Source organism: Streptomyces sp. NEAU-W12 (genome assembly GCF_026242095.1).
Taxonomy (GTDB): domain Bacteria; phylum Actinomycetota; class Actinomycetes; order Streptomycetales; family Streptomycetaceae; genus Streptomyces.
Genome location: NZ_JAPJDM010000022.1, coordinates 1 through 57671, shown reverse-complemented (window position 1 = coordinate 57671; position 57671 = coordinate 1). Strand labels below are relative to the sequence as shown.

Annotated in this window: 47 protein-coding genes, 1 tRNA gene and 4 pseudogenes (1 of these 52 running past the window's edge); 36 read left to right on the top strand and 16 right to left on the bottom strand. The window is 72.4% G+C overall.

What is annotated here, in order from left to right; all coding sequences use genetic code 11:
* From ORI94_RS25670 to ORI94_RS25660, 3 genes are all read left to right on the top strand, one after another.
* Positions 1 to 746: the 3' portion of a hypothetical protein gene (locus ORI94_RS25670; protein WP_266079783.1), read on the top strand. Its footprint begins 238 nt before the window's first position; only the last 746 of its 984 coding nucleotides appear in the window; the start codon falls outside the window, past its left edge; its stop codon occupies positions 744 to 746.
* Between the two features lie 138 nt (positions 747 to 884).
* Positions 885 to 2132 (top strand): aminotransferase class I/II-fold pyridoxal phosphate-dependent enzyme, encoded by a 1248-nt coding sequence (locus ORI94_RS25665; protein ID WP_266079985.1) that lies wholly within the window; start codon positions 885 to 887, stop codon positions 2130 to 2132.
* On the top strand, positions 2129 to 3208 hold the full coding sequence (locus tag ORI94_RS25660; protein WP_266079780.1) for an MBL fold metallo-hydrolase: 1080 nt from the start codon (positions 2129 to 2131) through the stop codon (positions 3206 to 3208). The genes ORI94_RS25665 and ORI94_RS25660 overlap by 4 nt, the downstream gene beginning before the upstream one ends.
* 58 nt (positions 3209 to 3266) lie before the next feature.
* Here ORI94_RS25660 and ORI94_RS25655 read toward each other — a convergent pair whose 3' ends face one another.
* Both ORI94_RS25655 and ORI94_RS25650 read right to left on the bottom strand, forming a co-directional pair.
* Complete coding sequence (locus ORI94_RS25655) at positions 3267 to 3911, bottom strand: DedA family protein (RefSeq protein WP_266079778.1); 645 nt, start codon at positions 3909 to 3911, stop codon at positions 3267 to 3269.
* A complete protein-coding gene (locus tag ORI94_RS25650; protein ID WP_266079775.1) occupies positions 3908 to 4681 on the bottom strand; it encodes an MBL fold metallo-hydrolase in 774 nt (257 codons plus the stop codon). The genes ORI94_RS25655 and ORI94_RS25650 overlap by 4 nt, the downstream gene beginning before the upstream one ends.
* Before the next feature lie 81 nt (positions 4682 to 4762).
* Between ORI94_RS25650 and ORI94_RS25645 the strand changes: the two genes are divergently transcribed.
* The 6 genes from ORI94_RS25645 to dnaK all read left to right on the top strand — a co-directional run bounded on the left by ORI94_RS25645 (position 4763) and on the right by dnaK (position 11655).
* Positions 4763 to 5164 (top strand): hypothetical protein, encoded by a 402-nt coding sequence (locus ORI94_RS25645; protein WP_266079774.1) that lies wholly within the window; start codon positions 4763 to 4765, stop codon positions 5162 to 5164.
* 151 nt (positions 5165 to 5315) lie between these two features.
* Entirely contained in the window at positions 5316 to 7391 is a 2076-nt protein-coding gene (locus ORI94_RS25640) for a phage holin family protein (protein WP_266079772.1), read from the top strand.
* 149 nt (positions 7392 to 7540) lie between these two features.
* The gene (locus ORI94_RS25635) at positions 7541 to 8077 is read left to right on the top strand and encodes a hypothetical protein (protein ID WP_266079770.1); all 537 of its coding nucleotides are present in this window, start codon (positions 7541 to 7543) and stop codon (positions 8075 to 8077) included.
* A gap of 180 nt (positions 8078 to 8257) precedes the next feature.
* On the top strand, positions 8258 to 8686 hold the full coding sequence (locus ORI94_RS25630) for an OsmC family peroxiredoxin (protein WP_266079769.1): 429 nt from the start codon (positions 8258 to 8260) through the stop codon (positions 8684 to 8686).
* Positions 8687 to 8875: 189 nt separating this feature from the next.
* On the top strand, positions 8876 to 9604 hold the full coding sequence (locus tag ORI94_RS25625) for a glycerophosphodiester phosphodiesterase family protein (RefSeq protein ID WP_266079768.1): 729 nt from the start codon (positions 8876 to 8878) through the stop codon (positions 9602 to 9604).
* 107 nt (positions 9605 to 9711) lie between these two features.
* Positions 9712 to 11655 (top strand): molecular chaperone DnaK, encoded by a 1944-nt coding sequence (gene dnaK / locus ORI94_RS25620; RefSeq protein WP_266079767.1) that lies wholly within the window; start codon positions 9712 to 9714, stop codon positions 11653 to 11655.
* On the opposite strand, the gene ORI94_RS25615 is transcribed toward dnaK, so the two are convergent.
* Positions 11649 to 12512 carry a helix-turn-helix domain-containing protein gene (locus ORI94_RS25615; RefSeq protein WP_266079766.1) on the bottom strand — a complete coding sequence of 288 codons (864 nt, stop codon included), beginning with the start codon at positions 12510 to 12512 and terminating at the stop codon, positions 11649 to 11651. The genes dnaK and ORI94_RS25615 overlap by 7 nt on opposite strands.
* A gap of 321 nt (positions 12513 to 12833) precedes the next feature.
* Here ORI94_RS25615 and ORI94_RS25610 point away from each other — a divergent pair, with 321 nt between their 5' ends.
* Entirely contained in the window at positions 12834 to 13262 is a 429-nt protein-coding gene (locus ORI94_RS25610; RefSeq protein ID WP_266079765.1) for a hypothetical protein, read from the top strand.
* Here the strand turns inward: ORI94_RS25610 and ORI94_RS25605 are convergent.
* The gene (locus ORI94_RS25605) at positions 13244 to 14083 is read right to left on the bottom strand and encodes a helix-turn-helix domain-containing protein (protein ID WP_266079764.1); all 840 of its coding nucleotides are present in this window, start codon (positions 14081 to 14083) and stop codon (positions 13244 to 13246) included. The genes ORI94_RS25610 and ORI94_RS25605 overlap by 19 nt on opposite strands.
* Positions 14084 to 14248: 165 nt before the next feature.
* Here ORI94_RS25605 and ORI94_RS25600 point away from each other — a divergent pair, with 165 nt between their 5' ends.
* From ORI94_RS25600 to ORI94_RS25590, 3 genes and pseudogenes are all read left to right on the top strand, one after another.
* Entirely contained in the window at positions 14249 to 14563 is a 315-nt protein-coding gene (locus ORI94_RS25600) for a 4a-hydroxytetrahydrobiopterin dehydratase (RefSeq protein ID WP_266079763.1), read from the top strand.
* 5 nt (positions 14564 to 14568) lie between these two features.
* A pseudogene (locus tag ORI94_RS25595) lies at positions 14569 to 15355 on the top strand (class I SAM-dependent methyltransferase).
* 68 nt (positions 15356 to 15423) lie between these two features.
* Positions 15424 to 17319, top strand: a complete 1896-nt coding sequence (locus ORI94_RS25590; RefSeq protein WP_266079762.1) for a rhamnogalacturonan lyase — start codon at positions 15424 to 15426, stop codon at positions 17317 to 17319.
* A 68-nt stretch (positions 17320 to 17387) separates the two neighbouring features.
* Here the strand turns inward: ORI94_RS25590 and ORI94_RS25585 are convergent, their stop codons facing one another.
* Together ORI94_RS25585 and ORI94_RS25580 are read right to left on the bottom strand one after the other, a co-directional pair.
* Positions 17388 to 20084: a cellulose binding domain-containing protein gene (locus tag ORI94_RS25585; protein ID WP_266079761.1), complete on the bottom strand. Its 2697-nt coding sequence runs from the start codon at positions 20082 to 20084 to the stop codon at positions 17388 to 17390.
* A gap of 164 nt (positions 20085 to 20248) precedes the next feature.
* Positions 20249 to 23167, bottom strand: coding sequence for a glycoside hydrolase family 48 protein (locus ORI94_RS25580; protein WP_266079759.1), 2919 nt, complete (start codon positions 23165 to 23167; stop codon positions 20249 to 20251).
* Between the two features lie 693 nt (positions 23168 to 23860).
* Here ORI94_RS25580 and ORI94_RS25575 point away from each other — a divergent pair.
* Both ORI94_RS25575 and ORI94_RS25570 read left to right on the top strand, forming a co-directional pair.
* Positions 23861 to 25582, top strand: a complete 1722-nt coding sequence (locus ORI94_RS25575) for a glycoside hydrolase family 6 protein (RefSeq protein ID WP_266079757.1) — start codon at positions 23861 to 23863, stop codon at positions 25580 to 25582.
* A 245-nt stretch (positions 25583 to 25827) separates the two neighbouring features.
* The gene (locus ORI94_RS25570) at positions 25828 to 26751 is read left to right on the top strand and encodes a class I SAM-dependent methyltransferase (protein WP_266079755.1); all 924 of its coding nucleotides are present in this window, start codon (positions 25828 to 25830) and stop codon (positions 26749 to 26751) included.
* Between the two features lie 214 nt (positions 26752 to 26965).
* On the opposite strand, the gene ORI94_RS25565 is transcribed toward ORI94_RS25570, so the two are convergent.
* From ORI94_RS25565 to ORI94_RS25545, 5 genes and pseudogenes are all read right to left on the bottom strand, one after another.
* The gene (locus ORI94_RS25565; RefSeq protein WP_266079983.1) at positions 26966 to 27787 is read right to left on the bottom strand and encodes an aldo/keto reductase; all 822 of its coding nucleotides are present in this window, start codon (positions 27785 to 27787) and stop codon (positions 26966 to 26968) included.
* A 142-nt stretch (positions 27788 to 27929) separates the two neighbouring features.
* A complete protein-coding gene (locus tag ORI94_RS25560; protein WP_266080000.1) occupies positions 27930 to 28121 on the bottom strand; it encodes a hypothetical protein in 192 nt (63 codons plus the stop codon).
* Positions 28122 to 28221: 100 nt separating this feature from the next.
* Positions 28222 to 29418, bottom strand: a complete 1197-nt coding sequence (locus ORI94_RS25555; protein ID WP_266079981.1) for a DUF4185 domain-containing protein — start codon at positions 29416 to 29418, stop codon at positions 28222 to 28224.
* 223 nt (positions 29419 to 29641) lie between these two features.
* Entirely contained in the window at positions 29642 to 30490 is an 849-nt protein-coding gene (fdhD, locus tag ORI94_RS25550) for a formate dehydrogenase accessory sulfurtransferase FdhD (RefSeq protein WP_266079753.1), read from the bottom strand.
* Positions 30491 to 30519: 29 nt separating this feature from the next.
* Positions 30520 to 30665 (bottom strand): annotated as a pseudogene (locus ORI94_RS25545) (Fe-S-binding domain-containing protein); the annotation flags it as partial.
* Between the two features lie 116 nt (positions 30666 to 30781).
* Between ORI94_RS25545 and ORI94_RS25540 the strand changes: the two are divergent.
* The 18 genes and pseudogenes from ORI94_RS25540 (at position 30782) to ORI94_RS25455 (ending at position 50545) form a co-directional block, all read left to right on the top strand.
* Positions 30782 to 30967 (top strand): MFS transporter small subunit, encoded by a 186-nt coding sequence (locus ORI94_RS25540; RefSeq protein WP_266079750.1) that lies wholly within the window; start codon positions 30782 to 30784, stop codon positions 30965 to 30967.
* A 113-nt stretch (positions 30968 to 31080) separates the two neighbouring features.
* Positions 31081 to 32028 (top strand): beta-ketoacyl-ACP synthase III, encoded by a 948-nt coding sequence (locus ORI94_RS25535; RefSeq protein WP_266079748.1) that lies wholly within the window; start codon positions 31081 to 31083, stop codon positions 32026 to 32028.
* Between the two features lie 544 nt (positions 32029 to 32572).
* A complete protein-coding gene (locus ORI94_RS25530; protein WP_266079979.1) occupies positions 32573 to 33754 on the top strand; it encodes an ROK family protein in 1182 nt (393 codons plus the stop codon).
* 302 nt (positions 33755 to 34056) lie between these two features.
* The gene (locus tag ORI94_RS25525; protein ID WP_266079746.1) at positions 34057 to 35574 is read left to right on the top strand and encodes a sugar ABC transporter ATP-binding protein; all 1518 of its coding nucleotides are present in this window, start codon (positions 34057 to 34059) and stop codon (positions 35572 to 35574) included.
* Positions 35571 to 36590, top strand: coding sequence for an ABC transporter permease (locus ORI94_RS25520; protein WP_266079744.1), 1020 nt, complete (start codon positions 35571 to 35573; stop codon positions 36588 to 36590). The genes ORI94_RS25525 and ORI94_RS25520 overlap by 4 nt, the downstream gene beginning before the upstream one ends.
* Positions 36591 to 36607: 17 nt before the next feature.
* Positions 36608 to 37657: a substrate-binding domain-containing protein gene (locus ORI94_RS25515; RefSeq protein ID WP_266079742.1), complete on the top strand. Its 1050-nt coding sequence runs from the start codon at positions 36608 to 36610 to the stop codon at positions 37655 to 37657.
* Positions 37658 to 37737: 80 nt separating this feature from the next.
* A complete protein-coding gene (locus ORI94_RS25510) occupies positions 37738 to 38955 on the top strand; it encodes a Gfo/Idh/MocA family protein (protein ID WP_266079740.1) in 1218 nt (405 codons plus the stop codon).
* Between the two features lie 27 nt (positions 38956 to 38982).
* Positions 38983 to 39981 carry a sugar phosphate isomerase/epimerase family protein gene (locus ORI94_RS25505; protein ID WP_266079738.1) on the top strand — a complete coding sequence of 333 codons (999 nt, stop codon included), beginning with the start codon at positions 38983 to 38985 and terminating at the stop codon, positions 39979 to 39981.
* Between the two features lie 265 nt (positions 39982 to 40246).
* A complete protein-coding gene (locus ORI94_RS35370; RefSeq protein WP_323056089.1) occupies positions 40247 to 40819 on the top strand; it encodes a DUF1080 domain-containing protein in 573 nt (190 codons plus the stop codon).
* 132 nt (positions 40820 to 40951) lie between these two features.
* On the top strand, positions 40952 to 42127 hold the full coding sequence (locus tag ORI94_RS25495) for an inositol-3-phosphate synthase (RefSeq protein WP_266079736.1): 1176 nt from the start codon (positions 40952 to 40954) through the stop codon (positions 42125 to 42127).
* Complete coding sequence (locus ORI94_RS25490) at positions 42124 to 43212, top strand: SCO3242 family prenyltransferase (RefSeq protein ID WP_266079734.1); 1089 nt, start codon at positions 42124 to 42126, stop codon at positions 43210 to 43212. Before ORI94_RS25495 ends, ORI94_RS25490 begins: the two co-directional genes overlap by 4 nt.
* 50 nt (positions 43213 to 43262) lie before the next feature.
* A pseudogene (locus ORI94_RS25485) lies at positions 43263 to 44183 on the top strand (sugar phosphate isomerase/epimerase family protein); the annotation flags it as partial.
* A gap of 242 nt (positions 44184 to 44425) precedes the next feature.
* Positions 44426 to 45307 (top strand): EboA domain-containing protein, encoded by an 882-nt coding sequence (locus ORI94_RS25480; protein ID WP_416237897.1) that lies wholly within the window; start codon positions 44426 to 44428, stop codon positions 45305 to 45307.
* Entirely contained in the window at positions 45307 to 46200 is an 894-nt protein-coding gene (locus ORI94_RS25475) for a TatD family hydrolase (protein WP_266079732.1), read from the top strand. The genes ORI94_RS25480 and ORI94_RS25475 overlap by 1 nt, the downstream gene beginning before the upstream one ends.
* 3 nt (positions 46201 to 46203) lie before the next feature.
* Entirely contained in the window at positions 46204 to 47373 is a 1170-nt protein-coding gene (eboE, locus tag ORI94_RS25470; protein ID WP_266079730.1) for a metabolite traffic protein EboE, read from the top strand.
* Positions 47370 to 48914: a nucleotide pyrophosphatase/phosphodiesterase family protein gene (locus ORI94_RS25465; RefSeq protein ID WP_266079728.1), complete on the top strand. Its 1545-nt coding sequence runs from the start codon at positions 47370 to 47372 to the stop codon at positions 48912 to 48914. The genes eboE and ORI94_RS25465 overlap by 4 nt, the downstream gene beginning before the upstream one ends.
* A 121-nt stretch (positions 48915 to 49035) precedes the next feature.
* Complete coding sequence (locus ORI94_RS25460) at positions 49036 to 50259, top strand: sugar phosphate isomerase/epimerase family protein (RefSeq protein WP_266079726.1); 1224 nt, start codon at positions 49036 to 49038, stop codon at positions 50257 to 50259.
* Positions 50260 to 50460: 201 nt separating this feature from the next.
* A tRNA-Leu gene (locus ORI94_RS25455) sits at positions 50461 to 50545 on the top strand.
* 245 nt (positions 50546 to 50790) lie between these two features.
* On the opposite strand, the gene ORI94_RS25450 is transcribed toward ORI94_RS25455, so the two are convergent.
* Together ORI94_RS25450 and ORI94_RS25445 are read right to left on the bottom strand one after the other, a co-directional pair.
* Entirely contained in the window at positions 50791 to 52692 is a 1902-nt protein-coding gene (locus tag ORI94_RS25450) for a hypothetical protein (protein ID WP_266079724.1), read from the bottom strand.
* Positions 52689 to 53693 carry a hypothetical protein gene (locus tag ORI94_RS25445; protein WP_266079722.1) on the bottom strand — a complete coding sequence of 335 codons (1005 nt, stop codon included), beginning with the start codon at positions 53691 to 53693 and terminating at the stop codon, positions 52689 to 52691. The genes ORI94_RS25450 and ORI94_RS25445 overlap by 4 nt, the downstream gene beginning before the upstream one ends.
* A gap of 21 nt (positions 53694 to 53714) precedes the next feature.
* On the opposite strand from ORI94_RS25445, the gene ORI94_RS25440 reads away from it, so the two are divergent.
* Entirely contained in the window at positions 53715 to 54035 is a 321-nt protein-coding gene (locus ORI94_RS25440; RefSeq protein WP_266079720.1) for a helix-turn-helix domain-containing protein, read from the top strand.
* A 210-nt stretch (positions 54036 to 54245) separates the two neighbouring features.
* Here ORI94_RS25440 and ORI94_RS25435 read toward each other — a convergent pair whose 3' ends face one another.
* Positions 54246 to 54767 carry a hypothetical protein gene (locus ORI94_RS25435; RefSeq protein ID WP_266079718.1) on the bottom strand — a complete coding sequence of 174 codons (522 nt, stop codon included), beginning with the start codon at positions 54765 to 54767 and terminating at the stop codon, positions 54246 to 54248.
* A gap of 278 nt (positions 54768 to 55045) precedes the next feature.
* Here ORI94_RS25435 and ORI94_RS25430 point away from each other — a divergent pair, with 278 nt between their 5' ends.
* Complete coding sequence (locus ORI94_RS25430) at positions 55046 to 55813, top strand: IclR family transcriptional regulator (protein WP_266079716.1); 768 nt, start codon at positions 55046 to 55048, stop codon at positions 55811 to 55813.
* Between the two features lie 193 nt (positions 55814 to 56006).
* Here ORI94_RS25430 and ORI94_RS25425 read toward each other — a convergent pair.
* A pseudogene (locus ORI94_RS25425) lies at positions 56007 to 56198 on the bottom strand (integrase core domain-containing protein); the annotation flags it as partial.
* A gap of 162 nt (positions 56199 to 56360) precedes the next feature.
* Here ORI94_RS25425 and ORI94_RS25420 point away from each other — a divergent pair.
* Complete coding sequence (locus tag ORI94_RS25420; RefSeq protein ID WP_266079716.1) at positions 56361 to 57128, top strand: IclR family transcriptional regulator; 768 nt, start codon at positions 56361 to 56363, stop codon at positions 57126 to 57128.
* Positions 57129 to 57321: 193 nt separating this feature from the next.
* Here the strand turns inward: ORI94_RS25420 and ORI94_RS25415 are convergent.
* Positions 57322 to 57671: integrase core domain-containing protein (locus ORI94_RS25415; protein WP_266079713.1), on the bottom strand; the 350-nt coding region annotated here is incomplete at its 5' end.

Below are 57671 nucleotides of genomic sequence, written 5' to 3'. Positions count from 1 at the left end.
GCGCCGACGAGGAGGAGTCCGGCCCGGCCTACCGCGGCACCGCGGACATCCAGGACGTCCTGGCCGCGGAGGGCACGGCGGAGACCCGGGAGGACGAACCCTTCGACGAGGAACTCGACGAGGAGCTCGACGAGGAGCTCTACGAAGACCGGGACGAGGGCCTGGACGGCGGCCTGAACGAGGAACTCGGCGGGGGGACCGGCGGAGGCGTCATCGATGGAGGCGCCGAGGACGCGGAGGCCGCCGAGGACGTGGAGGCCGCGGAGGACGCCGAGGGCCCCGCGAGCCCCGACGACGGTGCGTTCGACGCGCTCACCGCCGAAGCGTTCGGCGCGCTCGACGCCGTCGGCACGGAGGGCGGCGGCTCCGCGTGGACCGTCGAGGGCACGTGCCCGGCCCCACCCGGCGGGAAGGGCGAGCCGTGGAGCGTCACCTTCACCGTCGTCGCCCGCCACCCGGGCGGTTCCGGCGTCCCCTCCCGCGCCCCGTCCCCGTCCCACCCCCACAAGCCGTCCTCCTCCCACAAGCCGTCCTCCTCCCACCATCCGTCCCCTCCGCCCTGCCCTCCGTCCGAGCGCGCCCACTGCGGCGGCCCCACCGTTCCGGGAGGCGTCCACGCGGGAGCGGGCGGCGGATCCACCGGCTCCGTCCCCGCCCTGGCCGCGGGCGGGCTGCTGATCGCGGGTGCGTTCGGCGCCGCCGCCCACCGGCTCCACCGGGCCAGGGGTACGCGTACGGACCGCTGATGCCTCCCCGAGCGGCCTTCCGCGACCGGCCGGCCCTCGCACCCGGTCCTCCCTGCCGGGGCATGGACCGGAGTGGGACGGGCACCGTGGGTACTGACAACCGTGGGTAATGACACCGGACACTGCGTGGAGGTGCGTATGCGGCGGACGGACCCCGAAGGCCACGGCCCGGTCCGTTTCGGGCCGGCGCTGCCCGAGGACGGGCTGTCCGTGCTGCCCGAACTGGCCGCCGTCCTCGCCGCCGCCGCGTCCCGTCCGGAGGCCGAACCGGTCGGCGGCGGCCCGGTCCTGCTGGACGCCGCGTGCGGCCACGGCGACCGGCGCGGCCTGCCCGCGGCGCCGGACCGGGTGGCCGCCGGGCCCGGCGCGCCCGCGTTGCTCGTGGCGCTCACCGCGGCGATCGGCGGGGACGTGCTGGTGCCCCGGCCCTGCGCCGCCTGGTGGGCGCCCTACGCCCGGCTGCTCGGCCGTCCCGCCTTCCATGTGCCGACACCCGCCGAGAGCGGAGGCGTCCCCGACCCGTACGCCCTGCTGGAGACCGTGCGGCGGCTGCGTGCCGAGGGCGGCGACCCCCGCCTGCTGGTGCTCTCCGTCGCCGACGACCCCACCGCCACCGTCGCCCCGCCCGAGCTGCTGCACGAGACCCTCGAGGCCGCCGTCGGCGAAGGGCTGCACCTGGTGAGCGACGAGACCTGGCGCGACACCCTGCACGCACCGCACGAGACCGTGCTGCTCAGCCCCGCCGAGATGCTGCCCGAACGGGTCACCGTGGTCACCGACCTGGCGGGCGCCCTGCTCCCGCCCGGCTGGCCCGCCGCGGTCGCCCGTTTCCCGGTGGGCGCGGCGGGCGGCACGCTGCACGCGCGCGTGCTCGACGTCCTGACCGCGCTCGACGCGCGGGTCGCCACCCCGGTCGCCGCGGCCGCCGCCTACGCGCTGTCCGAACCGGAACCGGTCACCACGCGGGTCGCAGCCACCGTCCGCCTGCACGCGCGCGTGGCCGCGGCCGCGCGCGACGCGGTGGTCGCCGCGGGGGCCCTGGCCCGGCCCCCGCAGGCCGGGCGGCACCTGTACGTCGACCTCGCGCCGCTGGCCCCGGCACTCGCCGCGCACGGTGTCGGCGACGCGCAGGAGCTGGAGGACTTCCTCACCGGACGGCTGGGCATGCCCGCGGCGGGCGGTCACCGCTTCGGCGACGACCTCGAAGCCCTCCGCGTACGGCTGTCCACCGCGCCTCTGCTCGGCGGCACCGCCGAGCGGCGCGCGGAATGCCTCGGGTCCTCTGAGCCGTTGGAACTCCCGCACCTGCGAAGCGCGTTGACCCACCTGAAAACGGTCTTCGACGATCTCCGCGATGACGCCCAGCGAGGGGAGCCCGATCGATGACGCAGCACTCCGAGCCGACCACGAGCACCACCCCGCACGCCGACCCCCCGCACGCCGCCGGCCCGAACCCTGCCGGCCCGGCGGCCGGTTCCTCCCCGGCCCCGTACCCTCCGCTCGCCGAACCCCGCCCGCTCGCCGAACGGCGGGTGTGGCCGCGCACCTTCCACGACCGGCTCACCTCCCCGCTGCCCGGCCTGAAAGGGCTCGCGCGCTTCGCTCGCGAGGGCTCCACCAGACCCGGCCCGCAGGGCCTCGCCGACATACCGCGACTGCCCTACGCCCCCGGCCCGCTGCCCCGTGTCGGTACCCGCACGGTCGCCGCCACCTGGGCGGGGCACGCCAGCTGGGTGGTGCGGATCGGCGGACTCACCGTGCTCACCGACCCCGTCTGGTCCCGGCGCATCCTCGGCACCCCGGCCCGCATCACCCCCGTCGGCGTCGCCTGGGAGGCCCTGCCCCGCGTCGACGCGGTCGTCATCAGCCACAACCACTACGACCACCTGGACGCCCCCACGCTGCGCCGGCTCCCGTGCGACACCCCGGTGTTCGTGCCGGCCGGGCTCGCCGGCTGGTTCCACCGCCGCCGGTTCACCCGCGTCACCGAGCTGGACTGGTGGGAGGCCGCCGAGCTCAAGGGCGTCCGCTTCGACTTCGTGCCGGCCCACCACTGGTCCAAGCGCACCCTCACCGACACCTGCCGCTCCCTGTGGGGCGGCTGGGTGCTCACCGACTCCGACGGGCAGCGCGTCTACTTCGGCGGCGACACCGGCTACGGCCACTGGTTCTCCCGGATAGGGCGCCGCTACCCCGGCATCGACCTCGCCCTGCTGCCCATCGGTGCCTACGAGCCGCGCTGGTGGCTCAGGGACGTCCACTGCGACCCGGAGGAGGCGGTCCTTGCCGCCCGTGACCTCGGCGCGCGCCGGATGGCGCCGATGCACTGGGCGACGTTCGTCCTCTCCGCCGAACCGGTGCTGGAACCCCTCACCCGCGTCCGTGCCGCCTGGGACCGGGCGGGCCTGCCCCGCGAGCACCTCTGGGACCTGCCGGTCGGCGGCTCCCGCGTCCTGGAGTGAGCAGGGCCGCCCGGCGCCCACCGCCGCCCGCCCGTCGTCCCCGGGGGCGGGCGGCCGGTCATCGCGCCGCCGCCCGCCCCCGCAGGTAACGCCACGTGCCCGGAGCCGTGCTGATCAGGACGGTCAGGACGATCGCCGCGAGCACGCCCTGCCAGGGCTCGTCGAACAGCGAGCCGCCGAGGACGCCGATCAGCTGGTACGTCGCAGCCCAGGCCAGACAGGCCGGCAGGTTGCCGCGGACGAAGCGGCGGACGGGCCAGTCGGCTATCAGGCAGGCCAGCATCACCGGAAGACGCCCCGCCGGCACCAGCCGGGACAGCACCAGCACCGAGACGCCGTGGTCGGCGAGTTTCTCCCGCGCCTGACTCAGCCGTTCCTCCGGCGCCCGCGCCCGGATCGCCTTCAGCCAGCGCGAGCCGTTCCGCGACCGCATCCCGCGCCGCCCCAGCCAGTAGAGCGTGATGTCCCCGAGGAACGCGGCCAGCGAGGCCGTCACGAACACCAGCACCATCGAGACCGGTGCCGCCCGGTGGAAGGCGACCACCGCCGCCGCACTGACCAGCGCCCCGGTCGGCACCACCGGAACCAGCGCCCCGATCAGCACCAGCAGGAACAGCGAGGGATACCCGATCGCCTGCTGGGTGGTGTCCGGAGCCACCGTCACCGGCACGGCCGCCTGCGTCAGGGAGGCGGGCAGGATCACCGTGGAACCCCCAGGCGCACGCTCTCCCCGTGCCCCAGCCGGTGCACCGGCACCCCGGGCACCCGCTCGGCCGCCCGCCGCACGAACTCGTCGCCCGGCGAGTGGAACTCGTGCGGACGCACGGCGTCCATGCCGATCGGCCAGTACGTGCCGTAGTGCACCGGCACCGCGCTGCGCGCCCCCAGCCGGGCCAGCGCCTCGGCGGCGCGGGCCGCGTCCAGGTGCTCCTCGCCGAGGTACGGGCCCCAGCCGCCCACCGGCAGCAGCGCCACGTCGACCGGGCCGACCTCCTCGGCCATCGTGTCGAACAGCCCGGTGTCACCGGCGAAGTACGTCCGCGCCTCGCCCTCCATGACGTAGCCGAGGGCGGGGGAGCGGTGCCGCCCGAGCGGCAGCCGCCGCCCATCGTGCCGGGCGGGCACCGCCCGTACGGCCAGGTCGCCCGCCGTCAGGACATCACCGGGCGCCACCTCGCTCACCCTGAGATGCGTGAGCCGGCGCAGCGCCGGCACCGCACGGCGTGCGCCCCGGGGCACGAGCAGGTGCGTGCCCGGGGCGAGCAGGGCCAGCGACGGCACGTGCAGATGGTCGGCATGCAGGTGGGAGACGAGCGCGAGGTCCGCGTGCCGGGCATCCGGCGGTGGCAGGGCGCCGCGTCGGCGCCGCAGATGAGCGAACCGGCGGGCGAACAGGGGATCGGTGATCACGCGCGTGCGCGCGTCCTCGACCGTGCAGGTGGCGTGACCCCACCAGGTGATCTCCACCGGCACCGCTTCGCCTCCTTCTGCGACTCCCCGAAGCCTACGCGCAGGAGTAGGGTCGGCGGCCGGGGCCGGAGGTGAGGGGGCGTCATGGGGACGGTGCGGGTGATCGCGATCGCGAGTCTGACGCCGCTGGAGGAACTGGACGCCGATCCCTTCCTCGTGGACTCCCGCAGCCAGCACGCCATGTGCGCCCGCTGGGCCGACGAACGCGGGTACGTGGTGACCCGGGAGCTGCTGGTGCGCGGCCTGCGCCCCGACCACTGCGTGCTGTGGGACGGTGTGCGGCCCGGCTCCGACCTGTTCGTGGCCCCCAGCCGCCGGGTGCTGGAGAGCGCCCTGTCCTGCGTCGAGGAGTTCACCGCCGAATGCGCGCGGCGCGGGGTGCGCGTGGAGACCGTCGGCCACGCCGAACCGCTGTACGACGCCGCGATGAAGGCCCGGGTGCACCGCCGCCTGTCCATGCCGACCGCGGGCTACGACGGCCGTTGAGACCCGCCCGCCCGGCTCCGGGGCGCCGCCCGCGGGTCGTGGGGGGACGAGACGGTACGTCCGGGCCCTGTGGCAGGGTGTGGGTACGGGCGGGGGCCGGTTCGCAGGCCGCCCTGGCGGCAGACGGGCCGGGACGTGAGGTGGACTGGACGTGAGTGGCGTGCGGTGGCGGCGGATCGCCAGTCAGATCGGGCGGAGCGTCACGGTGTGGGCGGTCGCCACCCTCACCATGCTGGTGCTCGCCGGCATCCTCCCCGACTTCCGGCTGCGCTCCGCCGACGGCGACAGCGCCACCGACATCGCGGTCACCGCGGCGCTCGGCGCCGGCGCCTTCGGCCTGCTGTCGGCGCTGGTGTGGCCGCTGCTGGTGCGCCTGCTGCTGCTCGTACCGGCGCTCGTCCTCGGCCTGCTGGTGTTCTTCCTCAACGGTGCGTTCCTGCTGGTGGCGCTGCGGCTCAACCCCGTCGAGCGCGGCACCGCCGCCTGGGAGACCGCGGTCGTGGTCGCCGCCGTGATGTCCGCCGTCGCCTCCGCCACCGGAGCGGCCCTCGCCGTGCGCGACGACGACGCCTACCGCCGCCGCCTCTACCGCCTCGCCGACCGCCGCCGCCGCACCACACCGCCCGTCCCGGCCACCCCCGGCACCGTCTTCCTGCAACTGGACGGCGTCGGCCACGACGTCCTGCTGCGTGCCGTCGGCGGCGGCCTGATGCCGACCGTCGCCCGCTGGCTCGGCACCGACGACGCCGGCCTCCCCCACTCCCACCGGCTCACTCCCTGGCGCACCGACTGGTCCAGCCAGACCGGCGCCAGCCAGCTCGGCATCCTGCACGGCAGCAACCACGACGTCCCCGCCTTCCGCTGGTACGAGAAGGACCGCCGGGAGGTGATGGTCTGCAACCGCCCCACCAGCGCGGTGGAACTCCAGCAGCGCGCCGTCCGGTACGCCGGACACCCCGGACTGCTCGCCGACGACGGCGCCAGCCGCGGCAACCTGTTCAGCGGCGGCGCCGACGAACAGGCCCTGGTGCTGTCCATCGCCGCCCGCCGCCGCAGCCGCGAGAACCGCTCCCGCTCCGGCTACTTCGCCTACTTCTCCGACCCGGCCAGCGCCGTGCGCACCGCTCTGTCCTTCGCCGCCGAGGTGATCCGCGAGATCGGCCAGTCCACCCGCGCCCGGTGGACCGGACAGCTCCCGCGCGTCTCCCGCGGCGGCCTCTACCCCTTCATACGGGCCTTCGCGACCGTCGTCGAACGGGACGTGGTCGTCTCCGCCGTCATGGGCGACCTGCTCGCCGGCCGTACCTCCGTCTACGCCGACCTGGTCGCCTACGACGAGGTGGCCCACCACTCCGGGCCCGCAGGCCGGGACGCCGAGAAGGTCCTGCAACGCCTCGACCGCTCCCTCGCCCTGATCGAGCACGTCGCCGAACACGCCCCCCGCCCCTACCGGATCGTGGTCCTCTCCGACCACGGCCAGAGCCCCGGAGAGACCTTCCGCTCCCGCTACGGCCTCACCCTCGGCGACCTGGTGCGGGCCGGCTGCGGACTGCCCGTGCCACGCCGCGCCCGGCGCACCCACAGCGGCGCCGAGGCCCGCGCGGCGGTCAGGGCGGCGCTGCACCGCCCGGTCGAGGAGCACATCGAGCAGCACCGCCCCTCGCGCGGCTCCGAGCCCGTCGTCCTGGCCTCCGGCAACCTCGGGCTGGTCTCCTTCCCGGACGTGCCGCACCGGATGACCAAGGAGGAGATCGACGCACGCCACCCCGCCCTGCTGCCGACCCTCGCCAACCACCCCGGCATCGGCTTCCTGCTCGTCCGCAGCCAACGGCACGACGGCGTCGTGCTCGGCGCGCACGGCGCGGAGATCCCCCTGGACGAACTCGACGACGATCCCGGTCCGCTTGACGTGTTCGGCCCGGGCGCCGCCGACGCCGTACGCCGCACCCACTCCTTCCCGCACACCGCCGACATCATGGTCAACTCCTTCCACGACCCCGCCGACGGCGAGGTGCTCGCCTTCGAGGAGCAGATCGGCTCCCACGGCGGCCTCGGCGGTGACCAGTCCCGTCCCTTCCTGCTCTCCCCGGTCGTCCTGTCCCCGCCGGTCCCCGACGGGGAGGAGCTCGCCGGCGCCGAGCAGGTCCACCACGTACTGCGCCGCTGGCTGCAGGAGTCGGACGACTCCGCGCTGAAGCCGGAGCAGGACCGGGAACAGGCGGCCTAGGCCTGCGGCGAGAGCGGCGTCGCGCGGCAGGCGCCCCTCCGCCACGGGCCCCAGCCCTGTCCGGCGGGACAGACCGCCCATGTGCCGCCGGACACGGGGTACATGAGGGCGGATCGTGGTTGTCCCGACCGTCCGAGGAGGTACGTGCCGTGCCCGCCGTCAAGCGTTGGCTCGACCGGAGTCTTTCCGCCCAGGCGATGGTGATCTTTTTGCTGGGGGTGGGGATCGCCGCCCTGTTACGCAGGGACGAGCACCCCGTGATCTGGGTCGTGCACGGCGCGCTCTACACCGGTGTCACCGTGGCGATCCTGGCCGTCCAGCGTCGCCGTGCCGTACGGGCGGCGGGCGTGGGTCCGGGAGCGGTCGCCGACCTCAACCGCAGGATACGGCGTGGTGAGGTGCCGCGGGACCCGGAGGAACGGGCGGCCATGCGGCGGCTGGCCGACGACCAGCTCGACCGCATGCAGCGCGCGGGCCGGTGGTTCCCCTACTGGCTCGCCCTGATGGGGCTCGTCGCTGTCGGCCTGCTCGTCCTCGGCGTGGTCAGCGGCTCCGTGGTCCCCTCGGTGTTCTTCGCGGTCGGCACGCTCGGGTTCTGCTGGTGGGTCCTCTGGATGCGCCGCCGCTCGATGCGTCGTCTCCGCACGGCACGATCGGCGGTGGACGGTCCGGGCGAACCCGTGTGACGGGCCCGCACGGCGGCTCGGCGGTGCCGCCGCCCGCCCTCACCGCGAGGGCGCCGGTCCTGCGGCCGCGTCGAGCCGTAGTGTGATCGGATAGGGCCGGGAACCCGGTGACCCGGGAGTCCCCCGACCGCTTTCCTCCCCGGCCGCACACACGGCCGGACTTCTTCGAAAGGATGCGTCATGGCAGCCACGCGCTCCGCACACACCGTCTGGGAAGGCAACCTCATCAAGGGCAGCGGGGTCGTCACCTTCGACTCCTCCGGCAGCATCGACGAGCAGCCGGTCACGTGGGCGTCGCGCGCCGAGGAGGCGAACGGCAGGACCAGCCCCGAGGAGCTGATCGCCGCCGCCCACTCCAGCTGCTACTCGATGGCCTTCTCCAACATTCTCGACAAGGCCGGCAACCCGCCGACCCGTCTGGTGACCTCCGCCGACGTCACCTTCGTGCCCGGTACGGGCATCACCGGCATCCACCTCACCGTCGAGGGCACCGTCCCCGGCCTGGACGAGGCGGCCTTCCTCGCCGCCGCCGAGGACGCCAAGGTCAACTGCCCGGTCAGCCAGGCGCTGAAGGGCACCGAGATCACCCTGACGGCGAAGCTCTCCTGACCCGTTCGCCCTGGACGTGAAGGACGTACGGACACCCGCAGGCCGCCCCGCAGGGGGCGGCCTGTGCCGCGTCCGCGTCCCTTGCCCCGACGCCTCGACGCCCCGACGCCTCGACGCCTCGACGCCCCGGGGCGTCGGGGCGTCGAGGACGGAGATCCCGAAGCCCTCGAAGACAGGGAGCCGCCCCGCATGACGTCACGGCCCGCCGTCTCCGCGCACCGGGGAGGCTCCGAACTCGCCGCGCCCGCGACCCGGGAGGCCTACGAGGACGCCCTGCGGTCCGGCGCGGAGTACGCCGAGTTCGACGTACGGCGCACGGCGGACGGGATCTTCGTCGTCCACCACGACGCCCGTGCGGGACGCGCCGGCCCGCCGCTCGCCACCCTCACCCACGCCGAACTCTGCGCGCGTGTCGCGTACCCCGTTCCCGTCGTCGACGACGTCATGGAACTGATCGCCGGGAAGCTCGTCGGGCATCTCGACCTGAAGGAGACCGGTCACGAGCGGGAGCTGATCGACCGTGCGATCGCCCTGCTCGGCCGGGACGGCTTCGTCGCCACCAGCCTGGAGGACCGCTCCGTCGCCGCGATCACCACGGCCTTCCCCGGCGTACGCACCGCGCTCTCCCTCGGCCGGGACGGCACCGGGGTCCCGCGGGCCCGGCTGGCGCGCACCCGGCTGAGTGAACTGCTGCCCATGCGGCGGGTCCGTGCCTGCGGCGCCCACGGCATCGCGGTGCACCAGCGGCTCGCCCGCGGCGGGGCGCTGCGCGAGGCGGCCCGCAACGGACTGTTCACCATGGTGTGGACGGTCAACGACCCCGCCCCGATGCGCGCCTTCCTCACCGACCCGCGCGTGGACGTACTGATCACCGACCGCCCCCGCCGCGCCGTGGAACTGCGCGCAGCGGACGGCTGAGGGCGGGGGACGAACGGCCCGGACGCACTATTGACAACAGCGCGCTCAAGTTTTCTGCTGGAAGCCTGGAAGTCCGAAGAGGTGTGCCCTGGCGGAAGGGGACAGCGATGGGACGTGCGGTCGGAATCGATCTGGGGACCACGAACTCGGTGGTGGCCGTGCTGGAGGGCGGTGAGTCCACGGTCGTCACGAACGCGGAGGGAGCCAGGACCACCCCCTCCGTCGTGGCCTTCGCCAAGAACGGGGAGGTGCTGGTCGGCGAGGTGGCCAAACGGCAGGCCGTGACGAACGTCGACCGCACCGCCCGCTCGGTCAAGCGCCACATGGGCGACGGACAGTGGCACTTCCCGGACCAGGGCTCCGTGGACGGCACCCGCTACCGGGCGCAGGAGCTGTCCGCCCGCGTGCTGCAGAAACTGAAGCGGGACGCCGAGGCCTACCTCGGGGAGGACGTCACCGACGCCGTGATCACCGTACCGGCGTACTTCGACGACACCCAGCGGCAGGCCACCAAGGAGGCCGGGGAGATCGCCGGGCTGAAGGTCCTGCGGATCATCAACGAGCCCACGGCGGCGGCCCTCGCGTACGGCCTGGACAAGGAGCACGAGCAGACCGTCCTCGTCTTCGACCTGGGCGGCGGAACCTTCGACGTGTCGCTCCTGGAGATGGGCGACGGCGTCATCGAGGTCAAGGCCACCAACGGCGACACCCGGCTCGGCGGCGACGACTGGGACCAGCGGCTCCTCGAACATCTCGCGCAGCTCTTCAAGAGCCGGCACGGCATCGACCTGGCCCGGGACAGGATGGCCGTGCAACGGCTGCGGGAGGCCGCCGAGAGGGCCAAGATCGAGCTGTCCTCCTCCTCCGAGACCACCGTCAACCTGCCCTACATCACGGCGACCGCCGAGGGCCCGCTCCACCTGGACGAGAAACTCACCCGGGCCCAGTTCCAGGAACTCACCGCCGACCTGCTGGAGCGCTGCAGGAAACCCTTCCACCAGGCCGTGAAGGACGCCGGGGTGAAGCTCTCCGCGATCGACCACGTCATCCTCGTCGGCGGCTCCACCCGTATGCCCGCCGTCACCGACCTGGTCCGTGAACTCACCGGCAAGGACCCGCACAAGGGCGTCAACCCGGACGAGGTCGTCGCCGTCGGCGCGGCACTCCAGGCGGGCGTCATCCGCGGCGACGTGAAGGACGTACTGCTCCTCGACGTCACTCCGCTGTCCCTGGGCATCGAGACCAAGGGTGGCATCATGACCACGCTGATCGAGCGCAACACGACCATTCCGACGCGGCGTTCGGAGACCTTCACCACCGCCACCGACAACCAGCCCTCGGTCGGCATCCAGGTCTACCAGGGCGAACGCGAGATCGCGGCGTACAACAAGAAGCTCGGCGACTTCGACCTGACCGGTCTGCCCCCGGCCCCGCGCGGCGTCCCGCAGATCGAGGTGGCCTTCGACATCGACGCCAACGGGATCATGCACGTCTCCGCCAAGGACCTCGCCACCGGCCGGGAACAGAAGATGACCGTCACCGGCGGCTCGGCCCTGCCCAAGGACGACATCGACCGCATGATGCGCGAGGCCGAGCAGTACGCCGACGAGGACCGCAGGCGCCGCGAGGCCGCCGAGACCCGCAACCAGGCCGAGCAACTCGTCTACCAGACCGAGACGTTCCTCCAGGACAACGAGGACCGGATCCCCGCCGACACCAGGGCCGAGGTGGAGGGCGCCGTCGCCGAACTGAAGCCGCTGCTGGACCGGCCCGCCGACACGGCCGCTCTGCGCGACGGCGTCGAGAAGCTCGCCGCGGTCAGCCGGCGGATGGGCCAGGCGATGTACGCCCAGGCCGACGCGCGGAGCGGAGCCGGGAGCGAAGCCCGGTCGTCCGCGGACGACGCAGGCCCCCACGGGGCGCCGCGGGAACAGGGCGGCGAGGACGGTGTCGTCGACGCGGAGATCGTCGACGACGAGAACGACGAGAACGACGCGAACGACGAGGGAGCAGGGAGCGGCGGGAGGAGCGGGCGCGGGGGCGCTCAGTAGCTGTCCCGGAACTCCCGCAGCAGCTTCTGCGTGTGCTGGGTGGAGGCGGCCCGCGCCGTCATGTGGTCCAGCACCTCCAGGTGCACCGAGACCTCCTTGCGGGAGTCCAGGTACAGGGCGCCGGTCAGGTACTCGGTGAACACCATGTCGGGCAGCTCCGGCTCGGCGAACCGGAACAGGGAGAAGGGCGCGTACGTCCCCGGGTGGGGGCCGTCGGTGAACTCGGCCACCTGGAGTGTGATCCGGTCCCGCTCGGACCACTCCAGCAGCTTGTCGAACTGCTCGCGCATCACCCGGCCGTCGAGCGACACCGGGCGCCGCAGGACCGTCTCCTCCACGATCACCCACAGGTGGGGCGGATCCCGGCGCTCCAGGAGCCGCTGCCGCTCCAGCCGCAGCGACACATGCCGCTCGACGGCCTCCGGCCCCTGGTTCCCGATCGTCCCGGCCTCCATGACGGCACGCGCGTAGTCCTCCGTCTGCAGCAGCCCCGGCACGAAGTGCGGCTCGTAGGACCGGATGACCCGGGCGGCGCCCTCGAGGCTCACGTACAGGCTGAACCAGTCGGGCAGCGCGTCGTGGAACCGCTGCCACCAGCCAGGGCGGTTCGCCTCCTCCGCGAGTCCGATGAAGGTGGCGGCCTCACCCCGGGACACCCCGTACGCCGTCAGCAGAATCTGGATGTACGGGATCTTCAGCGCGACCTCGGCCGTTTCCATGCGCCGGACGGTCGCAGGAGCCACCCGCAGGACCCGGGCGGCCTCCTCGCGGGTGAGGCCCGCCTTCTCCCGCAGCTCCTGCAGCCGCCTGCCGAGTACCACTTGGCCCACCGTGGGTGCGGCCCGCCGTTCACTCACGCCACGTCTCCCCAACGCACCCCAACACACGATCAGTCTGCCATGCCCGTCCGACCCTCTCACGAGGGACGGTCGGGCGCCCCCGTTCCGGGCGCCCGGGTCATGACGTCCGGGGTAATCGACCGCGACCCGCCGGGGGCGGGATCGTGGACGCACCGAGCCCGGGCCGGCGCACTCCGGCCCGGGCCCCGGGCCGGATTCGTCCAGTGCCCTCGTCGACGGGAAGGTACGCGGTATGCGGTGCACCGTGGCCTTCAGCCCGTCACCGAGCTGCTCGGACCGGCCCGGCCCCGACCACGACCCCGACGGAGGGGACGCATCATGTCCGCGACCCAGCTCGCCGCACTCACCCGGACCTTTGACCCGCAGTCGGCGCTGCGCCGCCTCCTGGTCCTCGACGCCGCCGTGACCGGCGTCAACGCACTCGCCTACCTCGCCCTCTTCGGCCCGCTCGGCCGTTTCCTCGGTGTCGGCTCCGGCCTGCTGGTCGGGATCGGCGCCTTCCTCGCGGCGTACGCGGCCGGCGTGGCCCTGCTGGCCTCGCGCCGGTGTCCGCCGAGGCTCGGCGTCCGGGCCGTCGTCGAGGCCAACCTCGCCTGGGCGGTGGTGAGCTGCCTCGCCCTCGTGCTGTGGCTCGAGCCGAGTGCGGCGGGCGCGGTGTGGACGGTCCTCCAGGCGTTCGTCGTGGCCGGTTTCGCCCTGCTCCAGCACATGGCACTGAGGGTTTCCGGTCAACCCAGCCAGGAATGAAGGTACGTCGCCGTCGCCGGATCGGCCGGCAGGAGGGTCTCCACGGCCAGTTCGGCGACGGTCACGTCCATCGGTGTGTTGAAGGTGGAGATCGACGACACGAACGACAGGACCCGTCCCCCGTGTTCGATGCGCAGCGGCAGCGCGAAGTACGCGACGGACGCCGACGCCTCCTCCCCGTCCGCGGTCCCGGCGCTCCCGCCCGGCTCGCTCTCCGGCGCCGGGAACGCCGCGACCTCCTCGTACAGCGCCCGCAGCGGTGCGGAGCGGCGGAGCGCGATCTGCCGCTCCATCTGCTCCAGCAGATGACCGCGCCACTCCCGCAGATTCCGGATCCGGGGTGCGAGCCCCTGCGGGTGCAGCGTGAGCCGCACCGCGTTCAGCGGCGGCACCAGCAGCGACCTGGGCACCCCCTCGAACAGCGTCATGATCCCGCGGTTGGCGGCCACGACGTCGTACATCGCGTCCACGACCAGCGCCGGATACGGCTCGTACCCGGCGATCAACCGCTCGATGCCCTCGCGCAGTGCCTCCAACGCCGGGCTGTCCAGGGGAGTCTCGGGGAACCGGGGCGCGTAACCGGCCGCCAGCAGCAGTGCGTTGCGCTCCCGCACCGGTACGTCCAGGTGCTCGGCCAGCCGCAGCACCATCTCCTCGCTGGGCCGGGAGCGGCCGGTCTCGACGAAGCTGATGTGCCGGGCGGACGAGTCCGCGCGCAGCGCGAGCTCCAGCTGGCTGACCCGCCGCTGCTCCCGCCAGGCCCGCAGCAGTGGACCCACGTTTTCGGCGGCGGGGGCGGTATCGGGACTGAGAGTGGTCATGCCCGGACGGTAGCCGAGAAGACGCCGCACGCGGGAGCCGTACCCGCCGCGGGACCACGCCGCGACCGCTCCCGGCCTCCTGTGCAGGGTCCGGCGGCACCTCCTGTGGCACGCTGGGCGAAGAGAAACCCCGACCGCCACGGGGGGCAGAAGAGGAGCCGATCCATGTCCGCCGCATCCGCCGCACCGCTGTCGCCGAAGGAGATCGAGGAAAGGCTGACCGGTCTGCCGGGCTGGTCGCTCGACGCCGGTCGGCTCACCCGTTCCTACCGGCTCGGCTCCCACTTCGCGGCGACGGCGATGGTCGTCCACGTCGCCCGGGTGCAGGAGGAACTCGACCACCACTCCGACCTCACCCTCGGCCACCACACCGTGTCCGTCGCCGTCCAGACGCACAGCGCGGGTGGCGCCGTCACCGCGAAGGATGTCGAACTGGCGCGCAGGGTAGAGGACTTGGCCCCCGTTCACGGTGCACACTGAGGTGTGTGCTCGACTACGACGAGGAAGCGGGGCGCTACGACGCCTCACGGGGCGGTGAGCCCCGGGCCGCGGCCGCCGCGCGGGCGGTGCTCGACCTGATCCCCCTCGGGGTGCACGACCTGCTGGACATCGCCTGCGGCACCGGCATCGTGACCCGGCGCTTCCCCGCCCTCCGTACCGGCCTGCGGGTGACCGGCGTCGACCTCGCCCCGTCGATGACCCGCATCGCGGCGACCCGTCTGCCCGGCGCCGTGGTCCGCGCGGACAGCCGTCGTCTGCCGTTCGGTGACGCCCGGTTCGACGCCGCCGTCAGTGTGTGGCTGCTGCACCTCCAGTCCGGCCCCGAGGACGTGCGGGCGCTCATCGGCGAGTGCGCCAGGGTCCTGCGGCCCGGCGGGGTCTACGTCACCACCGTCGACAAGGCCGCCTCGCACAACGTGGGCAGCGACATCGACGCCGTCCTCTCCGCCCGCCCGCGCGGTCCGGTGCGCGACGTCGCCGCCGACGTGGCGGCCTGCGCCGCCGAACAAGGCCTCGTCCCGGCCGGACAGACCGTCTTTTGGGGCCACGGCCAGGGCCGCAGCCCTCGCCGCACCATCGCCGACCTGCGCCGCGGCTGGTTCGTCACCCTGCCCCCCCGGCTCCCCCCTCGCCGACGCCTTCGCCGCCCGCCTCGCCGCCCTCCCCGACCAGGACCGCCCCCGCCCCGACCCGATCTTCCAGCTACGGGCGTTCCGAAAACCGCCGCATCCGCCGCATCCACCGAAACCGTCGGCGGCCCTTGCGGGGTGAGGCAACCAAACCGGGACCGGCGACCACTGAAAGGCGTAATCCCCCCGCCCTCCCTGGAGGTTCGTCCCGTGAAGCACCCGCACCCGCATCCGCGGAAACACGCGCACAGGTCACGCAGACGCCGGTTCGTCCTTCCCGCGGTCCTCACCGCCGTGGCCCTCGCCGGGGCCGGACTCACCGGGCTCGGCGCCGACACCGCCGAAGCCGCCACGACACGTCAGGTCGAGGCACTCGACCGGGGCGTGGTCAGCGTGCACAACGGCAGCGGCAACCTGGTCGGCTGGCGCTGGCTCGGCACCGACCCGGACAACGTCTCCTTCAACGTCTACCGGGCCGGTACCAAGGTCAACTCCACCCCCGTCACCGGCTCCACCACGTTCTTCCACTCCGGCGCCCCGTCCCACGCCGACTACACCGTCCGCGCCGTCGTGAACGGCGTCGAGCAGGGCGACTCCGTGCACGCCGTCCAGTTCCGCGGCGGCTACAAGGACGTGCCCATCTCCCCGCCGGCCGGCGGCACCACCCCGGACGGCGTCTCCTACACCTACGAGGCCAACGACGCCTCCGTCGGGGACCTCGACGGCGACGGCGCCCTCGAGTTCGTCCTCAAGTGGCAGCCCACCAACGCCAAGGACAACTCCCAGTCCGGTTACACCGGCAACACGATCGTCGACGGCATCCGGCTCGACGGAACCCGGCTGTGGCGCATCGACCTGGGCCGCAACATCCGCTCCGGCGCCCACTACACCCAGTTCCAGGTGTACGACTACGACGGCGACGGCAAGGCCGAGGTCGCCATGAAGACCGCCGACGGCACCCGGGACGGCACCGGCGCCGTCATCGGCAGCTCCTCCGCCGACCACCGCAACTCCAGCGGCTACATCCTGTCCGGCCCCGAGTACCTGACCATGTTCAACGGGCAGACCGGCAGGGCCATGGGCACCGTCGACTACGTCCCCGCCCGCGGCACCGTCTCCTCCTGGGGCGACTCCTACGGCAACCGCGTCGACCGCTTCCTCGCCGGCACCGCCTACCTCGACGGCGCCCGGCCCTCCCTGATCATGGCCCGCGGCTACTACACCCGTTCCGTCGTCGCCGCCTGGGACTGGCGGAACGGCGCCTTCACCCGCCGCTGGACCTTCGACACCAGTTCCTCCAGCAACAGCGGCAAGGGCTACGACGGCCAGGGCTCCCACAGCCTCTCCGTCGGCGACATCGACAACGACGGCAGGGACGAGATCGTCTACGGCGCGATGGCCGTCGACGACAACGGCAGCGGGCTGTGGACCACGAGGACCGGTCACGGCGACGCCCAGCACCTCGGCGACCTCGACGCGTCGACCTCGGGCCTGGAGTACTACAAGGTCTCCGAGTCGACCTCACAGCCCGCGGCCCTGTACATCGACCCGGCCAACGGATCGGTCCGCTGGAAGCTGTCCGCCTGCTGCGACAACGGGCGCGGTCTCGCCGGTGACATCTGGTCGGGCAACCCCGGCCCCGAGATGTGGTCCTCCTCCGACGGCTCCGTCCGCGACGAGGGCGGCGGCACCAAGGGCCGCAAGCCGTCCTCCGCCAACTTCCTCTCCTGGTGGGACGGCGACCCGGTGCGCGAACTCCTCGACGGCACCCGCATCGACAAGTACGGCACCTCCTCCGACACCCGCCTGCTGACCGGGTCCGGGGTCGCCTCCAACAACGGCACCAAGGCCACCCCCGTACTGTCCGGCGACATCCTCGGCGACTGGCGCGAGGAGGTCGTCTGGCGCACCGGAAACAACACCGCGCTGCGCATCTACTCCACTCCGCACGACACCGACGTCAAGATCACGACGCTGCTCCACGACACCCTGTACCGCACCTCGCTGGCGTGGCAGAACACGGCCTACAACCAGCCGCCGCACACCGGCTTCTTCATCGGTGACGGCATGCCGACCCCGCCGCGTCCGGCGGTCCACACCCCCTGAGCAGGACCGCGGGGCACGTACGGCCGCTCCGGCCGTACGTGCCCCGCGGGCTCACCGCCTCCGGCCGGTCACGTCACCGTGCAGGCCCGCCCGCCGAGTGCGAAGGCCGTCGGCTCCGGGTTCGTCGCCGAACGGCTCGCCGTGAAGCCGAACCCGACCGACGAGCCCGCCGCCACGGTGCCGTTCCAGTCGGTGTTGCGTACCGTCACCGCCGGACCGGACTGTGCGTGGGCCCCGTTCCACAACTGGGACACCCGCTGTCCGTCCGCGAACGACCAGGTCAGTGACCAGCCGTTCCACGCGTCCGACCCGGTGTTGGTCACCCGGACCTGGGCCTGGAAACCGTCGGACCACTGGTTGGTGATCTCGTAGGTCACCGCGCAGGCCCCCGTCGGCTCCGGATCGGGGTCGGTGCCTCCGCCGCCGTCGTCCCCGCCCCCGGTGTCCGAGGTGTCGCCGTAGACGATCCCGCGGCCGTTGGTCGCCACGTACACCCTGCCGTACACCCGCGGGTCACCGGTGATCGCCGCACCCGTCCAACCCCACTGGTGCGCGTCGTCGTTGATGCGCGTCCAGCTCTGCCCCTGGTCCGTCGAGCGGAAGATGCCGCGCACGCCGTCGATCCTGGCGCTGGTGAAGACGGTCTGGTACGAGGCGTCGGGGGCCGCCTTGCCGAAGCCGACGGTGTCGGCCTCCTCGACGCCCTGCAGCTTGGTGAAGCTCTGTCCGCCGTCGGTGGAGTGCCACAGACCGTAGACCCCGCCGCTCTCCCCGCCGGCCAGCCAGATGTCGCCCTCGGCGCCCGGCAGCGCCTTGTACCGCACGCTGTCGCCGCTCGGCAGGCCGGTCGCGGGGGAGGCGGTGAAGGTGGCGCCGCCGTCCGTGCTGACGTAGAACGTCCCGGACTTGAAGCCGTAGAACGTCTTCGGATCCACCCGGTCGGACTCGACGACCGCCCCCGCGGGAATGCCGCTCGACGCCGACCACGAGGTGCCGAAGCCGGTGGTGTGGTGCACCCCGGCGCCCTGCGGGCTCCACACGAAGCCGCTGCCGTCGGCGCCCGCCGCGACCGTGCCGCCGCCGCTGACGCCCGCGGGGTCGGTGCCCGCGAACCAGGTGGCGCCGTTGTCCGTGGAGAACGCGATGTGCGGACCGGAGTCCAGGTCGCCCGCCCGGACCACCGTGTCGGGGCGGGACTCGGCGAAGTCCAGACTGGTGGTACCGGTGAAGTTCGGCTGGGTGAACATCATCGACGGGACCTTCGTCAGGTCCGTGTGCCGGAAGCCGCCCACATCGAGGAGCCCGCTGATCAGCGGCGCGCCCGACGGGGGCGAGACGAGGTCGTTGACCGCCGTCTCCTCCAGGCCCCGCACCATGGGCTCGATGGTGAACGTGGTGTCGTCGTCCCAGTTCGTGAGGTTCTCGGTGCCGTAGACCGTCGCGCCCGTCCCGTACATCATGCGGTCCGGGTCGAACGGGTCGATCTCCAGGGCCTCGGTCATCCACCCCAGCTTGGGCGTCTGTTCGGGCGGCGAAGGGTTGGCGCCCCAGGTCAGCCACGGCACGGACGAGACGTCCATGGTGTAGCGGTCGACCCGGGTCGGGTACGGGGAGTAGTCCCAGGCCTGCGTCCACGTCGCGCCGCTGTCCGTGGAGCGGAAGATCTGGGTGTCCGGCCACCAGGAGCTGTACGCCGTCGCCATGAGGGTGCCCGGGTTCTGCCGGTCCACGGTCAGTCCGCTGAAGCCGTAGTACGTGTCGGCCTCGGCGACCGGGCTGATGTCGGTCCAGGTACCGGTGGCGGTCGCGTACCGCCACAGCCGGCCCTTGCCGCCGTCGTACGGCCCGCCCTTGTCGCTGTACGCGAGGTACAGGTGACCGTTCTCGGTGTCCAGGACGCCCTTGTGCGCCAGGTGCCCGGTCGGCTGCCCGGCCACCCGCTCCCAGGTGGCGCCCGCGTCCGTCGACCGGTACACCGCGTTCTCCGTGTCGGCGACACCCACGTAGATCGTCCGCGTCGCGCTGCCCGGCGTGCCCGTCGACTCGTCGAAGGTGACCCAGACGATGCCCTGGTTGTCACTGGCGTACCCGGAGGTGTCGCCCGGGTCCTGCACGTAGGTGCCCGGGTTGGGGAAGGCCGTCACCTCCGACCAGCTCGCGCCCGAGTCGGTGGAGCGCCACAGGCCCTTCCCGCTGGGCGCCCCCAGGTACAGCACGCTGTTGCGGTGGGGGTCGACGGCCAGGCGTTCGCCCATGCCCCGCCCCGGCATGTTGCCGCCCAGCTTGAACGGCAGGTCGGCCTTCCGCCAGGTGGCGCCCCGGTCCGCGGAACGCAGGACCGCGCCGTTGTCCGGGTCCCAGTCGTTGGTGTACGTGCCCGCCGCCACGTACACGCGGTCCGGGTCGACCGGGTCGGAGGCGAGGCTCACCACGCCGGTGTGCCCCCAGTCGTCCCAGCCGACCGAGTCCAGCAGCGGCGTCCAGGTCTTCGTCCCCTCCTGCCACCGGTAGGCGCCGCCGATGTCCGTGCGGGCGTACGCCAGGTTCTTCTCGCTGCGGTTGAAGACGATGCCGGGGACGAAGCCGCCGCCGTCGATCCGGGCGTTCTTCCAGGTGTACGTGTCCGCGGCGAGCGCGGACCCGGCCGGGGCGTCGGCCGCGGCGGCCGACCGGTCGGGGGGAGCGGCGGCGAGGGCGGGCGGGCCGCCCGTGAGCAGGCCGGCCGCCAGGGCGAGCACGGCGGTGAGGACGCGGGTTCTTCGCACGGTGAAGTCCTTCCTCGGGGTGGGGGGAAGCGACGGGGAGCGGGGGAGGGGGTGGGGGTGGGGCGTGCGAGGGCCGGGCGGGTCCCCCGTGCGCGAGGGGCCCGCCCGGCCGCCGTGGCCCCGGCGTCAGGTGCCGGGGCCGGCACGCGGAGCGCCGGCGGGGGCTATTCGAGGAGCTCCGCGTACGAGCCCATGGCCAGGGCGATGTCGGCCTGGGCCCAGAACCGGTGGTACGTGAAGGTGGGCGCGGCGCCGCCCGCCAGATAGGACTCGATCTTCGACCAGGCCGGGTCGTCCTGGTAGAAGGAGCGGATCGAGTCGAACGTCGACGACGAGTCGATCGTGTCGCCGTTGGGCATGGTGCCGGTCCAGCCGCTCGGCACGTGGAGGGGGTCGTCGAAGCGGTTGTAGTCGGCGCGGGTCTCCGGGACGGCGATGCCGAGGTCGTCCTGGTGGTTGTCCCACATGCCGTCGAGGAGCGCCTTCGCCGTGTCCGCGGCCTCGGTGTCGCCCGAGCGGTCCGCGTAGTACGTCAGCGTCTTGGCGTAGGCCGCGGCCACACCGACGTCGTTGGTGTAGTCGGCGACGGTGACGTGCAGCGAGCCGTTGGCGCCGGGGGAGGACGGGTTCCAGGTGTCGGGGCGGCCCGACCACTGGAGCGTCGCCGGGAGGCGGAAGGTGCCGTCCGGGTTGACGGTCGTCTCGGACAGCGCCCAGTCGACCCACTTGTCGAGGACGACCTTCGCGTCCGCGTCGCCCGTCTGCTGGTAGTACTCGGCGACCCGCTCCATGGACCACGCCTGGAAGCCGAACCACTGGTTGGACGGCGGGTCGTGGTACACCGGCTTCTCGTCGTAGTACATGCCGTAGAACGTCGGCGTCCCGGCCGGCGGTGTCGCGTAGCGGCCGGCCCAGCTGTTGGTGGCACCGCCCGCGATCGCGCCCTCGTCGGACTGCAGCCAGCGGTAGAACTCCAACTGCCGGTCCAGGGACTTGCCCCAGTCCGCCGCACCCGTCGCCGAATCCGGCTTCAGGGCGTCGTAGGAGCTGAGGGCGTAGGCCGCCAGGGGGTTCTGGTAGCCGCCGTGCGCGTGGCTGGAGCCGATGCGCCAGGCCCAGCCCGCCGACGTGTCGGTGGCACCGCCCCAGGAGTAGTACCAGGACATCAGGTAGTGCGAGGCGTCCTTGCCGGTGCCGGCCGGGCAGGAGGACGGGCTCGTGCAGTTCCCGACCTTCTTGAAGTACTTGTCGTACATGGAGTAGCGCAGGTAGTCGCCCATCTTGGCGGCCTTGGCGACGGTGCTGGAGATGTCACCGCCGTTGCCCTGCTCCTTCGCCCACAGGTCGGCCCAGTAGGCGGCCTGCACCGCGCGCGCGTCGGCGTCCGGGGCGTTGGTGAACTTCCACTGCTTCGCGTAGGAGGCGTCCTGGGTGAACAGGTCCAGATACCCGTTCGTTCCGCCGTACTTGAAGGCGTCGCAGGTGGGCTGCGGCACCGTCTCCCACACCGACTCCTGCGCGCCGCGCTGGAAGGTGTTGATGTACGAGGGCCCGGTCGCCGTCGGACCCGCCTCGCACCGGCCGGGCTCGTTGCCGTAGCCGTAGGTGTTGTCCACGTCCTGCAGCCAGTGCATACCGTAGACGTCGTCCGTGCCGTACGTGGACCTCAGCTCGGCGGCGATCGGGTCCCGGCCGACGGGGACGCCGGTGTCCAGCGGTGCCGGGTACTCGGCGGGGGTGTCGAGTTCGGGCGCGTACGTGGCCGGCTTCGAGGCGTTGTAGAAGGAGTTGGTCGGCTGGTCCGCGTGGGTCGGGATCATGTACCGCTCCATGATGTCCCAGGCCCCGTTGAACTTCGACCAGTCACCGGTCACCTTGCCGTACATGGCCTGCAGCCACAGCAGGTAGCTGTACGCCTCCGAGGTGGTCTCGTGGCCGTGGTCCGGCGCCTCGACGATCAGCGTCTCCACCGAGTGGTACGGGATGCCCTCGGGCGAGAAGTACCCGTTCGCCGGGTCGGTGATCTTCCCGTAGAGCTCCAGGAAGCGCGCGTCGTACGCCTTCGTCGCGCCCAGCTGCGTCACCGTGACCGCCGCCTCGGTGTGCCCCGGGGCCGACGACTCGAAGACCGCCGAACCCGTGCCCGACGCGTCGGCGCCGATCGTGACCGTCTGCGCGGTGTCCCAGTTCGACGGCGTGAAGGTGAGCGAGCCGCCCGCGGTGACCGACAGCCCCGGGTTGCCGCTCGCGCGGGTCGTCGTGACGGTCGTGTTCGCACTCGGCCGCGTCGACAGCTTCACCTCGTACGTGCCCGACTCCCCCTGCCGTACTCCCAGTTGGGACGGGGTGGCCACGACGACCGGGCCGGAGGCGACGGTGATGCCGACCGGGGTCGAGTTCGCGGAGGCGCCCAGGCTGTCGTAGGCCTTCGCCGTCAGTGAATGACTGCCCACGGTCAAACCAGCGGCGGAAAGCGTGAAGGGCGCGCTCTCGTCCGTGCCCAGCAGCTCGGTGTCGTCGTAGAACTCCACCTTGGTGATCGTCGCGTCGTCGGCCGCCGCCGCGGTCGCCGCGAGCGGAACCGTTTCGCCCCGCGTGTAGACCGCGCCGGCCTCGGGGCTGGTCAGTACGGTGATCGGCGGCTGGTGGGCCCCCGTGCAGGTGGTGCCGTTGACGGCGAAGGAGGAGGGCGCGGCGTTGCTGCCGCTGTAGGAGAACTGCGCGCCGGTGGTGACGGCGCCGCCGGCCGCGATCCGCGCGTTGTGCCCGGCGTTCCGCACGGTCACGGTGGAGCCGGACTGGCTCCAGCTGCCGTTCCAGCCGTTCACCAGCCGCTGGTTGCCCGCGTAGGCGTAGGTCAGGGTCCAGCCGTCGACGTCCTCCGCGGCACGGTTGGTGAGGGTCAGGTCCGCGGTGAAACCGGACCCCCAGTCGTTGGTCCGGTAGTCCACGCTGCACTGGACGGCCGCCGCCTGGGCGGGAGTCGATCCCGAGGAGAGCATCGTCAGCGGAAGTGCGAGGGCTGCCGCGGCGGCCGTCCACAGTCGCCGGAGGCCGCGGCGTCTTCTGGGTGGGGGATGCATGGTGCTGGTTCCTCCTGCGACTCGGAGATGTCAAGCCTTGAACCAGTGGGAGCGCTCCCATAGTGAGGATGGGGTCCAGAGCGGTCAAGGCTTGTGGAGAGTCGAAAAGATTCGACGACCGAAGTTCAACGAATGTTGGTAACTCCCCTGTTCTTCGCCGTCACTTGGCGCTAGCTTCATGGACACCAGTGGGAGCGGTTCCACCAGTCGACGCGTCCGTCACGGCACGCCCGAACTGCAAGGAGTCGCTCATGTGGCACCCCCCGCGTTCAGTACTTTTACGTCCTGTCGCCGGTACGTCCGTGCCCCGCGCGGACACCCCGGTCGCACCGGCCGTCACGGCGCACGAGCCCGCGTCCGTGTGCACGGCGGAGTCCTCCGCGACGGCCTCCCCGCAGGACGCCGGCACCGCAGTCGCGGTGCTCCCGCTCGACGGCACCACCCGTACCCCCGGCGCGGGGGCAGCGCACTCCCGTGGGACCCCTCGTGGCCGGTCCGGCCCCCGCACGTCCCGGACCGCGGACCGGGCCTCGTCCTGATCCTCCGCGCCCCGAGGCGCCCCCACGCCCACGCCCACGCCGCACGGCACCGGACGCGCGACCCACGCGCGCCCCGGTGAGATCACTGCCGACCGTCCACCCCCCTTCGGACAGTGCTACCCGTACACCCCCAACGGATAGGAAACCCGCACTCATGAGTCGCACGAGAACCGCGCTCCTCGCCGCCATGGCGCTGGTCGCCGGTGCCACCGGCACGGCGTACGCCGCCGTACCCGACGGTGTCGGCGCCGCCGCAGTCCCCTGCACCGTCGACTACCAGGTGCAGAACCAGTGGAGCACCGGCTTCACCGCCGCCGTGACCGTCACCAACCTCGGTGCAGCCAAGTCGTCCTGGGCGCTGAAGTGGTCCTACGCCGGCAACCAGCAGGTCACCAGCGGCTGGAACGCCAAGGTCACCCAGTCCGGCAGCAACGTCACCGCCGCCAACGAGTCCTACAACGGCACCCTGGCGAACGGTGGTTCGGCCAGCTTCGGCTTCCAGGGCACCTACAGCGGCAGCAACGCGATTCCCGCCACCTTCACCCTCGACGGTGTCACGTGCAACGTCGACGACGGAGGCCCGACCGACCCCACGGACCCGACCGATCCGACCGACCCCGGTGACCGGGTCGACAACCCGTACAGCGGTGCCAAGGTGTACGTGAACCCCGAGTGGTCCGAGAAGGCCGCCGCAGAGCCGGGCGGCGACCGCATCGCCGACCAGCCCACCGGGGTCTGGATGGACCGCATCGCCGCCATCAACGGCGTGAACGGCGGCATGGGCCTGCGCGACCACCTCGACGAGGCGCTCGCGCAGAAGGGTTCGGACGAACTCGTCGTCCAGCTGGTCATCTACAACCTGCCCGGCCGCGACTGCGCCGCCCTCGCCTCCAACGGCGAACTCGGCCCGACGGAGATCGGCCGCTACAAGACCGAGTACATCGACCCGATCGCCGAGATCCTCGGTGACGAGAAGTACGCCTCGCTGCGGATCGTCACCACCGTCGAGATCGACTCCCTGCCCAACCTCGTCACCAACACCGGCGGCCGGGCCACCGCCACGCCCGAGTGCGACGTGATGAAGGCCAACGGCAACTACGTCAAGGGCGTCGGCTACGCCCTGAACAAGCTCGGCGACGTGGGGAACGTGTACAACTACGTCGACGCCGGCCACCACGGCTGGATCGGCTGGGACGACAACTTCGGCCCCTCCGCGGACGTCTTCCACGAGGCGGCCACCGCCGAGGGCGCGACCCCGTCCGACGTCCACGGCTTCATCACCAACACGGCCAACTACAGCGCGCTGAAGGAGGAGAACTTCACCATCAACGACTCCGTGGCCGGCAAGTCCGTCCGCGAGTCCGGGTGGGTCGACTGGAACCGGTACGTCGACGAGCTGGGCTTCGCCCAGGCCTTCAGGAACGAGCTCGTCTCGACCGGCTTCGACACGAACATCGGCATGCTGATCGACACCTCCCGCAACGGCTGGGGCGGCAGCGACCGGCCCACCGGACCGGGTGCGACGACCAGCGTCGACACCTACGTCGACGGCGGACGCTACGACCGCCGCATCCACATCGGCAACTGGTGCAACCAGTCGGGCGCCGGACTCGGCGAACGCCCGCAGACAGCGCCCGAGAGCGGCATCGACGCCTACGTGTGGATGAAGCCCCCGGGCGAGTCCGACGGGGCCAGCAAGGAGATCCCGAACGACGAGGGCAAGGGCTTCGACCGGATGTGCGACCCGACCTACACGGGCACCCCGCGCAACGGGCACAACCTCACCGGCGCCCTGCCGGACGCCCCGGTCTCCGGTCACTGGTTCTCGGCACAGTTCCAGGAGCTCATGCGGAACGCGTACCCGCCGCTGCCCTGACCGGCTGACCGGCTGACCGGCTGACCGGCTGACCAACTGACCGGCTGACCGGCTGACCAACTGACCGGCTGACCGATCGACCCCGATCCGCCGGGGACCGGGCCGCGTGCCCGGCCCCCGGCGGATCGCTCACGCCCGTGGGGGGCGATTCCTGGGAAACCGCTTTGCCGGAGCGGCAACAATACTGGCCCCTGCCGGGCGCGTCGGCGCACCCTGTCCGCATCCGAGCGGAGAGGCTGACCCCCATGGCGCAGCACGACCACGACCAGCACCCCCCCGAGCACCGGCACGGCCACCACCACGGCCACGGCCACGGCGCGACGGACACCGAGATCGACTGGGCGGAGATGGCCTCCCTGCTCGAATCGGAGGCCGAACTCTTCACGCCCCTGTACGAACGGGCCCTCGGCTGGCTCGCGAAGGAGGTGACCGAACCGGGGCTGATCGTGGACGCGGGCAGCGGGCCGGGTGTCATCTCGTGCCTGTTCGCCGAGGTCTTCGAGGGCGCGCGCATCGTGGCCGTCGACGGCTCCGCCCCGCTGCTCGAACGGGCCGCGGACCGCGCCGCACGGCACGGCGCCGGCGACCGTTTCGGGACCCTCGCCGGTGAACTTCCCGGCGTGCTCGACGAACTGGAGTACCCGGCCGACCTGTTGTGGTCCAGCCGCAGCGTCCACCACCTCGGCGACCAGCGCGCCGCGCTCGCCGCCTACGCCGCCCGGCTCGCGCCCGGCGGCACGCTGGCCGTCCTGGAGGGCGGACTGCCCACCCGGTACCTGCCGCGCGACATCGGCATCGGCCGGCCAGGGCTCCAGAGCCGCATCGACGCGGTGGAGTCCGACTGGTTCACCCGGATGCGCGCCGAACTGCCGGGCTCCGTCGCGCACACCGAGGACTGGCCGGCCCTGCTGACCGCGGCCGGACTGCACCACAGCCGCTCCCGCACCTTCCTCCTCGACCTCCCCGCCCCGGCCACCGACCGTGTCCGGGCCCACGTCGTCGCGACGCTCACCCGCACCCGCGACAGACTCGCCGGGGAACTGGACGCCGAGGACCGCGCCACCGTCGACCGCCTCCTCGACCCCGCCGACGAGGCGAGCCTGCACCACCGCCCCGACGTCTTCTTCCTGACGGCTCACACGGTCCATACGGCCGTCCGCCCGGTGTAGGGCGGCTCCGGGCCGGCGACACCCCACGGGCGGCGGCCTCCCCGCGCGCAGGGGAAGACCGCCGCATCCTGCCCCGGAAGCCCCGGAAGCCCCGGAAGCCCCGGAAGCCCCGGAAGCCCCGGAAGCCCCGGAAGCCCCGGAAGCCCCGGAAGCCCCGGAAGCCCCGGAAGCCCCGGAAGCCCCGGAAGCACCGGAAGCACCGGAAGGCCCGAGGTCAGTTCACCGTCGCCGGGTCCGATCCCAGGCGGCGGTCCTCGTTCAGGGCGTTGATCGCCGCGAGGTCCTCCGTGTCCAGGCTGAAGTCGAACACGTCGATGTTCTCCTCGATCCGCGACGGTGTCACCGACTTGGGGATGACGACGTTGCCGAGCTGGAGGTGCCAGCGCAGGACGACCTGTGCCGGCGTGCGCCCGTGCTTGCGGGCGATGGCCACGATCGCCGGGACCTCCAGCAGGCCCTTGCCCGAGCCGAGCGGCGACCAGGCCTCCGTGGCGATGCCCCGCTCCGCGTGGTACTCCCGCGCGGCGGACTGCTGGAGGTGCGGATGCAGCTCGATCTGGTTGACGGCCGGGACGACCGACGTCTCCTCGAGCAGGTGCTCCAGGTGCTCGGGCAGGAAGTTGGACACGCCGATGGCGCGGATCCGGCCCTCGGCGTGCAGCTTCTCGAACGCCCGGTACGTGTCGACGTAGCGGCCGCGGGCCGGCATGGGCCAGTGGATGAGGTACAGGTCCACGTAGTCCAGACCGAGCTTGGACAGGGAGGTGTCGAAAGCGCGCAGGGTGGTGTCGTACCCCTGGTCGTCGTTCCAGAGCTTGGTGGTGACGAAGAGGTCCTCGCGGGGGATGCCCGAGGCGGCGACGGCCCTGCCGGTCCCCTCCTCGTTGCCGTACACCGCCGCGGTGTCGATGCTGCGGTAGCCCGCCTCCAGTGCCGCCGTGACGGCCGTCTCGGCCTCGGGGTCCGGTACCTGCCAGACGCCGAAACCCAGTTGGGGCATCGTGACGCCGTTGTTCAGGGTGATCGGGGGGACCATACTCACGAGCTCTCGATCCTTCGGTCGGTGTCCGGTGGAATTCCCATGGTCAACGATCACCGCCCGTCATGCATTCCGGACGGCACATTTCACGCACGGTCAGCAGGCCGCCGGGGCGTCGGACACCGCCGTCCGGCGGACCTCACGCGCGGTACAGCACCTCGGCCTCTTCCGCGTACGCCCTCTCGACCGCCCTGCGCCTCAGCTTCAGCGACGGCGTGAGCAGTCCGTGCTCCTCGGTGAACGGCTGCGCCGGAACGCGGAAGGCCCGGATCGCCTCCGCCTGCGGGACGCCGGTGCCGCCCGCCGCCGCCCCCTCGACGTCGTACAGCATCCAGCGGCACTGCTCCGCGGGCGGCGTGGGGCAGACCGGCACGAGCTGCGCACCGACGGTGCACCGGACCTCTGCGCCGGCGGGGCGGTTGCCGGGAGGGTCACCGCCCCGGCCCCAGCCGGACCGTCACGAACCGGGGCCGGTACAGGGAGACGTTCCGGCTGAGCGCCACCGCGGCGCCGGACTGCTCCAGCAGGTTCACGTCGTGGCTGAGCACCAGCCGTCCGTCGCCGCTCAGTTCCGGGTGCGTCTGCGGGTTGTACGCGCCGGTCCCGCCGTGCGGCAGCGAGGGGCTGAACTCCCCCGCCGGGCCGTGCCACGGCCCGGCGGGGGAGCAGGACCAGTACGCCGCCACCGTGGTCAGGCCCTTGACGCCCGTGGCCATCGTGAACAGGACGTACGTCCCGCCCTCCCGCACCACCGAGAAGGCGCTGCCCACACCCGTGCGGTGTCCGTCGCCGAGCACCGGGCGCGGGCGGGCGCGGGTCTGCCACGCCGTGCCGTTCCAGTACTCCCAGGCCGCCGGGTCGCCGAGCCCGCCCTTTGGGACCCGCGCCGCGTACGCCTGCGAGGCCTCGCGGGAGACGGCCCGGCCGTCGTCGCCGCCGAAGACGTACGTCCACCCGCCCTCCTCGACCAGGGTGGTGCCGAACAGCACCCGCCGGGACGGATCGGGTAGGTTCCGCTGGTCCAGCACCGTCTCCACCGACTCCAGGCGCAGATCGGGCAGGGAGAGCGTGGCGACCTCGGTGGCGGTCGGCACCCCGTAGATCCACGGGGACTGCCCCGCCGCGCGCACCCACAGCAGTACCCGGACCACCTGCTCCGGGGAACCGGGGGAGCGGGGCTCGACCCGGGCACCGACCGGCCAGCGCCACTGGTCCGGGGCCGGATCGGGGAAGAGCGGGGCGGGGAGCGTGGACTCCAGCCGGCCGTCGCGCATCAGGACGGCCGAGTTGCGCACCATCGGCGCGCTCGTGTCCCGCCAGGCGTACGGCTCGCCGACGGGGTTGGGCGGGCTGTGCACGCGGCCCAGGAACGTGTCGGAGAACAGCCACAGCAGCCGGCCGTCGGGCAGCCGCACCGAGTGTGTGCCGTCACCGCCCGTCCAGTCGTCGACGCGGGCGCCGTCGTCGCCGTAGCGGGCGAACTCGGAGGTGAGGGCGTCGTCCTCGGCCCAGGAGGCGACGGTGCGCGGCGTGCAGGCACCACCGTCCGGCCGCCCGTCGTCGTGGTCCGGCAGGCCCGTGACCAGCACGGTCCCCAGGAGCAGGGCCAGGGCCAGTACCAGGGCGATCCAGGTCCCTGTCCCCCGTCGCGGCGGGGTCCGCGGCTGTGCTCGTGTCGGTGCCGGTGGCTGTACGCGGGTTCCCGCGGGTGCTGGTGCTGCGTCGTCGGGCACGCTCCGGGACGTTAGTGGCCGGAGGGGAGCGGGTCCATGGTGCCTGACGCCCTGACGCCTGCCGCGGTGGCCTTGGGCCGGAGGGAGGGTCCCCCGCCGCCGTCCGGCGGGGGACCGGTCAGCCCTGTGCGGCCGCGGCCCGCAGGGCTACGCGGTCCTCACCCGCGTACACGTTCATGGAGCTGCCCCGCAGGAACCCGACCAGCGTCAGCCCCGTCTCCGCCGCCAGGTCCACGGCCAGTGAGGACGGCGCCGAGACCGCCGCGAGCAGGGGGATGCCGGCCATGACGGCCTTCTGCGCCAGCTCGAAGGAGGCACGGCCGGAGACCATCAGCACGGTCCGGGACAGCGGCAGGTCCCCGCCCTGCAGGGCGCGGCCGACCAGTTTGTCGACCGCGTTGTGCCGGCCCACGTCCTCCCGGACGTCCAGCAGTTCCCCGTCCTCGTCGAACAGGGCCGCCGCGTGCAGGCCGCCCGTCCGGTCGAAGACCCGCTGGGCGGCGCGCAGCCGGTCGGGCAGGCTCGACAGGAGTTCCGGGGTGACGCGCAGCGGCGGGCTGTCGGCGACGGGGTGGCGGGTCGTGGTGCGCACCGCGTCCAGGCTCGCCTTGCCGCACAGCCCGCAGGACGAGGTCGTGTACACGTTCCGCTCGAGCGTGATGTCCGGGGTCCGCACGCCGGGAGCGGTCTGCACATCGACCACGTTGTAGGTGTTCGTCCCCTCCGCGGTCGCGCCCGCGCAGTACACGACGTTCCGCAGGTCGGACGCCGTCGCCAGGACCCCTTCGCTGACCAGGAAGCCGACGGCCAGCGCGAAGTCGTCACCCGGCGTGCGCATCGTGATCGCCAGCGGCTTCCCGTTCAGCCGGACCTCCAGGGGTTCCTCGGTGACGAGCGTGTCCGGGCGGCTGGACACCACCCCGTCCCGGATGCGGACCACCTTGCGTCGTTCTGTGACTCGTCCCATGTCCCCAGTCCCTGGTCGGTCCGTGGTCGGTCCCGGTTCCGTACGCGCTGACAGCCGCATCGGCCTCGACGCACAGGGTGCGGTGCGTCACCGGATCGTCGTGCGGTGAGGCGACCTTCACGATCTCATTGTCCTGCACGTGGCGCCGCACGTGCGGGGTGAGGCCGCAGCCCACCGTGCGGCACCCGCGCGCCGGCCCGGGCCGCGCGCTCACAGCGCGTGGCCGCCCCCCGGCCCCGCCGTACGGCCCGCGCCGGGAGACCGGTCGGTCCGAAACGAAGGAGGCCGCCGATGAGCGGCGAGAACAGCGCGAGTCCGCCTGACACGGCCACGACGGGCCCCGGCCGCCGCGGGCTGACCGTCTTCGCCTGGTCGTGGGCGGGCGTCCCGCTCGCCTACGGCCTGTACGAACTCGTACGGAAGGCGACCCGGCTGTTACCGGGTGACACCGCGCCCCGGCCCCTCCGGGGGGCCTGACCGAAGCCGACAAGTGCGGCGCCCGAATCCTGTCGCATCACCTGTCGGCGTACCCACGAGTCACTGATCAGACTGGTGCATTCCGCAACCGCCACACGAGGGGGAACCCATTCATGATCGGCTCGCGCATCGCCGCCGTCGGCCACTACCAGCCCGCCCGGGTGCTCACCAACGAGGACCTGGCGGGCATGGTCGACACCAGCGACGAGTGGATCACGAGCCGGGTCGGCATCCGCACCCGTCACATCGCGGGCCCCGAGGAGCCCGTCGACGAGCTGGCCGCGCACGCCGCGGCCAAGGCGCTGGCGGCGGCCGGCCGCACCCCCGGCGACGTCGACCTGGTGCTGGTCGCCACCTCCACCGCGATCGACCGCTCGCCCAACATGGCGGCCCGGGTCGCCGCACGCCTCGGCGTCCCCGGCCCCGCCGCGATGGACATCAACGTGGTGTGCGCCGGATTCACCCACGCGCTCGCCACCGCCGACCACGCGGTACGCGCCGGATCCGCGCGCCGCGCGCTGGTGATCGGCGCCGACAAGATGTCCGAGGTCGCCGACTGGACCGACCGCACCACCTGCGTGCTCGTCGGGGACGGGGCGGGCGCCGCGGTCGTCGAGGCGACCGAAGCGCCCGAGGAGCCCGGGATCGGGCCCGTGCTGTGGGGCTCGGTACCGGAGATGGGCAACGCGGTGCGGATCGAGGGGACACCGCCGCGGTTCGCGCAGGAGGGCCAGAGCGTGTACCGCTGGGCGACCACACGGCTGCCGTCCATCGCACGCCAGGCCTGCGAGAAGGCGGGGTACGCTCCGGAGGACCTCGCCGCGGTCGTGCTGCACCAGGCCAACCTGCGGATCATCGAACCCCTCGCGCTCAAGATCGGCGCGGTCAACGCGGTCGTCGCGCGGGACGTCACCGAGTCGGGCAACACCTCGGCCGCGAGCATCCCGCTCGCCTTCGCCAAGCTCGTCGAGCGGGGCGAGGTGACCTCCGGCGACCCGGTCCTGCTGTTCGGCTTCGGCGGAAACCTGTCCTACGCCGGGCAGGTCGTCCGCTGCCCCTGACGGTCCCCCGTACGCCTCCGTCAGCTCTCCGTGCGGACGCCCCTCGTACGGGTGCGATGCGGTCGACCCCCCTCTGTTCCGTGCGGCGCCTGTACGCCGCAGACCGTGGACGAAAGGCAGTCACTGCCGGCGGTGCCCGTGGACCGGCCGGGCGGCCCTGCGGCCGGGGGGTGCGCCGGTAGCACACCCCCGTCGCCCGGCAGCGCGGCGGGAAGTCCTGGGCCGAGCGCCGCGACCTGGTCACCGCCCTCGTGGACCGCGACGAGCGGCCGGCCGAGCGGCTCGTGCGCGAACCCACCGAGCGCCCCCGCCGCTCGTACCTCGACCGGGCGAAGTCCCCGAAGTCCTGACGGTGCGTGCCCGGGGCGAGCGGCTCCGCGGGAGCCCCTTTGTCCTGTGAGTGGAAAAAGTGGGGGGTAATTCCTGCGCGACTTCTTCCCACCTCCGGCAGCCGCTGCTACGTTCCCTTCGAAAGCACGCCACACACGTGGCCGGAATCCGGCGCGCAGAGGCCGATCGAGGCGGGGAGGGGTTCGTGAGACGCATGACGGCACGGCCCGCCAACGCCCACCAGGCCCGACTGCTCAGGCTGTTGCGCGACGGCGGACCCAACTCCCGTGCCCAGCTGGGCGACCAGGTCGACCTCTCCCGGTCGAAGCTGGCCGTGGAGGTGGACCGGCTGCTGGAGACGGAACTCGTCGTGGCCGACGGACTCGCCGCCTCGCGCGGCGGCCGGCGCTCCCACAACATCCGTCTCAACCCGCACCTGCGGCTCCTCGGCGTCGACATCGGCGCGACCTCGGTCGACGTCGCCGTCACCAACGCCGAACTGGAGATCCTCGGGCACATCAACCAGCCCATGGACGTACGCGACGGACCGGTCGCGGTCTTCGAGCAGGTGCTGTCCATGGCGGCGAAGCTGAGGGCTTCGGGACTCGTGGAGGGGTTCGACGGCGCCGGTATCGGCGTCCCGGGCCCGGTCCGGTTCCCCGAGGGCGTCCCGGTGGCGCCGCCGATCATGCCCGGCTGGGACGGCTTCCCCGTACGGGAGGCGCTCAGCCAGGACCTCGGCTGCCCGGTCATGGTCGACAACGACGTGAACCTGATGGCGATGGGGGAGCAGCACGCGGGCGTCGCCCGCACCGTCCCCGATTTCCTCTGCGTCAAGATCGGTACCGGCATCGGCTGCGGCATCGTCGTCGGCGGTGAGGTCTACCGCGGTACGACGGGCAGCGCCGGCGACATCGGGCACATCCAGGCCGTACCCGACGGCCGCCCCTGCGCCTGCGGCAACCGGGGCTGCCTGGAGGCCCACTTCAGCGGCGCGGCCCTCGCCAGGGACGCGCTGGAGGCCGCCCGGCAGCAGCACTCCGCCGAACTCGCGAGCCGTCTGGAGACGAACGGCACGCTCAGCGCCGTCGACGTCGCCGCCGCGGCCGCCGCGGGGGACGCCACCGCGATCGACCTGATCCGCGAGGGCGGCAGCCGTACCGGCCAGGTCATCGCCGGCCTGGTCAGTTTCTTCAACCCCGGCCTGGTGGTGATCGGCGGAGGGGTGACCGGTCTCGGCCACACCCTGCTCGCCGCCATCCGCACCCAGGTCTACCGCCAGTCGCTGCCCCTGGCGACCGGCAACCTGCCCATCGTCCTGGGGGAGCTGGGCCCCACCGCCGGAGTCATCGGCGCGGCCCGGCTCATCAGCGACCACCTGTTCTCACCCGCGTAAACAGCCCACGGCAGCACGGCACCCGGCTCCACCGCACGGAACAGCTCCGCCCTCCACCGCACTAAGCGGCCCACCTCATCCACCCGCGGAACAGCGCACCGGCACCACGTACCCCACCCCGCCACACGTACGGCCCCGCACCGCCAGCGCACCACCCCCGCACCACCCGCACCGCGCACGCCCCCGCACCGTCCCTCCCGCACGACGCCGCACCGTCCCGGCGCCCCCGCCTGCCCGAAAACACCCTCCCCGCAAGGGGATCGCCCTGACACCGGCCCGCACGCCCGCCGAGGGGAATCCGCATGGCACCCGAACCACCGCTGCTCAGCATGACCGGCATCACCAAGTCGTTCCCCGGCGTCCGGGCCCTGGACGGCGTCGACCTCGACGTCCAGGCCGGCGAGGTGCACTGCCTGCTCGGCCAGAACGGCGCCGGCAAGTCCACCCTGATCAAGGTGCTGGCCGGCGCCCACCAGCCCGACACCGGCACCATCCACTGGCGCGGTGAAGCCGTCACCCTGCGCTCGCCGATCTCCGCCATGCGCCTCGGGATCGCCACCATCTACCAGGAACTGGACCTGGTGGAACACATGACGGTCGCCGAGAACGTCCACCTCGGTCAGGAACCGACGACCGCCGGGTTCGTCGTCCGCCCCAGGGCCGCCAGGGAAGCGACGGCCGGGCTGCTGACCCGGCTCGGCCACCCCGAGATCGAACCGGGCCGGGCGGTCGGGGAGTTGTCGGCCGCACAGCAGCAGATCGTCTCCATGGCGCGGGCGCTCTCGCACGACGTGCGTCTCATCGTGATGGACGAACCGTCGGCCGCGCTCGACCCGGACGAGGTCGACAACCTCTTCCGCATCGTCGCCGACCTCACCGCCGACGGGGTCGCCGTCGTCTACATCTCGCACCGTCTCGAGGAGATCCGGCGCATCGGCGACCGGGTGACCGTGCTCAAGGACGGCCGCGCCGTCGCGGGCGGGCTGCCCGCCGAGTCGACCCCGACCCGCGAGGTGGTCGCCCTGATGACCGGCCGCGACGTCGAGTACGTCTTCCCCGGGCGCCCCGCCTCCCCGTCGGCGGCCGAACCGGTGCTGACCGTCGAAGGGCTGTCCCGCAAAGGCGAGTTCGCCCCCCTCGACCTCACCCTGCGCCCCGGGGAGATCGTCGGGCTCGCGGGGCTCGTCGGCTCGGGGCGCTCCGAGATCCTGGAGACGGTCTACGGCGCCCGCACACCGGACTCCGGCCGGGTCCTGGTCGACGGACGCCCCCTGCGGCCGGGCAGCGTGCGCGCCGCCGTCCGCGCCGGGATCGGACTCGCTCCCGAGGAACGCAAGGCGCAGGCTCTGCTCATGCTGGAGTCCGTCACCCGCAACGTGTCGCTCTCCGCCATGTCCCGCTTCTCGCGGGCCGGCTGGATCGACCGCGGCGCCGAACTCGGCGCGGCCCGCGCCGCCACCCGCGAGCTCTCGCTGCGGCCGGACAACCCGAACGTGCCCGTGCGCACCCTGTCCGGCGGCAACCAGCAGAAGGCCGTGCTCGCCCGCTGGCTGCTGCGCGGCTGCAGGGTGCTGCTGCTCGACGAACCCACCCGCGGCGTCGACGTCGGCGCCCGCGCCGAACTGTACGCAGTCATACGGCGGCTGGCCGACGAAGGCCTCGCCGTGCTGCTCGTCTCCAGCGAGGTGCCCGAGGTGCTCGGCCTCGCCGACCGCGTCCTGGTGCTCCGGGAAGGGGCCGTCGTCCACACGGCGCCCGCCCGGGAGCTCGACGAACACCGTGTACTCGACCTCGTCATGGAAGGAAGCCCGGCGTCATGACGCAGCCCGTCTCCCCGCCCCGGGACAGCACCGACAAGGCGCCCCCGGTCGGCGAACCGCCCGCCTGGCGCACCGTGCTGTTCCGCGCCGACGTCCGCACCCTGACGCTGCTCGGCGTCCTCGCCGCGCTCCTGCTCATCGGCGGCGTCACCAGACCGGACGAGTTCCTGGACACCCGCAACCTCCAGCTCGTCCTCACCCAGGCCTCCGTCATCGGTGTCGTCACCGTCGGCATGACCTTCGTCATCACCTCGGGCGGCATCGACCTGTCGGTCGGCGCGATCGTCGCCCTGGCCTCGGTGTGGGCGACCACGGTCGCCACCCAGGAGTTCGGGTTCGCCGGCATCCTGTTCACCGCCGTCCTCGTCGGTGTGGGCTGCGGACTGGTCAACGGGGTGCTGATCGCGTACGGCGGGATGGTCCCGTTCATCGCCACCCTCGCCATGCTCGCCTCGGCCCGCGGCCTCGCCCTGCAGATCACCGACGGGCGCACCCAGGTCGTCACCATCGACGGCGTCCTCGACCTCGGCGAACGCGACGCCTACGTCCTCGGCATCCCGCCCCTGGTCCTGGTGTTCGCGGCGGTCACCGTCATCGGCTGGCTGGTCCTCAACCGGACCACCTTCGGACGCCGCACCGTCGCCGTCGGCGGCAACGCGGAGGCGGCCCGGCTCGCCGGCATCGACGTCCGCCGTCAACGCCTGTACCTGTACCTGCTGTCGGGGCTGTGCTGCGGCATCGCCGCCTTCCTGCTGATCGTCCTGTCCGGCTCCGGCCAGAACACCAACGGCAACCTCTACGAGCTCGACGCCATCGCCGCCGCGATCATCGGCGGCACCCTGCTCACCGGAGGCCGCGGCACCATCGTCGGCTCCGTGCTGGGCGTCCTGATCTTCACCACGATCACGAACATCTTCGCCCTGAACAACCTGCAGAGCGACGTCCAGCAGATCGCCAAGGGCGCGATCATCGTCGCCGCCGTGCTGGTCCAGCGCCGCACCGCGAGCACGACCTGACGAAAGGGTTCACCGCCATGCCAGAGCCGACACCTCCCACGAGCCGCAGAGGGCTGCTCCTCGGAGCCGCCGCCGTGTCCGCCGGAGTCCTCGTCACCGGCTGCACCAGCAACGAGCCCAGCGACGCCGAGCCGGCCGCGAGCGACCGGCCGGCCGCCGACGACAAGCCCGGCAAGCCGGTCACCATCGGTTTCGCGGGACCGCAGGCCGACCACGGCTGGCTCAACGCCATCAACGACAACGCCGAGAAGCGCGCCAAGACGTACTCGGACGTCACCATGGAGATCACCGAGGGCTCCAACGACACCGCCCAGCAGATCGGCCAGATCGAGACCCTCATCAACAAGAAGGTCGACGTCCTGGTGGTGCTCCCCGCCGACGGCAAGGCGCTCACCCAGGTCGGGCTGAAGGCGATGCGCGCCGGCATCCCCGTCGTCAACCTCGACCGCATCTTCAACTCCCCGCAGGCGTACCGCTGCTGGATCGGCGGCGACAACTACGGCATGGGCCTGAACGCCGGGCACTACATCGGCGAGAAGCTCAAGGACACCCCCGACGCCCGCGTCATCGAACTGGCGGGACTGGACAACCTCGAGCTCACCAAGCAGCGCACCCAGGGCTTCGACGACGCGCTGAAGAACTACCCCAACATCAAGAAGGTGGCCCGCCAGGCCGCCGACTTCACCGTCGAGTCGGGCCAGGCCAAGATGGCCCAGCTCCTGCAGGCCCAGTCGGCGTTCGACGCGCTGTGGAACCACGACGACGACCAGGGCGTCGGCGCGCTGCGCGCCATCGAACAGGCCGGACGCGACGACTTCCTCATGGTCGGCGGCGCGGGTGCGCTCTCCGCCTTCCAGGCCATCAAGGCGGACGACGGGGTCCTCAAGGCGACCGTGCTCTACCCGCCGTCGATGGCCGCCTCCGCGATCGACCTCGCCCGCGCCCTCGGCCAGGGCAAGGGCGTCGGCGGCCTCGCCGAGTTCGAGATCCCCACCTCGCTGACCTGCTACTCGGCCGTCGTCGACAAGGAGAACGTCGACCAGTACATGTCCACCGGCTTCAAGTGAGCAGCCCCGCCCCACGGGCCTGACCAGCCCACCGGGCGGGGCCCACCCCCGCCCGCCACGACGACGAGGAGGACATCCGTATGGCACAGCCGCAGCAGGCAGACGGGGCAGACGGCGCAGGAACGGGGAAGCCACCACTGCGCGTCGGCATGGTCGGCTACGCCTTCATGGGCGCCGCCCACTCCCAGGGCTGGCGCACCGCGGGCCGCGTGTTCGACCTGCCGCTGGGCCCCGAACTGGCCGTCATCTGCGGCCGGGACGCCACCGCGGTGCGTGCGGCGGCCGACCGCCACGGCTGGGCGGACACCGAGACCGACTGGCGCGCCCTGGTCGAACGGGACGACATCGACCTCGTCGACATCTGCACCCCCGGCGACAGCCACGCCGAGATCGCCCTGGCCGCCCTCGCCGCGGGCAAGCACGTCCTGTGCGAGAAACCGCTCGCCAACAGCGTCGCCGAGGCCGAGGCGATGGCCGACGCCGCCGGACGGGCCCGGCGGCAGGGCCGGCTGGCGATGGTCGGCTTCAACTACCGCCGGGTCCCCGCGACCGCGCTGGCCCGGCGGATGGTGGCCGAGGACCGCATCGGCACCCTGCGGCACGTACGGGTGTCCTACCTTCAGGACTGGCTGGTGGACCCCGCGTTCCCGCTGACCTGGCGCCTGCGCCGGGAGCAGGCCGGCTCCGGCTCGCTCGGCGATCTCGGCGCGCACATCGTCGACCTCGCCCAGTACCTGGCGGGGGAGCGGCTGGCGGGCGTCTCCGCGCTCACCGAGACGTTCGTCCGGCAGCGGCCGCTGCCCGCCGCGTCCGCCGGCGGTCCGGCCGCCGTCGACAGCGCCGGCACCGGCGAGGTCACCGTGGACGACGCCGCCCTGTTCACCGGCCGCTTCACCTCCGGCGCCCTCGCCTCCTTCGAGGCCACCCGGTACGCCACCGGCCGGAAGAACGCGCTGCGCATCGAACTCAACGGTGAGCGGGGATCGCTCGCCTTCGACCTGGAACGGCTCAACGAACTCTCCTACCACGACGGCACCGAGCCCGCCGCCCACGCGGGCTTCCGCCGCATCCTGGTCACCGAACCCGACCACCCCTACCTGGACGCCTGGTGGCCGCCGGGCCACGGCCTCGGCTACGAGCACACCTTCGTCCACCAGGCCCGCGACCTGGTCCACGCCGTCGCCGAGGGCCGCACCCCCGAACCCTCCTTCGCCGACGGGCTGCAGGTGCAGCGCGTCCTGGCGGCCGTGGAGGAGAGCGCCGCGAGGAACTCCGCCTACACACCGATCGCCGCCTGAGGAAAGCCTGAGGAAAGGCAGACACGCATGCCCCGCACCTTCACGCTGTTCACCGGCCAGTGGGCGGACCTGCCCCTCGAGGAGGTCTGCCGGCTCGCCCGCGACTTCGGCTACGACGGACTCGAACTCGCCTGCTGGGGGGACCACTTCGAGGTCGACAAGGCACTCGCCGACCCGTCCTACGTGGACTCCCGGCGTCAGCTGCTCGACACGTACGGCCTCGAGGTCCGGGCGATCTCCAACCACCTGGTCGGCCAGGCGGTCTGCGACGCCGTCATCGACGAGCGCCACCAGGCCATCCTGCCCGCCAGGATCTGGGGCGACGGCGAGGCCGAGGGCGTACGGCAGCGGGCCGCCGCCGAGATCAAGGACACCGCGCGCGCCGCGGCCCTCCTCGGCGTCGACACCGTCGTCGGGTTCACCGGATCGGCGATCTGGCACCTGGTGGCCATGTTCCCGCCCGCGCCCGAGTCGATGGTCGACCGCGGCTACGAGGACTTCGCGACGCGCTGGAACCCGATCCTGGACGTCTTCGATACCGAGGGCGTGCGGTTCGCGCACGAGGTCCACCCCGGCGAGATCGCCTACGACTACTGGACCACCGTCCGCACCCTGGACGCGGTCGGCCGGCGGCCGGCCTTCGGGCTCAACTTCGACCCCTCCCACTTCGTGTGGCAGGACCTCGACCCGGTCGGCTTCCTGTGGGACTTCCGCGACCGGATCTACCACGTCGACTGCAAGGAGGCCCGCACACGCCTCGACGGCCGCAACGGCCGCCTCGGCTCCCACCTGCCCTGGGGCGACCCCCGGCGCGGCTGGGACTTCGTCTCCGCCGGCCACGGGAACGTCCCCTGGGAGGACGTCTTCCGCATGCTGCGTTCCATCGGCTACCGGGGGCCCGTCTCCGTCGAGTGGGAGGACGCCGGCATGGACCGGCTCCAGGGCGCCCCCGAGGCGCTGACCCGGCTCAAGGCGTACGACTTCGACCCGCCGTCGGCCTCCTTCGACGCGGCGTTCACCAGCTGAACCGCACGCCCGACGGCAGGCCGGGGCCGGGGGCCGGAACGTCCGCCGGCCCCCGGTCCGGCCTGCCCGGATCCCGCTTTGTCCCATGGTGGGGAAAAGCTCGGCCAGTCCCGTCCCAAGGGGTGTTCGCCCCGGATGAACGCGGTTACCGTCCCTGGAGTGTTCATGACACTCACGCCTCCGGGGTGACGGCGCACCCCGGCGCCCGCACCGCACGTCCCCGCACCCGTTCCGTACGGCCCCACCCCGTTCCCGGAGGGACTTCGTGCACAGAAGCAGACTCGTACCCGCCCCCACGAGGCGTCCCGGACTCCGCACCGCCCTCGCCCTGTCCACCGGCCTGATGCCGGCAGCAGGGACCCCGGCGGCCGTCGCCGGCGCCCACACCGGGCATCCGGGACACGACGAACCGGCAGCCGCCGGCGGGCGGTTCCAGCAGGTACCACTCGCCAGGGGCAGGCACGATACGGGCGAGCCGATGCCACTCGCCGTGCTCCCGGACCGCAGCGCCCCGCACACCGCCCGCGACGGCACGCTGCGCCCCACCGTCCAGGGCGGCGTCACCAAGGCCGCCGGCAGGACCCCCGTCTGCTCGTTCAAGTCGGCGAACCCCGAGGCCCGTGGCCAGGTCCCGCGTCCTCCCGGCCAGTGGGACCCCCACGAGATCAAGGTCCAGGGCGGACGCCTGCGGGTGTTCCTCAACGGAGTCGAGATCAACGACTTCACCGGCAAGGACCCCGGGCGGAGCCCGACCGACGGCCCCATCGGCCTCCAGCACCACGGCGCCGACGACCAGGTCACCTTCCGCGACATCCAACTGAAGGAACCGCCCTCCTAGGGGCGACCGGAACGGCGGCGGGCGGAGGACGCCGGACCTCCGCCCGCCGTCCCCGCCGGGCCCCGCGCCCGGCACCCCGCTCGTCCCCCTCCGGCACCCGCACCCGGTTCGCGTACGACAAGGAGGCTGCCCATGTCCGCCGAACCGTTCCTCCCCACCCCCTCCCCGGCCCCCCGCTTCGGCGTCTGGCTGATCGGGGCGCGCGGATCCGTGGCCACGACCGCGATCGCGGGCTGCGCCGCCGTCACCGCCGGACTCCACCCGCCCACCGGCATGGTCACCGAGACCCCCGACTTCACCTCGTGCGGCCTGCCGTCACTGTCGTCCCTCGTCTTCGGCGGCCACGACACCGTCGACTGCCCGCTGCCCAAACGTGCCGAACACCTCGCCGCCGGCGGCGTCCTGCCGCACGGCCTGCCCTCCGCCGTGCACGCCGAACTCGTCGCCGCCGACCGGGAGATCAGGCCCGGCGGCCCCCTGCCCGGCGACACCGACGACGGCTCGGGCCGCCACGACGACGAACTGATCGACGTGTTCGCGGCCGACATGCGCGACTTCGCGCACCGCCAGGGCCTCGCGGGCGCCGTCGTGGTGAACGTCGCCTCCACCGAGCCCGCCCCCACCGACGGCTCCCTGCCGCCGAGTTCCCTCTACGCGGCGGCCGCCCTGCGCGCCGACTGCCCCTACGTCAACTTCACCCCCTCCGCAGGCCTGCACCACCCGGCGCTGGCCGAGCAGGCCGCGACGGCCTCCGTCCCCCACACGGGCCGCGACGGCAAGACCGGGCAGACCCTGCTGCGCTCCGTACTCGGCCCGATGTTCCTGCAGCGCGCCCTCGCCGTGCGCGCCTGGTCCGGCACCAACCTCCTGGGCGGCGGCGACGGCGCCGCCCTCGCCGACCCCGCGGCCGCCGCCGCCAAGAACGCCGGCAAGGAACGCGTCCTCGCCGACACCCTCGGCACCACCCCCGAGGGCGAGGTCCACATCGACGACGTACCCGCGCTCGGCGACTGGAAGACGGCCTGGGACCACATCGCCTTCGACGGCTTCCTCGGCGCCCGCATGGTCCTGCAGACCACCTGGCAGGGCTGCGACTCGGCGCTCGCCGCGCCCCTCGTCCTCGACCTGGCCCGACTGGTCGCCCGCGCCCGGGAGAGGGGCCTGTCCGGCCCGCTGGGCGAACTGGGCTTCTACTTCAAGGACCCGGTGGGAGACGGCCCGTCCTCGCTGGCCGAACAGTACGCGGAGCTCAGGCGCTTCGCCGGGCGGCTACGGGACGACGCCGGCGACCGCGGGGCGCAGCGGTGAGCCGCGCGGTCGCCCCGGCGCAGGACACACCCACTCCGGCCGGGGCGACGGTGGCGGACGGCCCGGCCGGAGCGGCGGCGCCCAGGGGTGCCGCCACCCCCCTCCCCGGCCCCGAGCCCGGCGCCTCCCGCCCCCGCTCCGCCCGCGCGGGCGCCTGGGCCGAACTGCTGCGCCTGCCCGCGCTGTTCACCGTCCCCGGCGACGCCCTGGCCGGAGCGGCGGCGTCCGGCGCGCGCCCCGGCCCCCGCACCCTGCTCGCCATCGGATCCTCCCTGTGCCTGTACGAGGCCGGCATGGCCCTGAACGACTGGGCGGACCGCACCGAGGACGCCGCGGAACGCCCGCACCGCCCGCTTCCGTCCGGCCGCATCCGCCCGGCCGCCGCCCTCACCGCCGCCGGTGCCCTCACCGGCGCCGGACTGGCGCTCGCCGCCGGGGCGGGACGCCCCGCCCTCGCGGTGGCCGCGCCCCTGACGGCGACCGTCTGGGCCTACGACCTCGCGCTGAAGCACACACCCGCCGGTCCCGCGGCCATGGCCGCCGCCCGCGCACTGGACCTGCTCCTGGGCGCGGCCGCCACCGGCGGCGGCATCCGGACGGCGCTACCCTCGGCCGCGCTGCTCGGCACGCACACCCTCGCGGTCACGGCCGTCTCCCGCCGGGAGACCACCGGCGGCTCGGCCCTGGCCCCGCTGGCCGCCCTCGCGACGACGGGGGCGCTGACCCGGCTGGTCACCCACCGCCGCACCCGACTCCCGGCAGGCCGGCGGGCAGCAGCCGCCCCCGGCCTGCCGGGCCCCGGCCCGGCGGGGCGCCCGCCCCGCGCCACCGGCGTCCTTGCCACCGCCCTGGGCGCCGCCTACGCCGCCACGGCCGCCCGGCCCTACTTCCACGCCGCACTCAACCCCTCGCCCCCGCTCACCCGACGCGCCGTCGGCGGCGGCATCCGGGCCACGATCCCGCTCCAGGCCGCGCTCGCCGCCCGCTCCGGCTCGGCCGGCACCGCCCTGCTCGTCGCGGCCCTGGCCCCGGCCGGCCGGGTGCTCGCGAGGAGGCCCGGCATGAGGAAGGTGAGCATCACGTGAGCCGCACCCCGGACGGCGCCCTTCCGCTCCCCTTCCCCACCCCCGCCCCCATCCCCCTCCCCGCCCCCGTCCCCCTCCGGTTCGGCTACGGCACCAACGGCCTCACCGACCTCCGTCTCGACGACGCCCTCGCCCTGCTCGCCGACCTCGGCTACGACGGTGTCGGGCTCACCCTCGACCACATGCACCTCGACCCGCTCGCCCCGGACCTCGCCGCCCGCACCCGCCGGGTCGCCCGGCGCCTGGACGACCTCGGCCTGGGCGTCACCGTCGAGACCGGCGCCCGCTACGTGCTGGACCCGCGCCGCAAACACGGCCCCTCGCTCCTGGACCCCGACCCGGACGACCGCGCCCGCCGCGTGGACCTGCTCGTCCGGGCCGTCCAGGTCGCCGCCGACCTCGGCGCGCACGCCCTGCACTGCTTCAGCGGCACCGCCCCCGCGGGCACGGACGAGGACACCGCGTGGAAGCGCCTGGCCGAGGCGCTCACCCCCGTCCTGGACGCCGCCACCTCCGCGGGCGTCCCCCTCGCCGTCGAACCGGAACCCGGTCACCTCCTCGCCACCCTCGCCGACTTCCACCACCTGCGCCGCACCCTCGGGGACCCCGAACCCCTGGGCCTCACCCTGGACATCGGCCACTGCCAGTGCCTCGAACCCCTCCCACCCGCGGACTGCGTCCGCGCCGCCGCCCCCTGGCTGCGCCACGTCCAGATCGAGGACATGCGCCGCGGCGTCCACGAGCACCTGCCCTTCGGGGACGGCGAGATCGACTTCCCGCCCGTCCTCGCGGCCCTCGCCGCCACCGGCTACCAGGGCCTGACCGTCGTCGAACTGCCCCGCCACTCCCACGCGGGCCCCCACTTCGCCGCCCACTCCCTCCCGTTCCTCCACACCGCGGCCCGCACCGCGGCGACCACCCCCGCCACCGCCGCAGGCACCGCTTCCGGTACCGCCGGCGTCGCCCCGGAAGATCACACGCCCACCGACCCTGTCCCCGGCGCTCACACCGCTACCGGCACCGGCAGCGCCGGCGCTGTCCCGGACGGTCACACGGCCACAGACCTTTCCTCCGACGCCCCCGGTGCTCACCCGGCCACCGACCCGGCCCCCGGCGCCGACGCAGCCGCCGCCGCCCCTGCCGCCGATGCCGCTTTCGCCCCCGCACCTCCGCTCGGCGATCCCTCCGCCACCCCCGAAGGGAGCAGCACCCCGTGAACCACCCCCACGCCACCCCGGCCACCCCGGAGGCAGCCCTCATCACCGAGACCGGGGCGACCTCTCGGCACCCGGGGACCGCAGCACCGGGAACCCCGGCAGCCGACGGCACCACCCCCGCCGCCCCCGCCGCCCTCCCGACCACCGAACTGCACCGTCTCCTCTCCGCCCGTCTCGACGGAGCCGCCCGCGCCTGGCTGGACCAGGCCCTCGACGAGGCCGCCGCCCACCCCGGCACCCACGGCCCCGTCTCCGTGTGGGAGCTGCGCCTGGCCGAGGCAGGCCGGCGCTGCGGTGCCGCCCACGCCGACGCCGCCCGCGTCCTGATCCTGCACGCGGCCCACGCCGACGCCGAGGCGCTGGCCCGGGTCTACCACCAGGGCACCGCCGACGAACGCCGGGCGGTCCTGCACGCCCTGCCCCACCTCGTGCCCGGTCCCGAGGCCCGCCCGCTCGTCGAGGACGCCCTGCGCACCAACGACACCCGGCTCGTCGCCGCCGCCGTCGGCCCCTACTGCGCCCGGCACCTCGACGCCCACGCCTGGCGGCACGCCGTCCTGAAGTGCCTGTTCACCGGCGTCGCCCTGGACCGGGTGGCGGACCTGGCCCGGCGGGCCCGCGGCGACGGCGAACTCGCCCGCATGCTCGGCGACTACGCCGACGAGCGCACCGCCGCCGGCCGCCCCGTCCCGGAGGACCTCCACCGCGTACGGACCCTGGCCCTGGCCCTAGCCCCGGACCCCGCCCCGGACCCGGGCCCGGGCCCGGCCCCGGCCCTGGCCCCGGACCCGGATCCGGCAGAGCCCGCCCCCGCAGCCGACTCCGTCTCCTCCACCCCGAGTCACACCACGGACGACCCCCACGGCAAGGAGTCCTGATGCGCCTCTTCGACCCCCACATCCACATGACGTCGCGGACCACCGACGACTACGAGGCCATGTACGGGGCGGGCGTCCGCGCGGTCGTCGAGCCCGCCTTCTGGCTCGGCCAGCCCCGCACCTCGCCGGCCTCCTTCACCGACTACTTCGACTCCCTCCTCGGCTGGGAGCCCTTCCGCGCCGCCCAGTACGGCATCGCCCACCACTGCACCATCGCCCTCAACCCCAAGGAGGCGAACGACCCGCGCTGCACCCCCGTCCTCGACCTGCTGCCCCGGTACCTCGTCAAGGACCACGTCGTGGCCGTCGGCGAGATCGGCTACGACTCCATGACACCCGCCGAGGACACCGCGCTCGCCGCCCAGCTCCAGCTCGCCGCCGACCACGGCCTGCCCGCCCTGGTGCACACCCCGCACCGCGACAAGCTCGCCGGACTGCGCCGCACCCTCGACGTCGTCCGGGAGTCCGCGCTGCCCGTGGACCACGTCCTGGTCGACCACCTCAACGAGACCACCGTCAAGGAGGCCAAGGACAGCGGCTGCTGGCTCGGCTTCTCCGTCTACCCCGACACCAAGATGGACGAGGAACGGATGGTCGCGATCCTGCGCGCCCACGGCCCCGAGCGGGTCCTGGTGAACTCCGCCGCCGACTGGGGAAGGAGCGACCCGCTCAAGACCCGCAAGGTCGCCGACCTGATGCTCGCCGAGGGCTTCACCGAGGACGACGTCGACCGCGTCCTGTGGCGCAACCCCGTCGCCTTCTACGGACTCGGCGGCCGGCTCACCCTCGACGTCACCGCCCCCGAGGCCACCCACGAGGGCAACTCCATCCAGCGCGGCGCACCGAGGGACGAGCCTCCGCGGACGGCCGACGACGCCGGCGCGGAGGCGTGAGCCATGCGCTTCCGCCACCCCGACGGATCCACCGTCCACCTCGCCTACTGCACCAACGTCCACCCCGCCGAGACCCTCGACGGTGTCCTCGCCCAGCTGAGGGACCACTGCGAACCCGTCCGCCGCCGGCTCGGCCGCGACCGGCTCGGCATCGGCCTGTGGCTCGCCAAGGACGCCGCGCGCGCCCTCGTCACCGACCCGTCCGCCCTGCGCGGCCTGCGCTGCGAACTCGACCGGCGCGGACTCGAGGTCGTCACCCTCAACGGCTTCCCCTACGAGGGGTTCGGCGCCGAGGAGGTCAAGTACCGCGTCTACACACCGGACTGGGCCGACCCCGAGCGCCTGGAGCACACCACCTCCCTGGCCCGCCTCCTCGCCGGACTGCTCCCCGACGACGTCCCCGACGGCAGCATCTCCACCCTGCCGCTGGCCTGGCGCACCGTCCACGACGCGCGGCACGCCGAAGCCTCCCGCACCGCCCTGCGCACCCTCGCCGAACGCCTCGACGCACTCCAGGAACTGACCGGACGCTCCCTCCGCATCGCCCTGGAACCGGAACCCGGCTGCGTCGTCGAAACCACCCACGACGCCATCGCACCACTCACCGCGATCGGCCACGACCGCATCGGCGTCTGCGTCGACACCTGCCACCTCGCCACCTCCTTCGAAGACCCGGACACCGCCCTGGACGACCTCACCCGGGCCGGCGTCCCCGTCGTCAAGTCCCAGCTCTCCGCCGCCCTGCACGCCGAGCAGCCCCACCTGCCCGAGGTCCGCGAGGCCCTGCGCGCCTTCGCCGAGCCCCGCTTCCTGCACCAGACCCGCACGTCCACCGCCGCCGGACTGCGCGGCACCGACGACCTCGACGAGGCCCTGGCCGGCGACACCCTGCCCGAGGGGGCGCCCTGGCGCGCACACTTCCACGTCCCCCTGCACGCGGCCCCCACCGCACCCCTCACCTCCACGCTGCCCGTACTGAAGACCGCCCTGACCAAGCTCGTCGGCGGCCCGCAGCCGCTCACCCGCCACCTGGAGGTCGAGACCTACACCTGGCAGGCCCTCCCACCCGAGCTGCGGCCCAGGGGCCGCGCCCAGCTCGCCGACGGCATCGCCGCCGAACTCGCCCTCGCCCGCGACCTGCTGACGGACCTCGGCCTGAAGGAACTCCCATGACCACAGACCGTGCGGCCGACGCCGACCACGCGGACCCCACCGCCGAACCCGCCCCGGCATCCGCTCCGGGTTCCGCCTCGGCCTCCGTCCCGGCATCCGCCTCGGGTTCCGTCCCGGCATCCGCCTCGGCACCCGTCCCAAAACCCGTCCAGGAATCTGCGGCCACCGGCCCCACCCCCCTCCTCGTCCTCGACGTCGTGGGCCTCACCCCCCGCCTCCTCGACCACATGCCCCACCTCAAGAGGCTCGGCCAGTCCGGCTCCCGCGCCCCGCTCGGCACCGTGCTGCCCGCCGTCACCTGCGCCGCCCAGTCCACCTTCCTCACCGGCAGCCTCCCCTCCGAACACGGCATCGTCGGCAACGGCTGGTACTTCCGCGAACTCGGCGACGTCCTGCTGTGGCGCCAGCACAACGGTCTCGTCGCCGGGGACAAGCTCTGGGACGCGGCCCGCCGCGCGCACCCCGGCTACACCGTCGCCAACATCTGCTGGTGGTACGCCATGGGCGCGGACACCGACATCACCGTCACCCCCCGCCCGGTCTACTACGCCGACGGCCGCAAGGAACCCGACTGCTACACCCGGCCCCCGGCCCTGCACGACGAACTCACCGCCGAACTCGGCACCTTCCCGCTCTTCCACTTCTGGGGCCCCGGCGCGGACCTGGTCTCCAGCCAGTGGATCATCGACGCGACCCGCCACGTCAACCGCACCCGCCACCCCGACCTGACGCTCTGCTACCTCCCCCACCTCGACTACGACCTGCAGCGCTTCGGCCCCGACGACCCGCGTTCCCTGAAAGCGGCCGCAGACCTGGACGCCGCCCTGGCCCCGCTGCTCGACGACGCCCGCGCCGAGGGCCGTACCGTCGTCGCCCTGTCCGAGTACGGCATCACCCGCGTGCACCGGACCGTGGACATCAACCGCGCCCTGCGCCGCGCGGGTCTGCTGGAGGTGCACACGCAGGACGGCATGGAGTACCTCGACCCGATGGCCTCGCGCGCCTTCGCCGTCGCCGACCACCAGATCGCCCACGTCTACGTGCGCCGCCCCGAGGACCTCGACGCCACCCGGGCCGCCCTCGAAGGACTGCCCGGCATCGACCGACTCCTCGACGACGAGGGCAAGAAGGCCCACCACCTCGACCACCCGCGCGCCGGCGAACTGGTCGCCGTCGCCGAACCCGACGCCTGGTTCACGTACTACTACTGGCTCGACGACGACCGCGCGCCCGACTTCGCGCAGCTCGTCGAGATCCACCGCAAACCCGGCTACGACCCGGTCGAGCTCTTCATGGACCCCCTCGACCCGTACGTCAAGGTGAAGGCGGCCACCGCGCTGGCGCGCAAGAAACTCGGCATGCGCTACCGGATGGCGATCGTGCCCCTCGACCCGTCGCCTGTTCGGGGCAGCCACGGCCGCCTTCCGGCGAGCGACGACGACGGTCCGCTCCTCATCTGCTCCACCCCCCGTGCCGTCGGAGACCGCGTCGCGGCCACCGATGTCAAGCAACTCCTGCTCCACCTCGCCGGGCTCGGCTGACGCACCACCACGCGCGCCCGGCCGAGAGCGGGCATCCCGCCCCCGAGAGTCAACCACACGGCACTGACAACGGCCGGTCCGGGCGGCACCGGAACCGGCCACGACCCAGAAGGCAGGCCCCGTGACCCCGCACTCCGCCCCCTCCCGCACCGAGGCCACCCCCACCCCGGCCGCCGACGCCCCGGACGAGGCACTGCGCCGCTCCCTGGGCGTGCACCGGCGCCGTTTCCTCAGCACCTGCACCGCCGTGGCCGCCGGAGCCGTCGCGGCCCCCGTCTTCGGCGCAGCCCCCGCCCTGGCCCAGGACCGCGGCAGAGACCACGACCACGGACACGACCACGGGCACGGCCCTGACCACCGCGGGCGGATACTCGTCCCGCCGCACAAGCGCGGCATCATCCTCTACACCGTCCGTGACGCCACCGGCCGCGACCCCCTGGCCACCGACCTGCCCTCCGGCTTCCGCGAGGTGTTCAGGCAACTGGCCCGCCACGGCTACCGCCAGGTGGAGTTCGCCGGCTACCACCAGCACGCGAACGCGCCCGGCGGTGCCGGTCTGGAGTCCGTCGAGGGAGCCAGGCTGCTGCGCTCCTGGCTCGACGAGTACGGCCTGCGCGCCCAGGGCAACCACGGCTTCATCCCGTCCTCCTGGCCGTTGACCACGGCGGACCTGGACACCTTCAAGAAGCATCTCGAGATCGCCAACATCCTCGGCCTGGACCACATGGGCACCGGCGGCGACCCCACCGGCAGCTCCCACCGCGCCGACTGGGACGTGGCCGCCGACAAGTGGAACGCGCTCGGCGCGATCGCCCGCCGCGAGGGCGTCAAGCTCTACACCCACAACCACGACGGCGCCTACGGCTTCCTGCTCGACGGCGGCCCCCTGGACGACCAGGGCCGGCCGACCCGCAGTTCGGGCATCCGGAAACTGGAGTACTTCCTCGAGGTCACCGACCCCCAGGCCGTCTGGCTGGAGATGGACATCTTCTGGGCGCACGTCGCCCAGTACAAGTTCCACACGTACACCGCCCACGACGGCTCCGCGCGGAAGAAGGTCTTCGACCCGGCCGGCCTGGTCGCCCGCCACAACAAGCGCTACCCGCTGTTCCACGCCAAGGACGGCGTCGTCAGCACGACCAACGGCATGGGCTACGAGATGGTGCCCTTCGGAACCGGCGTCATCGACTACACGACGTTCTTCTCCCGGGTCGGGCAGCGGAACTACCACAACCCGATGGTCGAGGACGACACCGCCCCGAGCGCCACCGACCCCGCGCAGTCGCTGCGCGAGGCCAAGATCAGCTACGACAACCTGGCGGCCCTGCGCAAGCGGCGCTGCTGACCGGGGACAGGGCCGGGAACACGGGCCGGGCGGTTTCCCGGAGTACCGGCCCACGCCGCGACGAGGGCGGGAGGGTCGGTCCCGCCGCGGTCCGGCCTCGCGTCCGGAAGCACGGAAACGCAGGTGAAAGGCACTGCGAAACCTTGGTATGGTTGTCCACGTCGCCGCAGGGATCACCCCTGACAGGGCGGCGTACACCTGGTCCGGGTGGCGGAATGGCAGACGCGCTAGCTTGAGGTGCTAGTGCCCTTTATCGGGCGTGGGGGTTCAAGTCCCCCCTCGGACACACAAGGGGACGTTCACGAGATCGTCCCGAAGCGTTCACGAATTACCGGTCGAGTCGTGTGACTCACCGGTATTTCGTCGTTTCTGGGGCCTTGAGCCTCGTGATCGGCTCGATGAGGGGGTGAGGCGGTGGCGGTCCAGGTACTGCGCCTCTCACCTGCGGAAACAGGACATGCCTGCGCGACGGCTGGTAGCCGTGACGCAGGCATGTGGGGTTTTCAGGGGGCGGAGCGCGGCGGAGGTGCGTCACTCGCGTGGCGGAGGCTCCACCTGCTCGGTCGGAAGCGGTCGCGCCTGGGGCGGGCCGGAGGGCTCACCGGGTCGGGTCGCGGCGCTCTGCGCGCTGGCTTTGCGGGGCTGGATGCCCTGGTCACGGAGGAACCGTCGGATGGCTCTGAGGTTCGCCACAAAGATGATGACGGCATTGAGCAGGGTCTGTGCGACGCGTCCGTGCGGCAGGCGGAGCTGGGGATTGTCGATGCTATCGAGGGCGGACTTCTTGAGGTTGCCGTTGCCGCCCTCGTTCTGACTGCGCAGTCCGGACCAGGCTTCCTGCCACAGAGGGGTGAACAGGGGGTATTTCTGTCGCCACTTGGCCAACACGGTGCCCGGGACGGTGATGCTCTTCCCCCTGCAGATGTCGGGGTAGACGGGGGTGTCCCGCTTGGGTTTGGAGATAGTGGGCAGGGCTGCCGGGGTACGGACAGTGGGGGCGTCGAGGTCGACGACGGTGGACGGGCGTGGCTGGGGCCGGCGGTAGCAGGTGACCGTGGCGTGGGACCCGAGGGCAGGGCACTGTCGACGCTGGTCCCCTGCGGGCCCGTACTCCTTGATCTTGGTCTGGTAGTCCTTCCGGGACTGGATCAGGTTGAGCGCGTGGGCGCGGTCCTCATCCGTGCGGCTGTCGATGTATGTGGCGCCCGCAGTGATGAGCGGGGTGGGCATCAGCGGGCAGTAGAACTCGCCGCCAACCAGCTGCATGCCGCGGAACTCTCCCTGCCGGTCGACCTTGTCGTCGTTGTAGTGCTTCACCGCATTGAGGCCGAGTTTGAGCAGCTGCAGATGCAGGTTGTGAGGCTTGGCCTGGGTGATGCCCCGGTCGGCGCAGAACAGGTCTTTGACCAGGCCTCGTTCGAAGGCCGGCTGGATGGCGCGCAGGGCGGCCGGGCCGGGTTCGGTGCCCGGGGTGTGAAGGATCATGCCGAGGCAGACCGCCGGGTAGGCGCCAGCGAGGTCGCCATGGCCATGGCCCGGGAACGCGGCCATCATGGCGTAGCGGAACTCTCTTTTCTCCGGCGCCTTGGCCTTCTTCTCCTGTCCCGACTTGGTCTTGCGAGGCGGTGGCTTGTTTGTCGTGCCGCGCCGGGTACCAGTGTTCGTGGAGGCCGCAGCTTTGTCGCTGGGCCCCGACTTCTTCTGCGTACCTCCCTTCACGTACATCCCGGCGGTGATCTCAAGCGAGGCCCGGTCCTGGTGGTAGTCCGGCTCTTTGCCCCAGACCGGAACCGGAGTGTCGTCGACCGCGATGTGGCCAGGCCACCGAGCGAAGTCGCCGCGCCGGTAGGAAGCCATCACCGGAGCGAGAATCAGATCCTGGGCGATGGCCTCCAGATTGCGCACGGTGTCCTGGTTGGCGCGGGCATTCCACTTCCGTCGGATCTTCTTGGCCTCGCTGAGCGTCAGCCGCTTGCGGCGGTCGTGTGGTGCCGGGTCGAGGCGCCGGGTCATCGAGGCCCAGGACCGGTAGACGCGCTTCGACGTCGCGTACTGGTGGTGCGCGACGCGGTCGATTTCTTCTCGGGTTGCGCCCTCCCGAATGTGCAGGTCGACGTGGGGGACGTCAAGGAGGGCTTTGGACCCTGGAGACAGGGCGAAGAACAGCGTCTCCCATGCGTCGTTGATGTTCGCGCTCTTGCCCATGTACTGCGACAGGATCAGGCCGATCAGCACTGTGCGGAACGGCAAGCCCTTCGGACCTGGCCGGTGCTCGTTGGAGGGAAGGCGTTCCAGTGCTCCGCTGTGGCGCACGAGGTCGAAGACCTGCCTCACAATGCGGTCGCTGAGGGTACGGCCGGGGGCCTGCGGTGCAGGGCGTAGGGCGAGGCCGGTACGCCGGCAGGGTTTGTCCTCCGGGTTCTTCCTGCTCATGCCGCCGCCCCCCGCAACAGATCGGATGCCTCCGCTTCGGGCAGGTCGTGGAGGAAGACGAGGTAGCGCGAGAGGCTGTGCAGGGTCCCGAGTCCCGACGCTTTGAGGATCACCTTCAGCGGAATACCTGCATTCAGCAGTTCGACGAGCCAGGTCGTACGCAGCCGCTGGGTCTGCAGCACTGCACCGTCACAACGGCCGATGATCCGCGGATACCTGGCCAGCCAGTCCGATGCGATGTGCTTGCTGGTGCGGTCCTGCCAGTCCGGCCGGAAGGCGTACGCGTCTGCCGGGATGTGGGCGGCTTCCGCCAGCAGCAGTTCCTCGTAGGCGTACCGGCATACGACAGTGCGCGGACGGCGCCCGTGCACCTTGACCAGTGCCCGGCCGGTGGGGCCCGCGAGGATGTCTCGCCCCTGAACGTACACAAGATCCTCAACGGCGAGCCCGCAACCGACGCCGAGACAGAACAGCAGACAGGCGTTTCGCCGTTGGGCCGGGGTGGGCAGGCTCTGCGCCCAGATCAGCCAGTAGGCGATTTCCGCCGGCGGGTAGGGGGCCACTGGGGCGGCGGTGGCCTTCAGCCGGATCGGCGGATGCTGTCCGAGCTGGTCCAACAGGAGCGCTTCGGAGGCCCGGCGCAGCTGGCTGCTGCAGGTTCGGCGGCTGTTGGCGCCCATGTCGCGGCAGCCGACAAGGATGAACCGTTCGACTGTGCTCTGGTCAAGGATCACCGAGGGTTCGAGCGGGAGGCCCTGGGCCTCGACCCAGGCGACCAGCCGTGTGAGCGGCGTCATGATCACGTCTGGGCCGTAGGGTCCCGCTGCGACGGCCAGGAATCCCAGCGAGCGGACGACCGGCGCGATGCGGCGCCACTGGGCGGGCGGCACCGTCTCCGCCTTCGGTGCGTAGGCCAGCAGGCGATTCGACACAGCGACCTCCAGGCGCAAGGCCCATGACAGGTGGCCGGTTAACCGGCCACTGGTGTCAGTGTCGATCACGATCTGAAGGAACGCATCTTTATGACCGGAGGCCGAGCGCGCACGGCGCCGCCATGGAGCTACGCCGTCGATCCGGAGGAGTGGCCGGATGCCCGGATCGCCGGGGAGCCCGCCGCGGCGGTCGTCCAGACGATTGCCCGCCGCCTCGCCGCCGCCCTGCGCGAGAGGCCGGAGCTCTCGCTGCGCGCACTGGCCACCCAGAGCAACGTCGGCAGACAGACCATCGGCGATCTGCTGGCGGGCACCACCTGGCCGGATGTCCTGACGGTCTGTCGACTGGAGCGCGCCCTGGGCCTGGCGCTCTGGCCCGGATCGAATGCGACCCAATGTGCTCATGACTGATCCCCAATTGCCTATTTGAGGTCAGTCGTGCACGCTCAAGTGCCGGATGGCGCAGACGCCCTATAGCGCCACCCGTGGGAGCGCTAGAGTGAACGTGCGCGACGGACCGGAACCCTGCTAGGAGAAGCGTCCGTTCGCGTGTTTGGCGGCCTCCCTCGACCGCTAATCGAGGGAGGCCTGCTTGTTGGGTTAGGGTCGTTCTCGGGTAGATCAAGCAGCCCGGGATGACAGCACGGCCCGGAACATTCCCGGTGCTACGTTTTCCACCTCGCCAAGTTGCTTCATACGGTTGAGTGTTTTTCCTACGGATGAGCGGACCGTCGCGTCCGCTCCCGGGCGCACCGCCGCCGCGATATCGGTGATGGACATTGCCCCTTCGGCGGCGCACAGGAGTGTGAGGATCGCATCGCGCATGCTTCCGTTACGCGGTGACCCCAGGGTCCGAGTGCCCACGCCCGGGCGCGCATCTTCGGACGAAGGATCCTCGTCGGCGACAGAAACTTCAGACGGACCCTCCCGGGAAGGCTGGGCGGTTTCCGCGTCCTCGCCAGTGTCCGGCGGCTCTTCGTGGACATCGGTGGATTCGACGCCCTGGCACATCATCGTGTACACAGCTTCCAATGTCGCTAACTCGCCGCGCAGTGAAGTGATCAGCTCCTTCACGGCATGCCGGGCCTGGCCGATGTAGACACCCTTGTCTGGCGCAGGTGCGCTGGTCCGGTATCCCGCCATAGCGAACTCCTAAGGAAGGTCGCTGCCAGTGTAGGGACGGCACACTGTGGCACGCACGCAGTTCCTGTGAGGCGCTATCAAACGGTCAGCAGTGCGCTCAAGCAGGGCAAGTCCGGTCCGGGTTGGCGCAGGACTCGACCCGTCTAGGCGCAGAGTTGGCTCGCCGGGTTCGCGCGATGCCGCACCGGAACTGTGAGACGTGCAACCACAGAATTCTGACGTGTGGATTCTGTCGAAGCTCCCGGTCTCCGGGAACGTTTGAGCGTTACGGTTCCTTCATGGTGGATGGCAAGCATCTGTCGGCGACAGAGGCCTTGGCGTCGGTGACGAAGGCCCTTGATGTTCTAGTCCTGGCGTATGACCGGGGGGAAATCGGTGTTACCGAAACCGCCCGGGAGCTCGGTATCTCACGTTCCACCGCACACCGCATCCTGGTCACCCTGCAGCGCACGGGTTTCCTGCGCCACGATCCTGGCCAGCACGGATACTCGGCGGGGCCGCAGCTCGTACGCATGGGACTGGCCGCGATCGCCCAGCTAGACGTCCGACGGCAGGCGCGCAGACCCCTGGAGGAGCTCTCCGAGAAGCTGCAGGAGACGGTGTGCCTGTACTCCCTGGATGCGGCCGTCGTCCGACTCCTCGACGGAGTCGAGTGCCGGCATGTCCTGCGCGTCAGCGTTCCGCTCGGACAGGAGCTCCCCGCCCACGTCACAGCGGCGGGCAAGGCTTTGCTCGCACTGCGCGACCCGGCAGATGTACGCGCGACACTCCCGGCCGCGCTCCCTGCCACGGCGGCAGGAAGCATCACTGAGTGGCCACTGCTTGAGGTGGAGTTGGAGGAAGTTAGAGCCCGAGGATGGGCGGCAGACCTCGAGGAAAGTGCACACGACCTGCACGGCGTAGGCGTGGCCATCCGCAACCGCATCGGGGAACCGCTCGCCGCGATCTCCGTGTACGCACCCGCTGTACGCCTGCGTGAACAGGACATGCCAGCGATTGCCACGGCCCTGCAGGAGACCGCCACCACGATCGCCAGGGCAGCGTGACAGCGGGCGCCGAGGTGCCAGGACTCAAGGCCCCAACGTGATCCGCCCGTCCGGGATCCACCCCTCCAGGTATCCCGTCAACAGCACATCCACATCTGGCAGATCACACCGTGTGCACAACTCCTGCCACTGCTCAGGCCCCGCCCAGCGTGTCGGGACCTTGTCCCTGCGGAGTGGACACCTGTTCGTATCGTTATGCGGCGAGTGTCAGGGTAGCTGACTGCTGTTCGTAGGCGTTCGGTGCCTGCTGTCCGTTCACCGAGTGTCGTCGGCGGGTGTTGTAGCGCGTGGCCCAGCGGAAGACGGCCAGGCGGCAGGCCCGGGCCCCGTCGTAGCGGCGGGCGCCACGGAGCGTCTCGCGTTTGAGGGCGGCGTTGAACGACTCTCCGGGTTGGCGCAGGACTCGACCCGTCTAGGCGCAGAGTTGGCTCGCCGGGTTCGCGCGATGCCGCACCGGAACTGTGAGACGTGCAACCACAGAATTCTGACGTGTGGATTCTGTCGAAGCTCCCGGTCTCCGGGAACGTTTGAGCGTTACGGTTCCTTCATGGTGGATGGCAAGCATCTGTCGGCGACAGAGGCCTTGGCGTCGGTGACGAAGGCCCTTGATGTTCTAGTCCTGGCGTATGACCGGGGGGAAATCGGTGTTACCGAAACCGCCCGGGAGCTCGGTATCTCACGTTCCACCGCACACCGCATCCTGGTCACCCTGCAGCGCACGGGTTTCCTGCGCCACGATCCTGGCCAGCACGGATACTCGGCGGGGCCGCAGCTCGTACGCATGGGACTGGCCGCGATCGCCCAGCTAGACGTCCGACGGCAGGCGCGCAGACCCCTGGAGGAGCTCTCCGAGAAGCTGCAGGAGACGGTGTGCCTGTACTCCCTGGATGCGGCCGTCGTCCGACTCCTCGACGGAGTCGAGTGCCGGCATGTCCTGCGCGTCAGCGTTCCGCTCGGACAGGAGCTCCCCGCCCACGTCACAGCGGCGGGCAAGGCTTTGCTCGCACTGCGCGACCCGGCAGATGTACGCGCGACACTCCCGGCCGCGCTCCCTGCCACGGCGGCAGGAAGCATCACTGAGTGGCCACTGCTTGAGGTGGAGTTGGAGGAAGTTAGAGCCCGAGGATGGGCGGCAGACCTCGAGGAAAGTGCACACGACCTGCACGGCGTAGGCGTGGCCATCCGCAACCGCATCGGGGAACCGCTCGCCGCGATCTCCGTGTACGCACCCGCTGTACGCCTGCGTGAACAGGACATGCCAGCGATTGCCACGGCCCTGCAGGAGACCGCCACCACGATCGCCAGGGCAGCGTGACAGCGGGCGCCGAGGTGCCAGGACTCAAGGCCCCAACGTGATCCGCCCGTCCGGGATCCACCCCTCCAGGTATCCCGTCAACAGCACATCCACATCTGGCAGATCACACCGTGTGCACAACTCCTGCCACTGCTCAGGCCCCGCCCAGCGTGTCGGGACCTTGTCCCTGCGGAGTGGACACCTGTTCGTATCGTTATGCGGCGAGTGTCAGGGTAGCTGACTGCTGTTCGTAGGCGTTCGGTGCCTGCTGTCCGTTCACCGAGTGTCGTCGGCGGGTGTTGTAGCGCGTGGCCCAGCGGAAGACGGCCAGGCGGCAGGCCCGGGCCCCGTCGTAGCGGCGGGCGCCACGGAGCGTCTCGCGTTTGAGGGCGGCGTTGAACGACTCGGCGAGTGCGTTGTCCGCGCTCGTACCGACCGCCCCCATGGACTGTCTGACGCCCAACTGCGCGCACAGCTCAGCGAATTGGCGGGAGCTGTACTGGGCTCCGTGATCGCTGTGGAAGACGGCGCCGGCCAGACTGCCGCGGACCCGGGCGGCGGACC

Excerpts from the sequence above, each read along its gene's own strand:
- ORI94_RS25605 (WP_266079764.1), bottom strand. The coding sequence starts at position 14,083 with ATGACCACTCTCAGTCCCGATACCGCCCCCGCCGCCGAAAACGTGGGT.
- ORI94_RS25505 (WP_266079738.1), top strand. The coding sequence starts at position 38,983 with ATGCCCCGCACCTTCACGCTGTTCACCGGCCAGTGGGCGGACCTGCCC.
- ORI94_RS25530 (WP_266079979.1), top strand. The coding sequence starts at position 32,573 with ATGACGGCACGGCCCGCCAACGCCCACCAGGCCCGACTGCTCAGGCTG.
- ORI94_RS25525 (WP_266079746.1), top strand. The coding sequence starts at position 34,057 with ATGGCACCCGAACCACCGCTGCTCAGCATGACCGGCATCACCAAGTCG.
- ORI94_RS25440 (WP_266079720.1), top strand. The coding sequence starts at position 53,715 with ATGACCGGAGGCCGAGCGCGCACGGCGCCGCCATGGAGCTACGCCGTC.
- eboE (WP_266079730.1), top strand. The coding sequence starts at position 46,204 with ATGCGCTTCCGCCACCCCGACGGATCCACCGTCCACCTCGCCTACTGC.
- ORI94_RS25450 (WP_266079724.1), bottom strand. The coding sequence starts at position 52,692 with ATGAGCAGGAAGAACCCGGAGGACAAACCCTGCCGGCGTACCGGCCTC.
- ORI94_RS25475 (WP_266079732.1), top strand. The coding sequence starts at position 45,307 with ATGCGCCTCTTCGACCCCCACATCCACATGACGTCGCGGACCACCGAC.
- ORI94_RS25625 (WP_266079768.1), top strand. The coding sequence starts at position 8,876 with ATGACGTCACGGCCCGCCGTCTCCGCGCACCGGGGAGGCTCCGAACTC.
- ORI94_RS25495 (WP_266079736.1), top strand. The coding sequence starts at position 40,952 with ATGTCCGCCGAACCGTTCCTCCCCACCCCCTCCCCGGCCCCCCGCTTC.
- ORI94_RS25665 (WP_266079985.1), top strand. The coding sequence starts at position 885 with ATGCGGCGGACGGACCCCGAAGGCCACGGCCCGGTCCGTTTCGGGCCG.
- ORI94_RS25435 (WP_266079718.1), bottom strand. The coding sequence starts at position 54,767 with ATGGCGGGATACCGGACCAGCGCACCTGCGCCAGACAAGGGTGTCTAC.
- ORI94_RS25540 (WP_266079750.1), top strand. The coding sequence starts at position 30,782 with ATGAGCGGCGAGAACAGCGCGAGTCCGCCTGACACGGCCACGACGGGC.
- ORI94_RS25565 (WP_266079983.1), bottom strand. The coding sequence starts at position 27,787 with ATGGTCCCCCCGATCACCCTGAACAACGGCGTCACGATGCCCCAACTG.
- dnaK (WP_266079767.1), top strand. The coding sequence starts at position 9,712 with ATGGGACGTGCGGTCGGAATCGATCTGGGGACCACGAACTCGGTGGTG.
- ORI94_RS25520 (WP_266079744.1), top strand. The coding sequence starts at position 35,571 with ATGACGCAGCCCGTCTCCCCGCCCCGGGACAGCACCGACAAGGCGCCC.
- ORI94_RS25580 (WP_266079759.1), bottom strand. The coding sequence starts at position 23,167 with ATGCATCCCCCACCCAGAAGACGCCGCGGCCTCCGGCGACTGTGGACG.
- ORI94_RS25570 (WP_266079755.1), top strand. The coding sequence starts at position 25,828 with ATGGCGCAGCACGACCACGACCAGCACCCCCCCGAGCACCGGCACGGC.
- ORI94_RS25510 (WP_266079740.1), top strand. The coding sequence starts at position 37,738 with ATGGCACAGCCGCAGCAGGCAGACGGGGCAGACGGCGCAGGAACGGGG.
- ORI94_RS25560 (WP_266080000.1), bottom strand. The coding sequence starts at position 28,121 with ATGCTGTACGACGTCGAGGGGGCGGCGGCGGGCGGCACCGGCGTCCCG.
- ORI94_RS25430 (WP_266079716.1), top strand. The coding sequence starts at position 55,046 with ATGGTGGATGGCAAGCATCTGTCGGCGACAGAGGCCTTGGCGTCGGTG.
- ORI94_RS25465 (WP_266079728.1), top strand. The coding sequence starts at position 47,370 with ATGACCACAGACCGTGCGGCCGACGCCGACCACGCGGACCCCACCGCC.
- fdhD (WP_266079753.1), bottom strand. The coding sequence starts at position 30,490 with ATGGGACGAGTCACAGAACGACGCAAGGTGGTCCGCATCCGGGACGGG.
- ORI94_RS25630 (WP_266079769.1), top strand. The coding sequence starts at position 8,258 with ATGGCAGCCACGCGCTCCGCACACACCGTCTGGGAAGGCAACCTCATC.
- ORI94_RS25660 (WP_266079780.1), top strand. The coding sequence starts at position 2,129 with ATGACGCAGCACTCCGAGCCGACCACGAGCACCACCCCGCACGCCGAC.
- ORI94_RS25575 (WP_266079757.1), top strand. The coding sequence starts at position 23,861 with ATGAGTCGCACGAGAACCGCGCTCCTCGCCGCCATGGCGCTGGTCGCC.
- ORI94_RS25610 (WP_266079765.1), top strand. The coding sequence starts at position 12,834 with ATGTCCGCGACCCAGCTCGCCGCACTCACCCGGACCTTTGACCCGCAG.
- ORI94_RS25535 (WP_266079748.1), top strand. The coding sequence starts at position 31,081 with ATGATCGGCTCGCGCATCGCCGCCGTCGGCCACTACCAGCCCGCCCGG.
- ORI94_RS25420 (WP_266079716.1), top strand. The coding sequence starts at position 56,361 with ATGGTGGATGGCAAGCATCTGTCGGCGACAGAGGCCTTGGCGTCGGTG.
- ORI94_RS25600 (WP_266079763.1), top strand. The coding sequence starts at position 14,249 with ATGTCCGCCGCATCCGCCGCACCGCTGTCGCCGAAGGAGATCGAGGAA.
- ORI94_RS25645 (WP_266079774.1), top strand. The coding sequence starts at position 4,763 with ATGGGGACGGTGCGGGTGATCGCGATCGCGAGTCTGACGCCGCTGGAG.
- ORI94_RS25515 (WP_266079742.1), top strand. The coding sequence starts at position 36,608 with ATGCCAGAGCCGACACCTCCCACGAGCCGCAGAGGGCTGCTCCTCGGA.